This window comes from Desulfoluna sp., from assembly GCF_030145185.1.
Taxonomy (GTDB): domain Bacteria; phylum Desulfobacterota; class Desulfobacteria; order Desulfobacterales; family Desulfolunaceae; genus Desulfoluna.
In genome coordinates this window covers 1-57671 of sequence record NZ_JAQYWB010000033.1, presented here as the reverse complement: position 1 = coordinate 57671, position 57671 = coordinate 1, and the positions used below count along the sequence as shown (strand labels likewise).

Below are 57671 nucleotides of genomic sequence, written 5' to 3'. Positions count from 1 at the left end.
CATGGCTGACGATCCCGAAGTCGGTGGTCAGGGCCTTCCCCACGCTGTCGCCCTGGCTTGCGGTGAGCTCTTCACCGGTGCCAACTGCGCCTTTCTCATGTACCCCGGCCTGACCCATGGGTGTGGCAACATCATCGCTTCCCTGGGGTCAGATACTCAGAAAGCGCTCTATCTGAAAAAACTCTACACCGGCGAATGGGGCGGCACCATGTGCCTCACCGAAGCCAACGCAGGCAGCGACGTGGGCGCCCTTGAGTCTATCGCCACAGCCAATGACGATGGCACCTACAACATCGTGGGCAACAAAATCTTCATCTCCGGCGGTGACTCCGACCTCGTTCCCAACGTGGTTCACCCTGTCCTCGCCCGTATCGAAGGTGCCCCCGCCGGTACCCGCGGGATCTCTCTGTTCATTGTTCCCAAGCTCTGGGTCAACGAAGACGGCAGCATCGGCGAAGAGAACGACGTTGTGATTACCGGTGTTGAGCACAAGATGGGCATCCATGGTAACGCCACTTGCTCCATCGCTTTCGGCGGCAAGGGAAAATGTCGCGGTACCCTCATCGGTGAGAAGAACAAGGGCATGAAAGCCATGTTCCTCATGATGAACGAAGCCCGTCAGGGTGTGGCGCTCCAGGGTCATGGCTTTGCCACCACCTCTTACATGAACGCAGTGAACTATGCCAAAGAGCGTATCCAGAGCCCCAACCTGCTCTCCATGCTCGATGCAGAGCCCAAAGGTGTGCCCATCATTCAGCACCCTGACGTTCGCCGCAACCTGCTGATCATGAAATCCTATGTTGAGGGCATGCGCGCCCTGATTTATTACATGGGTTACTGCTTTGATAAGGTGGGTACCAGCGAAGATGAGGCCATCAAGGATAAGTTCAACGGCCTCATTGAAATCATCACTCCCGTTGCCAAGAGCTACTGCACCGATAAGAGCTTTGACGTATGCTCCATCGGGATCCAGGTTTACGGCGGGTATGGCTTCATCGAAGAGTATCCCCAGTCACAGCTTCTCCGTGATTGCAAGATTACCGCGATTTACGAAGGGACCAACGGTATTCAGGCCATGGACCTCCTCGGCCGCAAGCTCGGCATGAAGAAGGGCAAGCCCATGATGGACCTGATGGGTGAAATCCAGGCCACCATGGCTCTGGCCAAGGAAGCCGGTCTCGACGATTTGGCTGCCAAGGTTGAAGCGGCTCTGAACAAGGTGGGTGAATGTGCCATGGCCATCGGCGGTGCCGCCATGAGCGAGAAAATTCTCGACGCATTTGGTTCTGCAACGCTCTTCCAGGAGTGCTGTGGCGATCTGATGATGGCTTGGATGCATCTCTGGAGAGCAGCCGTGGCTCAGCCGAAGATTGAAAAAGCCAAGAAAAAGGACAAAGCCTTCTACGAAGGTCAGGTCATGACGGCCAGATTCTTTATCGAGCACATGCTGCCCGTGGGTCTTGGCAAGATGGATTCCGTGAAAGCCCTTACCAGCTCTATCATGGAAATGCCTGAAGACGCCTTTATTGGATAGATGACAGATCACCGATAAGGGATTGATCCCGGATCTGTGATGAACGTTGAACCCGGAAGAGTGTTGCCTCGCATCCTCTTCCGGGTTTTGTTATTATAAGGGGGCCTGGCTTCCAAGGGCCTTGAATAAAAGGACCGATCCAGAGCATAAAAGCAGCCTCCGGCGGCAAGGGCGGGGAAGCCACTCAGGCAAAAACACCTTGAAAGCAGGATGCGAATAACGTTAGATAAACTGTATATTGCCATGCAGCAGTGCGCCGCGGCTGTTCTGAGGCTGGGGCAACGGTTTTTTTTTAACATGGATTCTTTTTGACCAGCAATAACCCGGATGGGCCCCAGAAAAATTGCGCGCCATTTTTTTTGTGGTTTATCAAACTTTGAGGACGTGATCATGCACCAAAAGGCGGGAACCGGTATCGGTAAAGTGGATGAGATCCTCGACGGACTTCGGATCGGGGACAACGTGATCTGGCATGATGACTCGGGAAGCCTCGCGTCCGATTTTTGCCTGAAATTGATGGAAGCCTCCGCCCGGGAAGAGAAACCGGTGATTTATGTCAGTTTTGACCGATCTCCCAACAACCTTGTAAAAAAACTGGGATCCCTTGCCGACGCCCCCGGACTCACCGTTCTTGATTGCTTTACCCACGGCAAAGGGGGGGGCAGTGAACTTTTTCTCAAATATTACAGTTCACCTGAGAAAAATGCCCACGTCACTCTGGTGGAGAATCCTTCGGACCCGGAAGCCCTGACCCGGGCCCTGGAGGAAACGCTCTCCGACAATGGCCTGGACACACGGTTTATCTTCGAATCCATCACCGGCATGCAGGATCTCTGGGGCGATGAGGAGCGGATCCTGAAGTTTTATACCCGCACCTGCCCCAAACTCTATGAACTCAGCACCATCGCCTACTGGCTGATTGAACACCGCGCCCACAGCGATCGCCTCAAGGCCGGGATCGCCCAGATCGCCCAGGTGGTCATCGAACTCTCCGTCAAACGGGGAAAGTTTTTTTTCAACCTCATCAAAGCCGAGAGCCGTGAACACGGGCCCTTGAACAAACCCCAGGGGTACTGGGTGCGCGATGGGGAGGTGGTGTTCGGGTCCGGGGACCAGAAAGGATGGGGCCGCATCGACATCGGAAGCCGCCTCAAGCATTTTCGCACCTCGGCAGGTCTCTCCCAGACAGGGCTGGCCCGTCAGGTGGGGGTCACCCCCAGCACCATCAGCCAGATAGAAAATGGTCAGATTTATCCTTCCCTGCCCGCCCTGTTTCGCATGGCGGAGCTCCTGGCCGTGGAGACGGGTTCCTTTTTTTCTGATAACTCATCCGGAGAGACGACCCCGGTCTATGAACCGTCCCAGTGGCAGGATGTCAATATCCCCGGTATTACCGGAAAAGGGGGGGGGATCCGTCAACTGATTCCGTCGGGGGGCGACACGGGCTTTGAGGTGTGGCTCCTGGAGATTGAACCGGGACGGGTGATCAAACAGCATTTTTTTGACGAGAAGTGCGAAGAGGTCGGCTATGTCATCGAAGGCACGGTTTTTTTCCAGAGCGGCAGCCGGGACCTCGAAGCCGTGAAAGGCTCCCTGATTCACCTGGTGGAACGCACCCCTTCCCGCTGGAAAAACAAAGGGGAGGAGAAGGCTGTGATCCTCTGGCTGAAGCTGCGGCAGGTCTAAACCCGCTTTCGAGGTGCCACACCTCGCCGCCGGAGTGAGTCCGGTTCATGTCAACCCGTGAATGGATACGGAAGCACCGGCAGCTCAAGCCCTTGCGACATCCGTTGCCACCCCTCAGCCGTCACGCGAATGCGGATGCGAGGTGCTAAGAATTTCAACAGCCGTAGAGCATTCGCAAACCCGCTTTCAAGGTGGCCCCACCTTGCCGCCGGAGGCAGGTTTTGCTTTGTACTTTAACCATAGAAGGCTGATTTTATAGGCTGAATTGTTGCCTTTGGAAAAGGATTGCGTGTCATGATGTTGAATGAAGCGTGCGAGGTGGCCGTGGGGTCGGGGAACCCCAACAAGCTGGATGCGGTGAAGCGAGCTTTTGCCGGGTTTCCTGGTTTTGAGGCGGCCTCCTTTGTTGCCAACGCCTCCCCGTCCGGGGTCTCCGATCAGCCGGTGGGGTATGAAGAGACCCTCAAAGGCGCGGACAATCGGGCTTTTGGGGCTTATGGGGGGCGTGGCTACGGGGTGGGGCTGGAGTCCGGTCTGGTGCCCATGGCCGGGACAGACACCGGGTACATGAATCTCACCGCCTGCGTGATTTATGATGGCGTCTCTTTTTATCGCGGTGTGGGACCGGCCTTTGAGTTGCCGGCAGAGGTCTGCCGCATGGTGGTGGACGGGCATTGCGAGCTGGATGAGGCGGTGCATCGGGCCGGCCTCTCCCAAAACGAGCGTATCGGTTATGCGGAAGGGCTCATCGGGATTCTGTCAGACGGAGCCGTCACCCGTGCCGATTACATGGTCCCGGCCGTGACCATGGCGCTGGTGGCCCTGACAGCAGGAGGGATAGGCCGGTCCCATGCGTGATGAGCAGACCGTTTCCGTTCTGGGGCAAGAGCTCTACGCCGTGTGTGTGAACGGGGAAGAAGGGGCTGGCGATCCCATTGTTCTTCTGCATGAGGGGTTGGGCTGTGTGGGGATGTGGCACGATTTCCCTGAGGCGCTCAGTCTGGCCACAGGGCGTACGGTCTGGGCCTGGGATCGCTGGGGTTACGGAAAGTCCTCGCCGCTTACCCAGTGGGAGGCCAACTCCCATTACCCTCTCTATGAAGCGGAATCCATGCTTCCGGCGATGCTGGACGCTCTGGGCGTGGAGCAGGCCCATTTCTTTGGCCACAGCGATGGCGGTACCATCGCCCTTTTGTTCGGGGCCTTGTTCCCCGAGCGAACGGCCGGGATCGTCGTCGAGGCCTGCCATGTGTATGTGGATGCCCTGACCCTCAGTGGCATCGCCGAGGCGGATGCCTCCTTTGCCAGGGGCCTTTTTCGTGAGAAGTTATCCCGACACCACGGCGCCAACACAGAGAAAGCGTTTCGGCGCTGGGCCGATACCTGGCTCTCTTCCGGTCATCGCAGTTGGAATATCACCGGGACCCTGGCTTCGGTGATGGCCCCCACCCTGGTGATCCAAGGGGACAACGATCCCTACGGAACCTGGGGCCAGGTGGCCTCCATCTGCCGCTCTGTTCCGGGGGCCATCTCACTTAAGGTGGAGGACTGCAGCCATGTTCCCCATCATGAGAAGCGGGGACGGGTGGTCGATGCGGTGGTTCGTTTTCTAAGCGGTACAGGCCGGTAGGTACCCAAGGGTTCTCCGGATGAAAGAACGCCGGGGCAACCCTGCTTCTCGGTTTCCTGAGGTCTGTTTTTCTCTTCTTTGTCCCGTCTTGATCCTTCGTTGCAACGGGTGTATAGTGTAATGGCATCAACATATTGGCGTGGCAGCTTTGCCGGGGGGCCTGTCCTTCGGTAAGGGTGAGAACGACGGCCGGGCGCTGCCAACACCGATTCCATCTCTGATGATCCTGTCTTGTGTGTCTCCTCTTCTTTCCCCCCTTCTTTTTCCCGTCCCGTGCCTGATTTGCTTTGCGCCGGGAGGTCGTATGTGCATGATTATTCAAATAGATACTGAAGAAATATCCCATATGGCTCATTTGGAGCGACGTTTTGGCTTTGACCGTCGGGAGCCCTTTGAGCGTCGATTGGGATATGGGTTGCTTCACAGTACCGAAGAGGGTGTTGGGGAGAGCCGATGCAGTTTGGAACGGCGACGTTCCTTCGAGCGTCGTTTCGGGTGGTTCCGCATGGGGCGTTGGAGCAGTGGGTGTGACAAAGGCCCTGCATGAGCGGCTGTCGAGACGGCAAGGGGGTGACAGATGACAATCATTCAGGAGAGGAGAGCGCACCAGAATGCGCGATTTCACTTTGATACCTATCCCAAGTGGAGGCGACGTGGTGACGAGCGGCGCAGCCGTGGGGCTTTTGAGGGCAAAGGTCTTTTTCGCCGACGCCTCGCTGATCGACGGCTTGGCTTTTTAGCGCGTATCTCACGGTATATTTTCCCTCGGGGATTTTCTGAGGAGGGATAATCCTTCAGAGTCTCTGCATCAAAGGGCAGAGTCGGCAGGCCTTCACCAATCCATGGCGGCTTCTTCCGATGTCACACGGCAAGGTCGGGATGGCACGGGGCTTCCACAAGCGTTTTTCAGACCACCTGAAAAGAGGCGGGGTTCATTGTGAACCCCGCCTTTTTTTATCAAAGGGGGGCTTTAATGAGGCTAACCCATCAGAAAAAAGGTGAAATGAGCGTTCCGTCAGGGTACATAAAGAAGGCCCCGAAGAGGACAGAAAAAGGGGCCATGCCGCACTTTTTTCAGGGGCCTAACAAAACGCTCATAAAAACGTATTAAAACGAGTTCAGCCTCGGTGGCTCCAAGACGTTCGATCTTACCCCTTATTCCATGGAGAGACTCATGAATCCCAAAGCGTATATCCTGGTCGTGGATGATGAAGAAGATATTCAGGAGCTGATCAAGTACAATCTCGAGCGTGAGGGGTTTCGGGTGGCCTGTGCCGGCAGTGGAGAGCGCGCCGTCACTATAGCCCGACAGGAAGCCGTGGACCTCATCGTTCTTGACCTGATGCTGCCGGGGATCGATGGGCTGGAGGTGACCCGACTCTTAAAGGGGAACCCGGAGACGGCCGCCATTCCCATTGTCATGCTTTCTGCCAAAGGCGAAGAGGCCGATATCGTGACGGGCTTGGAGCTTGGAGCAGATGATTATCTACCCAAACCCTTCAGCCCCCGAGAACTTCTGGCTCGGATCCGTGCGGTCCGGAGGCGCTCGGAAAAAAAGGCTGAAGCGGCGGAGCCCGATGACGCTCTGATTTTAGGGGCCATTGAAATCCGTCCCGGCAGGGCGCAGGTGAACGTGAGCGGAGAGGCGGTTGAGCTGACGTTTTCAGAATTTTCTCTGCTGCTTCTTTTGGCCCGTCGCCCCGGGTGGGTCTTTACCCGGTCACAGATCGTGGACGGGATTCGCGGGGACAACTATGCCGTAACAGACCGCAGTGTGGACGTGATTGTGGCGGGGTTACGTAAAAAGTTGGGTGCCTGCTCACTCTATGTTGAGACGGTTCGGGGGATTGGTTACCGGTTTAAAGAGATGTGATTCGGCCTCCCCTCCTGCCCTTGAAATGCATGGACCCTTGATACAGGCAAAAAATCTATGATACGACGTAAACGACTGTTCTGGCAACTTTTTCCTTCTTATTTGGGCATCATCGTTGTCGCGCTGATCGCGGTGAGTTTTTTTTTCCTGGCCTCCATGAAATCCTTCTATCATCAACAAACCCTACAGGATCTGGAATCCCTGGCAGGGGTCATGCGCCTTCGGGTCGCCCCCTTGATAAACGAGGCGCGCTTCGGGCGGGTGGATGCCTATTGCAAGGAGGCGGCCCAAAGCGCGGGGAGCCGCGTGACGGTCATCGATCGTCATGGACGGGTTCTGGGGGACTCCACAAGGGATCCGGCCACCATGGAAAACCATGGAAACCGTCCGGAAGTGGTGGCAGCCCTGGGGGGGAAGACCGGCTCTTCCCTCCGCTTCAGTTCGACCCTGTCCACCCACATGATGTATGTGGCGGTTCCCATGGAGAAGGAGGACGGGGTGATCGGGGTGGTTCGAACGGCCTTGCCCATGACGGCATTAGAGGAAGAGGCCCGCATCGTGCGTCTTCGTATTGGCCTTTGGGGGGGGATCACGGCCCTGGTGGCAGCGCTTATCACCCTGATGGTCTCGCGGAAAATCAGTCGGCCCATTGCCGAGATGCAGCGAAGCGCCCGTCTCTTTGCCGAGGGAGACTTCCGTCACACCCTCTACGTCCCGGATTCCCATGAGATCGGTGGCCTGGCAGAGTCCATGAATCAGATGGCGCAGCAGCTTGATGAGCGGATTAAGACCACCACTCGCCAGAGAAATGAAATGGAGGCGGTGCTCTCCAGTATGGTGGAAGGGGTGATGGCCGTGGATGAGCATTTTACCATCATCAGCATGAACACGGCGGCCCGCGGAATTTTTGGGGTGATTCCCGGCGAGGGGGTGGGCTTTGGCGTGTCCGAAGCGATTCGAAATATGTCCCTTCTCCGCTTCGTGGAGAAGGCGTCCGGCACCCTCGGGACCCTGGAAGAGGACATGAAGCTCTGGGATGATCGGGAGACCCTCCTGCATATTCGGAGTACGCCCCTGCGTGGGGTGGGAGAGGTGCGTCTCGGGACCCTGCTTGTGTTTGATGATGTGACGCGAATGCGTCAACTTGAGACCATGCGGCGAGATTTTGCCGCCAACGCCTCCCACGAAATGCGCACCCCGCTGACGTGTATCAAGGGAGCCGTGGAGACCATTCTTCTGGAAAAAGAGGTGATCCCTCCAAGGCATGATCGCTTTTACACCATCATCGAAAAAAACGTGGATCGGATGGCGCAGCTGATTGAAGACCTGCTTGAGCTTTCCCGCATCGAACAGCAGCACCCGGGAGGTTTTCCGTTGAGGGTGTCCCCTGTGGACGCGGTGTTGGCCTCCAGCCTCTCTCTTTTGTCTCCACGCGCTGAGGAGCTGGAGCTCATCCTTGAGGTCACAGGGGACAAGGGGGCTTTGGCTCAATTTGACCCCAGGCTTCTGGAGCGGGCGGTGGTGAATCTTCTGGACAACGCCATGAAATACAGCCCTCCCCGGAGCACCGTCACGGTCTCTGTCGAGACCAGGGACGATCGGGTGGAGATTGCCGTCTCTGATCAGGGATGCGGGATCCCCGCTGAACACATTCCTCGGCTTTTTGAACGGTTTTACCGCGTGGACAGCGCCCGGAGCCGCGCCCTGGGAGGCACGGGCCTGGGGCTGGCCATTGTAAAGCACGTGATGCATCTTCTTCAAGGGGAGGTGCGGGTGGAGAGTGTCCCTGGGGCGGGGTCTGTGTTTACCCTGAGCCTTAAGGCCTGACCCGTCGGGGAGGGTGTTGAGATGAAAGAGATGAGGGCAAAAGCCCGAGACGACGGGAGACATTCTCCGTGGGTGTCTCGGGCTTTTTTTGTCTAAAAAGGGGGGGCGATTCGAAGAGGGATTACCGGCCCTTGACCCAGAGGAGGCAGCCCCCTTTATGGAGAGGCAGTTGCATGACAATGGTGACGGGGAGCATGGAGAGGGCTTCCGGGAGATGGTCCCGGGTGTTGCTCTGCATCAAGAGGGTATCAAAATCCGGGTCTCCACCTTTCAGGATGTCGTAACAGCGTTCCAGATTGTCCATGGGGGGCAGGTGAAGGTGTCCGTAAAAGCAAAGGGAGGCGCGAAGTTGACGATCCACACCGAAGGCTGCCGTTTTTTTGTGGGGGTGGGTTTGGAATGCGGTGATCAGTGGTTGAATCTCTGCCTGTTCCTCCACTGGCATGGTGGCAAAGGGGCCGTGTAACAGGGCGACCCAGAAAATGGCGGTGAGGGTGATAAGACGCCCCGTTCGGGTTAAGGGAATGCTTTTTACCAGGCAGGTCATGGCCGCCAGAAGAAATCCCGCGGCGGCGAGGATGGTGTGGGGACCGTTCGTGAGAAGCCGTCGCAGCAGCTCATTTTCCGCCGGGTTGATCAGGGGACGAAAGGCCGGTGAGAGGGCCATGAGAAAGAGACCGCCAAGAACCACGGAAGACCAGAGGGTGGCGTAGTGATGCATCCACCTGGGAAGCGTCCCGTGAAAGGCAAAGGCTGCCATAAGGGCCAGCGGGGGCAGCATGGGCGTGATTCCCGTGGTACCGGAGAGCAGGGGGACAAGGGCCGAGAAAAACCAGGCGGCGAGGAACAGAGGGGTCTTGTCAACCCCTCTGTTTTTTAGGGCTCCGGCGAAGGAGGACCCCATATAGAGGCAAAAAAGAGGCGTCCAGGGCCAGGTGAGGGCCAGGGCGTTCAGCATCAACGTCGGAAGATCAGGGGAGAGGGTGGGGGTGCCCAAAGGAATCCAGAAGCCATCATTTAAGCGGGGCCTGGGGTGAGCGATGATCTGGGTGGCGATGCCGGCCCCTGTGAGGACAAGGAATGCCAGGAGCGCGGTCAGGTGGAAAAAAAGATACCGAACCCCTGTGGCAAGGCTTGGTTTTTGTGTGGCGAGAAACCAGATGAGACCGAAGCCCCAGAGACACCCGGTGAGGGCGAGGCCATCCCAGGCACCGGTAAGAAAAGCGCCTGCCGTTGCCACTCCCCCCCCAAGGAGCCACAGGGGCGATTCGTCGAAAAAGGTGAGGGAGATGGCGATCACCGAGGCCAGGAGGAAAAACCCAAGGGCGGCATCGCGTCCGATGCTGCTGGAATCCAGGGCAAAGCCGGGCATCGTGGCCAAAAGAGCCACGGCCAGGAGGGCAAAATGCCTGTTTCCATATCGCCGGGCGAAAAAATAGAAGAGCACCAGGGTTCCCAAGCTGAAAAGAGCGGAGGTAAGGCGAAGGGAGGCCCTATCGCCGATGGAGGGACCCATGACATGGGTCACCAGGGCGGCGGCCATGGGATAAAGGGGGGGAAGGTCCGTCAGGAATTCATGGGTGAGGTCCAGGGAGCGATCGGGGGAACCGGTCATATCAAGAGCCGCCGCCGCCGCGATCGGGTCGTCGGTGACAAAGGGAGCCTCACCCCTCATTCCCGCAAAGGGGAGAACAAAAATCACCATCAGCAAAAGGGTCAGAGAAAGGGCGACCCGTGATTTGTCGATTCGGACCATGGTTGTCTGCAGTATAGGCCCCAGCGGGGGAGGGTGGGCCGATGTTGATTGATGATGGCCTGTGTGCGTACGAAGGCCTGTCCAGGCAAAGGAAAAGAGGCGGTGACAGGCGTACGATGATAAACTCGTTTACTTAAAAAGCCAATGTTATCAGTTGAGAAGCATTAGATATTGAAGGCAAAAAGTCAAGAAGATTTCATGGGGATGTTTCGGCAGGAAACCGGGACAGGGGAGAACGGGGAGACGCCGGAATGATTCGGTGCCGGGGTCTCCCCGTTGTGGGTTTAATCGAAGGTCTCGGTGTGCCGGATAATCTCGCCGCGTCGCATGTAGATCACCTCTTCGGCGATGTTGGTGGCGTGGTCGGCCATGCGTTCCAGATGCCGGGAGACGAGAAAGAGGTTGATGAGGTAACCGGCTTTATCCGGGGCTCTGGAGATGGCCTTTTTGATGCGGTCGTAGGCGTTGTTCCGCATGGCATCCACCTCCTCATCCATCTGGCGGACCCGTTCTGCCTTCTTATCGTCCTGGCGCACAAAGGCATCCAGGCTCATCTTCAGCATGAGGCCGGCTTTTTCCGCCATGGGGGTGTAGTCGCAGGTAAAATCAGGGGCCGGTTTGCCCGCCAGGGTTTTGATGCGCACGGCAATATTGACGGCCTGGTCGGCGATGCGTTCCAGATCGTTGTTGATCTTGATCACCACCACCAGGAATCTCAGGTCGCTGGCCACCGGCTGGTACAGGGCCAGGACCTTGAGGCACTCCTCTTCGATCTGTACCTCTTTCAAATCAATCTCCTCGTCTTTATCGATGATCTCCCGAGCCAGTTCCACATCCATTTCATTTAAAGCGCGGATGGCCTGTTTGAAACGGTTTTCGGTGAGGGCGCCCAGGGAGAGGAGCATGTGACGGATTTTATCGAGTTCCCGTTGCAGGTGAATGGTCATGGTTGGTTTCAATCACCCGGCAAGCGGGTGCCTCCTTGAAAGTTATCCGAAACGTCCGGTGATGTAATCTTCGGTCTCTTTTTTGATTGGCTTGGTGAACAGGGCGTTGGTTCTGCCCACCTCAATGAGTTTGCCCATGTAAAAGAAGGCGGTGGTGTCTGAGACACGGGAGGCCTGCTGCATGTTGTGGGTGACGATGATGATGGTGTAGCGTTCTTTCAGCTCGAGAATTAATTCTTCGATCTTTTGGGTGGCGATGGGGTCCAGGGCCGAGGCGGGTTCGTCCATGAGCAGGATCTCGGGTTCTACGGCCAGGGCCCGGGCGATGCACAAGCGTTGCTGCTGGCCCCCGGAGAGCCCCAGGGCCGGCTTGTTGAGGCGGTCCTTGACCTCCTCCCAGAGGGCGGCCTGCTTGAGACTCTTTTCCACCCGAGCCGCCACCATGGATCGGTTTTTCAGGCCGTTGACCACCAGGCCGTAGGCCACGTTGTCGTAAATGCTCTTGGGAAAGGGGTTTGCCTTTTGGAACACCATGCCGATGTGGCGGCGCAGGGAGACCACGTCGATTTTTTTTCCCAGGATGTTCTTCCCCTCAAAGACCACCTCCCCCTCGCTGCGGGTTCCAGCCGTGAGGTCGTTCATTCGGTTGAGGCACCTCAGAAAAGAGCTTTTACCACAGCCGGACGGGCCGATAAGGGCCGTCACCTCACGCTGGGCAAAGGAGAGGGAGATCTCGTGAAGGGCCTGAAAGTCGCCATAGAAAAGGCTCAGGTCCTGGGTCTGGATGATGGTGTCGTGGGTTGTTTTATTCTCTTGGGTCATATGGTTTCATTCCTGAAAAAGCCTCCGGCGGCGAGGTGGTGCCACCTCGAAAGCAGGTTTGCGAATGCTCTATGGTTGTCGGTACTCTGGACACCTCGCTTCCGCATTCGCGTGAAGGATGAGGGGATGCCTCGAACGCCGCAAGCGCATGAGCTGCCGGTGCTTCCTTGTCAATTCACGGGTTGACATTAACCGGAATAACTCCGGCGGCAAGGTGTGCCCCCATGTCACGGCGTAGCCGCAGGCGAAGACGGAAACCGTATAAAGGGTCTGTCCTTTGGTAACCGTGTCGAGGTGAAATGTAGGGTGCGCCGTGCGCACCGCTTAACGTCCGATAAACCTGCAACGCCGCATTTTGTGATAAATGTTGAGACGGGGCCGGCGGTTTGCGTGACGTTGAACGCTGCGGGAGCCGCACCCTACGGGCTGAAACGTTTTTGCGAAGCTTTTTTCAAAAAGAGACCCTCCGGTGATAGGATGAAGCTGAATAGTTACAAACTTGTTTGTTAAACTTTTCAAAAGTTTAGCCCCCGGCAGGGCCGCCGGAGGCCTTTTTTGATCTTTAACCACAGAATCCATTGTTTTCCCTTGATTTACACGCGGCTGCGCTTGCGCAGGCGTGCGCGCAGGATAATGGCGCAGAGGTTCATGCCCAGGACCAGGGTGATGAGGACCAGGGCGGTGCCGTACTGAAGGGGCCGTGTTTCTCCGATATGGGTGCCTGCCGTGGCCAGGACATAGATGTGGTAGGGCAGGGCCATGACCTCGTCAAAGACGGAGGTGGGCAGGTCCGGGGTGAAAAAGACGGCACCGGTGAACATGATGGGGGCGGTCTCTCCGGCGGCCCGGCCCAGGGCCAGGATGGATCCGGTGAGGATGCCGGGCAGGGCCGAGGGCACCACCACGCGGCAGAGGGTCTGCCATTTGGAGGCTCCCAGCCCCAGGGAGGCCTCCCGGTAGGTGTCCGGCACGGCTTTTAACGCCTCTTCGGAGGCTCCGATGATGACGGGCAGGCTCATGACCCCCAGGGTCAGGGCACCGGCCAGGAGGCTGACCCCCATCTTGAGGACGGTGCAGAAGAAGGCGAGGCCGAAGAGCCCGAAGACCACCGAGGGGACCCCGGCCAGGTTGGCGATGGCAAAGCGGATGGCCGACACGACTTTTCCCTGGGTGGCGTATTCATTCAGGTAGACGGCGGTGGCCAGGCCCACGGGAAAGGCCACGGCCAGGGCGCCCATGGCCAGGGAGAAGGTGCCCACAATACAGGGGAGGATGCCCCCTTCCGTCATGGAGTTTTTCGGCATCTCGGTGAGAAACTCCCAGCTGATGGCGGAGAGGCCCTTGCTGATAATGAAGCCAATGACGGCAAACAGGGCCAGCACATTGATCCCTGCGGCGGCTCGGAAGAGGAGGAACCAGAGAGTCTGGATGGCTCCGCGCCTGCCGGAGAGGGTGTTTTTCTGTATGGAGAGCCTCATGATGACCCCTTGAGCCGATACCTGCGTGAGACAGACATCGCCAGAACGTTGAAGAGAATCGTGAAAAGAAAGAGGGTAATCCCTGTGGCAAAGAGGGCGTGGTAGTGCTCCCCCCGGAATGGGGCCTCCCCCATCTCTGCGGCAATGCTCGCCGGCATGGGGCGAATGGGGTCAAACAGGGAGGTGGGCACGATGGCTGCGCCACCGGCTACCATCAGGACCACCATGGTTTCTCCGATGGCTCGGGACATGCCGAGAATGATGGAGGTGGTGATGCCGGAAAGGGCTGCGGGCACCGTGACCTTTGAGATCGTTTCAAAGGGGGTGGCCCCCAGGGCCAGGGAGGCCTCCCGGTAGGTGACGGGGACATTTCGCAGGGCGTCTTCCGAGATGGTGCAGATGGTGGGGATGGACATGAAGGCCAGCATGATGGAGGCCGTAAAGAGGTTAAGGCCTGTGGGAATATCGAAGAGCTGCTGCATCAGGGGCGCCACGGCCACCATGCCGAAAAATCCGATCACCACGGACGGGAGAGAGGCGAGCAGTTCAATGGCCGGCTTCAGGATTTCAGCCACCCGGGGAGGGGCGATCTCCGATAAATAAATGGCTGTCATCACTCCCGAGGGCACGGCAATCAGAGAGGAGATCAGGGTCACGGAAAGGGAGCCCATGATCAGGGCCAGGATGCCGAAATCGGGGGGCTCATCCGTGGGGTACCAGAGATGGCCCAGGGCAAATTCCCGGATGGAGACAAAGGAGAACGTCGGGGCTCCCTCCATGATGAGAAAGGCCATGATGAGCCCTAAGACGAAGAGGGAGACCAGAGAGATGACAAACAGTAAGGATTGGGCCGTCCAATCGCCTAAGGCCGTGTGTTGTCTCGTGAGAGAGTCTCTGACGGCCCCTTCCGCGACCGGCGAAGGGGCGTCGTGATGCGTACGGGTGGCGATGGGTGCGGCTTCACGATGTTTCATGTGAGGGTTCCTGCTCCAAACAAAAGGCTGACTTTGGTGAGTTTGCCGGCGGGGGTGACCGAAACGAACCCTGGAAAGGGTCGTGTCGGTCAAAAGCGTCGTCGCCGGGCCGTGGTCGGTTCTTAGTAAAGGGGGATGCTCCCGGCCTCTTCAACCAAGCTCTGGCCGTTTCGGGAGAGGATGAAGTTGATGAAGGAGAGGGTCTCTCCCTTGGGCCAGCCGTTGGTGAACATGAAGAGGGGTCGGCTGATGGGGTAGCGGCCGTTGAGGGTGGTTTCGGCGGATCCTTTAATCCCGTTGACTCGAATTGCCTTGACCTCGTCATTCAGGTACCCCAGGGCGATATAGGCGATGGCTCCTTCTGTGGTGGCGACCTGGGTGACGAGCCCGCCGTTGGAGGGTTGAGTCAGGGCGCGGGGGGTGACCCGCTCTTTTTTCATCACCAGGCTTTTCCAGGCATCAAAGGTGCCGGAGGAGCTGTCCCGGGAGATCACCACGATCTTTTTGTCGGCGCCGCCCACCTCTTTCCAGTTCGTGATCTTGCCCTGGTAGATCTTCTTGAGTTGATCCAGGGTGAGGTCGGTGACGGGGTTCTCGGGGTGGGCCACCGGCACGATGCAATCCAGGGCGATGCGGTGGGGAACGGGGAGGACCCCTTTTTCTGCGGCCAGCTTCACCTCTTTGCCCTTGATGAAGCGCGAGGAGTTGCCGATGTTCGAGGTCTGGTCCAGGACCGCTTTAATGCCGTTGCCGGAGCCGCCACCGGACAGTGAGATTTTTACCTCAGGGTGAGCGGCCATGTAGGCCTCGGATATTTTCTGTGCAATGGGAAGAACGGTGGTGGATCCCTTAAGAACGAGCTGGCCGGCCGATGCCATTGAGACGGTCGCTGCCAGGCAGAGGGCGGTGATAAAGAGGGTGAATCCGATACGCTTTTTCATGGTGTCTCTCCTGTGGGGGATTGCGATGAGGGTTCGAGGCCAGGGGCCTCAATGGTTTCCCAGAGAAGATAGAGACCTTGTGTTAGGCGTTGGTTAGGGGGAGGTGAGGGTTTTGTGGCTTGATGAAGATCGCTTGATGCGAAATCCTCATGGGGTGCTGACACGGCTCACACAAAGGGGATGGATACTCGCCCCATGGAACAGATCAATGAGCCCATAGGGCAAAGGCACAGGGAGAGGGAAGAGCCGGGACGTGTCGGCCGATGGATGGAGACCATTCATCCAAGAAAAATTTTTTTCATCACCCAGGAGGTGATGGTTAATATCATGATTGTCTACATCATCGTGGTTTTGGCCGTAGCCTTGGGGAAAACGCTGATGGATGCGGGAAAGCTGCTGCATGGCCTCAACGGAGAGGGCTTCACCTCCGTGGTGGCCGAGGTGCTCTCCTTTCTCGTCATGTTAGAACTCTTCAGAGGGTTTGTGGATTTCTTCAGCACCCAGAGGATCCGGCTCCACACCATGATGGACCCGGCCATCCTCTTTGTGGTGCGTGAAGTGATGATCGCCCTCTATCGAAACGAGGCAAAAGGCCCTTCCTGGGAACTCCTCATGGGCTTTTCCCTGCTTCTTGTCAGCCTCGGCATCATCCGAACCCTGGCCGTCCGCTACACCCCGGGTTCGTGAATGCTCCCAATCCTCGATCCTCGGGTCGATCACATTCACTGACGGGCTGCTCCCGTGTGGGGGGGATGCCGCATAACCTGCGTCATTGGGCTACGGCGCGGCAAGCGAGGGCGAGGAGCCTTTGCGAACCCTTATCCCCGGGCGTGTTTTGAGACGTGGCCGAGCTCGGGGAAGATCAGGTTTTTGCAGGCGAGCTTGCAGGCGGCGAGGCTTCCCGGGATGACGAAGACCACAGAGTCGGAGACGATGCCGGCGGTGGCTCGGGAGAGGATGGCCGCCGAGTCGATTTCGTCAAAACTCAGCTGGGCAAAGATGGGGCCGAAGGCGGCAAGTTCTTTGCGGAACATGGGCCGAACGGCTTCAATGGTAACGTCTCCGGCGGTGATGCCGGTGCCGCCGGTGACAATGATGCCATCGGCGTCGTGGTCACGGGCGATGTCTCGAATCGCTTTTCGTATCTCTCCTTCCTCATCCGGGACCACCCGGCGGGAGACCATCTCGTGCCCCTCTTTTTGGGCCTGTTTTTCGATCCATGCCCCGCTTTCATCGGTGTCCAGGGTGCGGGTGGTGGAGACGGAGACAATGGCTACCTTCAGTTGCTTTTTGCTCTCTTTTCTGTGCTCTTGGGTTCCCATAATTACCTCTCAGTCAAGGGTTACCTGATCGAATGTGTCGTGCTCGCTGAGCAGGACGTTGACATGTTGATCGTAGTCGTTTTCTACTTTCTTACCGGTGTAATCGGGCTGAATGGGGAATTCCCGGTGGCCGCGGTCCACCAGAACGGCCAGGTTGATCCGTGCGGGCCGTCCGAAATCCATGAGGGCGTCCATGGCGGCTCGGATGGTGCGGCCGGTATAAAGGACGTCGTCCACCAGAAGGATATCTCGATCGTTGACTTCAAAGGGGATCTCGGTGGGTTTGACGATGGGTTGGTGGCTGATGCGGGTCCAGTCGTCACGGTAGAGATTGATGTCCATCTCTCCGCAGGGGAGGGTTTTGTCTTCCATCCCTTCGATTTTTTCGATCTCTTTGCGCAAACGCCTGGCGATGAAGACCCCCCGGGTCTGGATGCCGATCAGCGCAAGTTTTTCGACTCCGCGATGGTGTTCGATGATTTCGTGGGCCATGCGGGTGATGGCACGTTTGATGCCCGTGGCGTCGAGAAGAACAGTGGCGGTGCTCATAGCAGGTTCCCAATGAAGTTGATGCCTGTATTTGGAACGTCTTGCCGATACCTTGTCGTTGGATCGTCAGGCGTGGGTGTGGAAGGGCGGTTCACTTACGGGCATGCAAGGGGTTGACGATGCCATAGACAAACAGTCCGATGGCTGCGGGATGACCATCGCAGGTGCGAGAGACATCAATCCTCTATTTTTATCTCATTGAAGGGTGATTGATCAAGTCAAATATGGTCAAAAGAGGCGGAAAACCCGTGGTTCCCTCTTCTTGAAATGCCTTGATTTTGCGTATTATTTTTGACAGACTTTCCCCATTAACCAACGAGGGAGTGACGATACGAATGGGAATTTTTGATTGTACCGGCGTGATTCTGGCCGGCGGATTGAATTCCAGGATGAATGGAACCAATAAGGCGTTTCTTGAACTGGGAGGAGAAAGCGTCATTGCACGGACCCTCGCCCTTTTCAATGAGATCTTCAGTCAGGTGCTGGTGGTCTCCAATAACCCCCAGGCTTTTCTGGAGTTTGATGTAAAAATCGTGACGGATATTTTCCCTGAACGATGTTCTCTCGCCGGGATTCATGCCGCTCTTTTTCATGCCGAAACCCCTTGGGTTTTTGTTGCCCCTTGCGACAACCCCTTTCTCTCCCGCGCGATGGTTGAGCTGGTTCTCTCCTGTCGCTCCGAAGGATCCACCATCGTGGTGCCGGAGACCAGCAAGGGACTGGAACCTCTCTGTGCGGCCTATTCCCGGGAAAACCTCAAGCTGGCCGAGAGACGCCTGGCCGAAGGCCGCTACAAAATTCAGAGCCTTTTTCGCAGGAAAAGGACCCGGAAAGTCCCTGAGGAGGCGATTCGGCGAATTGATCCAGAGTTGCGGACTTTTTTTAATATCAACACCCCGGAAGACTACGCGTGGGCCCAGTCCCTCCTTGACACAGAGCGAGACCTTTAACCTCGGATACCTCCAGCGTTACAAAAAGAGGAGGAGAAAGACCTCCTTCCCTCGTCCTTTTGGGGGGACCTTGCGGTGATTCCCCATAACGTCTGGTGCTTAAAGGCGGTTCATTTATCCTTAAAAAGGCAAAAAAAATGATTCAAATTGATCAAATGATTCGTGAAATCAAGGCCCACCCTGATTTTGGCAAAGCGGGGATGGTGCTGGCCCATAACGGGGTGGTGCGGGAGAGTTCCCGGGACGGGCGCGCGGTGACGGGACTGACGGTGCATGTGAACCACGAGCGCCTGGACGAGCTCATGGCCGAGTATCGGGGCCGGGACGGCATTGTGGAGATTCTTGTCGCCATCGAAGAGGAGACCTCCCTCTCCGTGGGGGATGACGTGATGGCCATTGTCGTGGCCGGCGATGTTCGGGAAAATGTGATCTCAACCCTGGAGGGGCTTTTGAATGCCGTGAAGGCCGAGGTGACGTCGAAGACGGAGCATTTTGTGGTGGGTGCGTGATGTGAATTCGGGCGCGAGGCGTAGGGCCTGCGTAAAAATAAATCATACAAAAAGCGATGCCTCCGGCGGCAAGGTGAGCCACCTTGAAAGCAGGTTGCCGCAGCGCTTTAACCCTCGTTCCTCGGGTCAAATCACAGCGGCGTTATTATGAAATTTCTGATGCCTTGCATATGAGCGCACCCAACTCGTGAAATATCCGGGGTAGAGCATTTGCAAGCCTGCTTTCAAGGTGATTTTTGCGACAGTGGCTTCGCCACCTCGCCGCTGGAGTTACTCCGGTTCATGTCAACCCGTGAATGGACACGGAAACACCCCCAGTTTATGCGCGTGTGGTGCACCTCGCATATCCTTACCCTTCACGCGAATGCGGACGCATTACAGCTTAAAATAACGAGACTTGATGCGCATTCGCAAACCCGCTTTCAAGGTGGCGCCACCTTGCCATCGAAGGCATTTCTATTTAAAAAAGGTTGTTATGAAAGAGTTTACGCATATTGATGACGACGGAGCGGTCCGCATGGTGGACGTGACAGACAAGGCACCCACCGATCGCCGGGCCGTTGCTGAAGGGCGTATCGTGATGACTCGCGACACCTTCGAGCGGATCACAGACACCCGGGTGAAGAAGGGGAACGTTTTGGAGACGGCGCGGATTGCCGGGGTGATGGCGGCCAAGCGGACCAGCGAGGTCATCCCCATGTGCCACCCTCTGTTTATCACGGGAGCGCGGGTTGATTTTTATCCTGAGCCGGAATTCCACGCCTTTCGCATTGAGGCCGAGGTGCGGGTCAAGGGGGAGACCGGGGTGGAGATGGAGGCCCTGTACGCAGTGTCAGTGGCGGCGCTTACGGTCTACGACATGTGCAAAGCCTACGACAAAGGGATGACCATCGAAGGGGTTCGTCTGATGGCCAAAAGTGGCGGTAAGTCCGGCGTTTATCAGCGGGAAGGGGCTTAGATGGAGCCGGGTGGAGTGGTTCAGGCGTTGATGCATCCTTCTCTTGGGATGGGGCTGGTGGCGGGAGCTGGGCTGGCCTGGGGCATGGCCTCGTTGCGATTGAAAGGGGTGAAGCGCGCCCTTGCCGAGGCCCTGGAAGCTCGGGAGGCCCAGGAAGAACGCCTTTTTGCCCTCTCCGGCGAGGCCGCCGAAGCCCGGGGCCGGCTTTCTCATCTTCTGAGCCTTGAGGAGACCTTAAGCCAGCGCGAGGGGCTGCTGGCCGAAAAACGAGAGGAGGAGATCCTCCTCCGGGCACGGCTGGCAGGCCTGGAAGCCGAACTTGCCGGTGAGCGGGAGTCCATGGCGGAAAAGGTGGCCCTTCTTTCGGCCCAGAAAGAGGAGGTCCGGGAGATGCTCAAGGGGGTCTCCGCCGATGCATTGACGGAAAACTCGAAAACCTTTGCCCGACTCTCCAAAGAGACCCTGGACGCGGTGATCGGCGAGGCCAAACGCGATTTTGAGAGGCGGGGCGACGCGGTGAAAGAGATTGTGGCCCCCGTCACCGAGGCCATGAAAGCCTACGATGAAAAGGTCCGCCAGATGGAGATGCAGCGGGAGAACGCTTACGGCGCCCTCACCGAACAGATGGAGACCCTGACACGGACCCACGATGAACTTCAGAAGGAGACCACCAAACTTTCCGGGGCTCTTCAGGTGCCAAACGTGCGCGGACGCTGGGGGGAGATCACCTTGAAACGGGTGGCCGAGCTCTCTGGCATGGTGGAACGGTGCGATTTTTTTGAGCAGGTGAGCATGAAGGGGGAGGGCGGCGGCATGCGGCCCGACATGGTGGTCCAACTCCCCGGAGGGCGGCGCATCGCCGTGGACTCCAAGGTGCCTCTGGCCGCCTACCTGCGGGCCATGGAAGCCACCACCGAAGGGGAAAAGGCAAGGCACCTTGCCGATCACGCGCGGGCCCTCCAGCATCATGTGCAGGTCCTGGCCGGGAAAGCCTATTGGGCCGGGTTGAAGCCCGCCCCCGAGTTTGTGGTCCTCTTTATCCCCGGGGAAAGTTTTTTTTCTGCGGCCCTGTCCAAGCGGCCGGAGCTGATTGAAGAGGGCATTGAAAAAGGCGTGGTGCTGGCCACACCCACCACCTTGATTTCCCTCTTAAAAGCCGTGGCCTACGGATGGCGCCAGGAACAGGCGGCGGCCAGTGTCCTGGAGATTCAAGAGCTGGGCAAGGAGCTTTACAGCCGCATGGTGACCTTTGCTTCGCATCTCAACAAGCTGGGGGGCGATCTCAGCAAGGTGACCTCCACCTACAATCAGCTCGCCGGTTCTTTTGAACGGCGTCTTTTTGTGTCGGCACGGCGCTTTGAGGGGCTGGGTGTGCGGGAGAAGGAGACCACGATCATTGAATCGCCGGAGCCTGTCGAAACGGTTCCGAGGCGCGTGGAGGCGGGATGATGACAGACAGGAAGACCCTCGGACGCCGGGGGCCATGTTTTTTTCTTTGGGTGCTGTGTCTATTGCTGACAACCGGCTGTGCCGGTGTTCACCAAAGGACCGCAGAGGGTCTCCCCCCGCTCGTCCGGGTGACTCCGGGGGAGAAAACATACCCGGTTTTTGTCGATGACATGGGGTTTGACGGGTTGGAGGCGGCGCTTATCGAAAGCCTGGCATATTATCGCCGCCAGCCGATGTCCCGCACCTTCACCCTGGGCAAAGATCGTTACAGCCTTGATACCATGATGCGTTCTGCCGTGGCCCTTCTTTATGTCATCCAGCAGACCCATGATCCCGAAGCCCTCTCTCGATTTATTCAAGAAAATTACAGCGTGTACCGCTCCACCGGGCACGATGGAGAGGGAACCGTTCTCTTTACCGGATATTATGAAGCCGAGCTCTCCGGCCATACGGAAAAAACAGATCGGTATCGTTATCCTGTGCTGTCACGGCCCGATGACCTCGTGACCATCGATCTCTCGAAATTCCCCGGGGTTAAAGGGGCGGGAAAACGGCATCTCATCGGGCGGGTGTCGGAAAACCAATCGGTGGTGCCGTATTACGCTCGCCAGGAGGTGGGAGATGGGACCTCCCTGGTGGACCGGGCCGAGCCCCTGGCCTGGGTGGACGACCCCGTGGCCCTGTTTTTTCTCGAAATTCAAGGCTCGGGTTTGATCACCATGGAAAATGGCGAGGTGCTGCGAGTCCATTACCAGACCAAAAACGGTCACCCGTACCGCAGTATCGGCCGGTATTTGATCCAGAAAGGGGCCTTGAAAAAAGAGGAGGTCACCAAGCAGTCGATCTGTCGGTGGCTGGAAGAGAATCCCCATCGCCAGCAGGAGGTGTTTAACTACAACCCCAGCATGGTCTTTTTTAAAACGGAGGTCGAAGGCCCCATTGGCTGCTACAACGTCTCCGTGACGCCTAAGCGCTCCATCGCCACTCAGAAACGTCTTTTTCCCACCTGCGGCATTGCCTTTATCCAATCGGAAAAGCCCGCTGAAACCACCCCTGAAGAGGTTCTCTCCTGGAAACCTTTCGGCCGCTTTGTCATGAATCAGGACACCGGCGGGGCCATCAAAGGACCCGGACGGGTGGACCTGTTTACCGGCCACGGCCCCGAAGCCGAAATGACGGCGGGCCACATGAAACACTCGGGAACCCTTTATTTTCTCGTCCTGAAATCGTCGGTAAGGTAAGGAACAAGCAGCCTTCTATGGTTAAAGTTCGGGGCAAAAACGTGCCTCCGGCGGCAAGGTGGCGAAGCCACTGTAGCAAAAACCACCTTGAAAGCGGGTTTGCGAATGCCCTTTGGGTGTCATCATTCCGGGCTGAAATGCGTCCGCATTCGCGTGGAGGGTGAGGGGTTGCGTTGTGGGTCGCAAGCAGATGGGCAAAAAAAAGGGTGACCCTGCATTGAGGCCACCCTTGGGGAAGATAGGAATATCCCCGGTATACCACCGGAACTCCCTTTTTTAAACGTTAACCTTTCGGACCTTTACCCTGCCCACGGTTACATGAATGGTGTTAAAGTTCGGTGGTAATCTTTATCAAATTTCGTCTCAATTTCATCTTAAAATCAGTCTATCCCTCCTTAAAAAACGATTCAAGATCAGTCAAAGTTGGCAGTAAAAAACAAGGTTATAACAGCGAGTTAACCCCGCGGAAGGCCTGAGGGCAAGGGGTTCGGTGTTTTTGTGCGGTCGTGGCGGGTAAGCGGTGCCTCTGTTGAGCTGACTTTGAAAAGAACTGAAGCGGCATGCCTTAATTAAGCTATAAAATCAAATGTATAACCAATGATCATGTTCGCGAATTGGTTTGACATGCTCGAAGGCCGGTGCTTCAATGGCAGGAAATGCCTGTTTTTTAGGCACATACAACCGCATCGGCTTGCCTTTAAGGTGCGGTCCACCTTGCCGTTGACTGCGTCGCGGAGCCATCGTCCGCGCGAAAGGGGAAGAGGATGGACGCCGAGATCTTTTTGACCATGGAAGAAGCCAAAAATGCCGTATGTATGGATCTGGAGCATTACGGGGTCCAGAAAGAGGACTTAATCGAGGTGGCTGAACTCGCCGGGGGCGGGTGGCCCGACCGTTTTCGGGAGGTGGCAAGCGTAGATGAACCAAGCATCGATAAGGTTGTCTCCCTGGTTCAAGAGTTCCTGAACAGCCCCACCGTCACCGAAGAGGTCCTCTGCGGCTCTTTCTCCATCATGTTTTGGGGGCATGTCCGAAAAGCCGTGGGGCCGGACGGAGACGAGGGCGTAGGCCTTGCCACCGGGCTTCATGATTTTTCATGTATCCAATGCGGCCAGTGCTGCACCAACCTGGATTACAGCCGGGCCTTGACCGCAGAGGATGTTGCCCTGTGGGAACAGGCAGGCCGCCACGATATCCTTGCCTGGGTCGGCAAAGACAAAGAGGACGGAGGCTACACCATCTGGGTCCACCCCGAGACCGGTGAGCCCGAAGAGTCCTGCCCCTTTCTCCGCTTTGAAAAGGGGAAATGCCTCTGCACCATCCATGACATCAAACCCGCCATCTGCCGCGAATACCCCGCCACTAAAAAACACGGATTCATGACCGACTGCACCGGGGTGAGACAGATGGTGGAAAAAGAGCGGGCCGGGTGAAAAAGCATGCCTTCTATGGTTAAAGTGCCCAAAAGAAGCCTCCGGCGGCAAGGTGTGCCACCTTGAAAGCGAGTTTGCGAATGCTCTATCGTTGTCGGAACTCTCAGTACCTCGCATCCGCATTCGCGTGAAGTGCGAGGAAACGCACAGTGCGTCGCAAGGGCATGAGCTGTAGGTGTTCAGAATCCAACTCAGCCGTTGACTTTAACCGGAATAACTCCGGCGGCTTTTTTTGGCGCTGAATAGTTACCAGCGGCTTTAATCTGGGAGTCGGCGGGCAGGGGCTGTGTCCGTGGTTAAATTTACGGTAAAAGCGTTTGTGTTTTTTTGCCGGCTGTTGTTTCGCTTTATATGGTAGCTATTTGGGGTGAAGTTGACGTCACAACCGAAGCGTCGTTGCAAGCATCATGTGGGTATGGGTATAATCATATCAATTTGAATAAATGGGCGTTATTATTTCGCTGCCGAAACGATGAGGCTGATATCCGCGATGAATAAAATTGATCTTGAGACTCTTGTTGAACTTCGTATCCGGGACGCGGAGGTTCTACTTCACGGCAACTGTTATGCAGGGGCATACTATCTTGCCGGCTACGCGCTGGAGTGTGCTATTAAGGCGTGTGTTGCCATGCAGGTGAAAGAAAATGACTTTCCGGACAAACAACTTGCCAATGCATCACATACCCACAGGCTGACCGACTTGATCGGCGTTGCCGGGTTGAAACAAAAACTGAACCAACGCGCCTCGACCGATGAGATGTTTCATTTGAACTGGACGATTGTTAAAGACTGGTCTGAGACGGCACGGTATGACCGGAGTGTGGGGAGAGCGAGGGCTGAAGATATGTATCATGCAATGACCAACGTAGAGTCAGGAGTTTTGCCATGGGTGAAGACATATTGGTGATAGAGAATCTTACAGAACAGATGATGGCCGCCGGTGCCAGGTTGGTCCAGAGGCTGGATGACACAGCCGCCGATGTTGCCGCAGCTTTCTGGTTCTATTCCTCCGAAAATAGGTCCTGGCGTTTGATGATTGCGTCACAAAAAGTTGAGTTCGATGGGCCGCGGAAATATTACAAGCGTATCCTGGATGCCAACAAGGAGGCGGGCGAGACCGAGTCGGTGGTGGCCCTGGAGGATACCGAAGTGACCGATACCTCCGCCTCCATCGTTCAGGTGCTGAAGCATGCCGTCTCCACGGGGCCGGGGATTTCCGGCCTTCGGTTTTCCCGGAATACGGTGCAGGGGATGTTTATCGACGATGTGTATGTTTATCGTATGAATATTGATTGAGGGGCGGCAATGGCTCTGAATATATCTGGCCGAATGGAATCTTTGGGATCCCGGCGCCTGGTGCAAATCAGGGGTGGGGATTTTTTGTTTTTGGGCAATTGTTCATTCGATTAAAGGATGACCTATATGTGTTCAGGGTGATTTGGTTTATTCAAGTAGTGGTATGAATTCAACCGAAGGAGATTTTCCATGAAAGAATCCCAGCACATGGAGTGGAAGGCCTCTTGGAGGGATGAGTACCTGAAGTGGCTTTCGGGGTTTGCCAACGCGGAGGGTGGGGTGTTGGTGATTGGCCGGAATGATAAAGGCGAGGTGGTGGGGCTTTCGAATGCCAAAAAATTGCTGGAGGATATTCCAAATAAGGTGCGGGATGTGTTGGGCATTTTGGTGGATGTGAACCTCAAAGAAGAGGCAGACGTCGAGTACTTGGAGATTGTGGTGGAGCCGTATCCGACACCGGTGAGCTACAAGGGGGCATATTATTACAGGAGCGGCAGCACACGGCAGGAGCTCAAAGGAGTCGCCCTGGAGAGATTTCTGCTGAAAAAGCGGGGGGTGCATTGGGACGGGGTGCCGGTGCTTCATGTGGGAGTGTGCGATCTTGACGAGAAGGTGATTTCACATTTTCGTGCCCAAGCGCTTAAGAGTACGCGTCTTTCGGAGGCCATTGCCGGGGAGGGGGACGCGGGGCTTTTGGATAAGCTGCATCTGATGGACAGGCAGTATTTGAAGCGGGCAGCTGCATTGCTTTTTCATCCGGATCCGGAGCGGTTTGTGACCGGGGCGTTTGTGAAGATCGGGTTTTTCAGGACCGATGCGGACCTGTTGTATCACGATGAGGTACACGGGGATCTGTTCAACCAGGTGGAAAAAGTGGTGGACCTTCTTTTGACGAAATACCTTGCGGCGGGGGTTAGTTATGAGGGGCTCCAGCGGCTGGAGACGTTTCCTGTACCGGAGGCGGCTTTGCGGGAGGCGGTTTTGAACGCTGTGGTTCATAAGGATTACGCCAGCTGTGTTCCCATTCAGATCAGTGTCTATGCAGATAAGTTGATGATCTGGAATCCAGGGGTGTTGCCGGGAGATTGGACTGTGGAGAAGCTTTTGGCCAAGCACCCGTCACAGCCCTTTAACCCCGATATTGCCAACGCTTTTTTTCGGGCGGGCATGATCGAGGCCTGGGGGCGTGGGATTGAGAGGATGATAGACGTCTGTCATGAGGCGGGGGTTCCACCAGCGGTGTTGCGGTATGAACACGGCGGGTTGTGGGTGGATTTCTATTTTTCTCAGACAGAAGTAGAAACGCCGGTAGAAACGCCGGTAGAAACGCCGGTAGAAACGCCGGTAAAAACACCTGAATTGATCCTTGAGCATTTGCGGAGGCACCCGGGTGATTCCCTTTCTGATGTGGCTTTAGCCATTGGAAAATCCTTGCGAGCCGTTGAGCGGGCCAGTTCTAAATTGGCCAAAGAGGACAGATTGCGTTTCACAGGCCCTAAAAAGGGTGGCCGTTGGGAAATTATGGCATGAGTTCAGGGTGTGCTTGCGAACTTACTTCATCGCCGGCAGGTTGCCTTCCCGTGTGTTTTCAAAGAAATTTTTAATATAGAGAATATGCTCGGCCATGGCGGCGTAGGCGTTGCCGCTGCTTCGTTTTGCGATGGCGTCGAGGATCTGGCGGTGTTGGGCGAGGATCTCTTCGGTGCGGTCGGGCATGTCGAAGAAGCGTTTGAGGCTTTCGTTGATGCCGTAAAAGATAAAATCGTGGAAGTATTTCATCATGTGGACCTGGAGGGGATTTCTTGTGGCGTGGGCGATGGCCATGTGGAAGTGGGCGTCTTCGTCGGTGCCCACCCGGCCTTCCCGAATGGCCTCTTCCATGGTGGCGATGCTTTTTTCCATGATGCGGATGTCATCTAAGGTCGCTTTTTCGGCGGCCAGGGCGGCACCGTTGCACTCCAGGCCCATGCGCACCTCGAGGAGATCGGTGATGGTGGCGTTGTGAGAGGACATCAAGTCCATGATGGGGTTGTCTTTGACCGAGCCGAGTTCCCGGACGAAGGTGCCCTGGCCCTGCCGCTGGTCCACGAGACCCATGGCCGCGAGTTTATTCAAGGCTTCCCGCACCGAGTTGCGGCTGACCCCCAGCTCTTTCATGAGCTCCCGTTCGGGCATGATCTTGTCCCCGGGTTTTAACTCCCCCCTGAAAATAAGATCACGGAGCTGTTCAAAGACCTGGTCGGCGATGCGTTTGGGTTTGATGGGGGCCAGGTGGCTGTTCATGGGGTCGGGTCCTTTGCTTGATTGAAGATCGAAAAAAGGCCTCCGGTGGCAAGGGTGGTAAAGCCACGTTAGGCCAGAAAACACCTTGAAAGCGGGGTTGCGAATGCGTCTCAAGTTTTATCACCTCGGGCCGTCAGGCGAGCATTCGCGATCTATTTTTCTGACTGGCTGAAATGGTTGTACCATGTTTCAGTTGATCTGGACAGGGAGGGGAATTGAGGCCTCCGCTCCGGTCCAAGCGCTTGAGTGTAGGGGCTTCTTTGAAAAAAATCAACGCAAAAGATGACCGGTTTTCAAGGGTATGGAGTTGTATTCCTTGGGAGTTCTCGCTTTTTTCTTGACACGATGCCCCCCTATGTTCCATATTGGTACGACCAATTTGTGGTTGTACCAATGACGATTCGTGGGCAACCCCAGGCCGCCGAGTGGGTTCAAAAGAGATTTTTTTGTTCATCCGGGGGGTTGGGAGGATGCCATGCCATCAATGACGATGCCTGTGAGACGAACGCTGTTTATATGACGGCTTCGTGCATCATGCCCCTATGGCTGTTAGCAGTCAGGATGCTGGAGGGGGGGCGTGCTGTGTATCAGGCGGCAATGCGGATGAGCACGTAACAGGCCGGAACCCCGGTCGCCTCGCAGATAGAACAGCCTGCGGGACGGGTAACGGGGGGGCGGTGCCATCGAGAAGAAGGAGGGCGAAGTGAGTCAGGGTGAGATAATTGAATCCATGAGAGCGAGGGCTGAAAAGGCGGCGGCGGTTGTTTCGTCGGCAGCAACCCTTGAAGAGGCGATTGCGTACGCGGTCAATTTGACAGCGGAAGAGGGTGGCACCACGTTGGCGGCTCCGGGCATGGACGATGCGGCTCGGGAAGCCTTGGGCAAGGCGTGCGGTGAGAAGGGCATTACCCTTCTGGACTCGCCCCTGCGCGATAAGATGACCCGGATTCACACGGCCTTTACCTGGGCCGACAGGGGCATTGCCGACACCGGCACCCTGGTGCTTAACTCCAACTCTGAGGAACTTCGTCTGGCCACCATGCTCAGCGAAACCCACGTGGCTGTCCTCCCCACCGACAAGGTGGTCCCTTCCATGGATGAACTGGAAGGCTACATGACCGATCATTTCAAAAACGGTGCGGGCTACGTGGCGTTTATCACCGGTCCCAGCCGGACGGCAGACATCGAGCGGATCCTCACCATTGGGGTGCACGGGCCTGAAAGACTGCACATTTTATTGGCGGAAAATCTTGATGGAGGTGAGAAATGATTGAGACCCCTGAAACAGACAAGGCCTTTAAAAAGCAGATCAAGACCTCTCTGGAAAAAGACTTTCTTCGAAAGACCCTCAACAATTTTTTTACGTCGTACCGTCAGTCTCGTGGAAATGTCTTTGCCGATCTTGACTTAGAGGGGATGCGCGAGGATGTGGCCTGCATGAAAGATGCGGGGATTCCCAACCTCTCCGAACTTTTTGACGAGTTTAAAAAGAACGCCGAGGCCGCCGGGAGCATTGTCCATGTGGCCAGGGATGCCGAGGAAGCCAACTGCATCATCGCTCAGATCGCTAAAGAGAACCAGGTCAAGAGCATCGTCAAGTCCAAGTCCATGACGGCCGAAGAGACCTTTTTGAACGACCACCTGGAAAAGGATGGGTACGAGGTGGTGGAGACCGACCTCGGGGAGTGGATTATTCAGATGCGGCATGAAGGGCCGTCTCACATGGTCATGCCCGCCATCCACCTTTCACGGTATCAGGTGGGTGATCTCTTCTCCGATGTGACCGCCAAGAAGCAGGACCCCGAAAATATTGAGGGGCTGGTGAAGGTGGCTCGAAAAGAGCTGCGTCCCAAGTTTATCGGGGCGGACATGGGCATCTCCGGCTGCAACTTCGCCATCGCCGACTCCGGTGTAATCGGCCTGGTGACCAACGAAGGCAACGCCCGCCTGACCACCACCCTGCCCCGGGTGCATGTGGCCCTGATGGGCTTTGACAAGCTGGTTCAGGATTATTCCTCGGCGGTCAAGATTCTCAAAATTCTTCCCAGAAACGCGACGGGGCAAGCCCTGACCTCGTATGTCACCTGGATCAAGGGCACCAACGAGTGTGCCACGGCCCCTGAAGAGAAAAAAATCCAGCACATGGTGTTTATCGACAACGGGCGCCTGGAACTTGCCAAAGACCCGATTTTTTCTCAGGCCCTCCGGTGCATTCGATGCGGCGCCTGCGCCAACGTGTGCCCCATCTACCGCATGGTGGGCGGGCATACCTTCGGCCACGTCTACATCGGGGCCATCGGTCTCATCTTGACCCCCTTCTTCCACGGCAAGGAGAAGGCTCGGGAGATCGTGAAGTGCTGTCTCAACTGCCAGTCCTGCAAAGCGGTCTGCCCGTCCAAGATCGATCTGCCCTTCCTGATTAAGAACGTCTACGCCAAGATTCAGGATGAAGATGGGGGGAAACCCTTTAAAACCCGCATGACCTCCATGCTCCTGAAAAACCGCCGGCTCTTTCACACCGCCTTGAAAACCGCCTCCAAGATGCAGGGACCGGCCACCGATGGGCCGTATATCCGGCACCTGCCCACCTTCCTGATGGGAGAGCACAACTTTCGGCGTCTTCCTGCCATTGCCGATCGTTCTTTGCGTGATGACTGGAAATATGTGAAGCCCAAGGTGAAGAATCCCAAAATTAAAGTGGCTCTTTTCGGTGGGTGCGCCGGGGATTTTATCTATCCCGAGCACGGAAAAGCCTTTGCCAAGCTCTGCGAGGCGTACAACATCTCCGTGGATTACCCCATGGATCAGACCTGCTGCGGCCTGCCCACCATGATGATGGCCCAGATGGATACGGCCAAGGAGATCGCCCTTCAAAACGTGAAGGCCTTTAAATCCGGGGATTATGATTACATCGTCACCCTCTGTGCCTCCTGCGGCTCCCACATCAAGGAGAACTTTCCGAAGCTCCTGACCAAGAAGGGTGCAGTGCCCGCCGATGTCCAGGCCATGGCCGACAAGCTCATCGACTTCAGCTCCTTTATGAATGACGTGGTGAAGGTGAAGGCCGAGGATTTCATGAACCTCGGACGCAAGGTGACCTATCATTACCCCTGCCACCTGATCCGTGGCCTGGGCGTTGAAGAAGCCCCCATGGCCCTTCTGGAGAAGGCGGGTGTGGATTTCAAGGCGTGTGATGAGAGCCAGGTCTGCTGCGGATTTTCCGGTTCCTTCTCCGTGGATTTCCCCATGATTTCCAAAACCATGCTGGACCATAAGCTCGATAACGTTTCGGCCACCGGTGCCACCACCCTGGTTACCGACTGCCCAGGGTGCACACTTCAGCTTAAAGGCGGCATCAAGGCGCGTGGTATGAACGTCACCGTCAAGCACATGGCCGAGGTGCTCCTGGAAGAAAAGAAATAAAAAAGGTGCCTTCGACGGAAACGTCCTCCTCGTTTCAAACACCTTGAAAACCGGTTGCCCGTTACGTTTTGTCTCCTCTGTCTTCTGGGGGCAAAGCGTAACGGCTTCATGGCCACGCCCGCACCTGTTTTTGCCGGTGCCCCGGCGTTGGCTGTCGAGCCTTTAGTTCATGACCCGATTCGGCCCGCTCCGGTGTTGATTTCCATAGCCCCCTCCCACAGGATTATGGTGTCACCGGGGCGGGTTTTTTATTTTTTGGTTCGTGGATGGAAGGTGAAAGGCAGCCCAATAGGGCACCTTCCCCTCGCGGTAACCCTGGATTCCTTTTTTCCATACTTCCAGTTCTGAAATTCGGACTTTTCGTTGCGCATGAAAGGTGTTAAAAAAGAGGGATGCTTCATTAACATATTGGTTATATTCGCGGAATTTTTTTGCCGTTGACACAGCGGCTGGTGACGCGAATGCACGATAAAGCCTCTGGTGGCAAGCACCTGTGGATCATTCGCTGCCTGGTTGTTCACCGGATGTTGGGCGTTGGAGTCCTGTCCATGATGCATACCCCGAGGTTGTGAACGAACGGGTGTTTATGTCGGACAACCGTTCCCTCTTGAGTGACCAACCCGGCCCCTAAAGGGATGGGGGGCCGTCTACTTTATGATGACTCTTCTTTCATTCCGGGCGCAGGATATTCTGCCTTGCGACCCTAACCTCTCTTCATCATAGTCTTTACAGAAGGTTGCCTTTGCCCTGTTTTCCGTGATTGATCAGGGGAGTTCAGCAGGTAAGCTTTGTTTGCTTGAAATTATGGCACGACTTTTGTATGTTTCCCGGGTTGTCGCAAATCGCCCCCGCGGGATGTAATTCCAAAACACCAGAACATTTTTCACCTTCTTTCCTTATAAAAAAAATTCCACTTCGTGGGGGTGGTTTTCGACTTCTTATCGCATGATTTTTAACCAAAGGCCTGTTTTTAAAAGGCTTTTGGCCAATATCTTGGGTGCCATCAGGCGGGCCTACGGCCCAATGTCCGGCATCTGATGTGACCACAGGCAACACACCTCGTGTGCGTAAACACAGACGGGGTTTTATATAATGAAGCAGTGCATCCGTCCGTCCCTATTTATAGGGGCGGTGCAGCAGGCGGACCGCACCAGCCAGGTCTGCTGCATGAGAACAAACAAAGACAAGGGAGTCTTCTTGTGAAACAAAGCAAACAGTTTAAAAAGACCATCGACGGTAACACGGCTGCAGCTCATGTGGCGTATGCCCTGAGTGACGTGGCGGCTCTTTATCCGATCACCCCCTCTACCCCCATCGGGGAAGCCGCCGATGTGTGGGCTGCCGCCGGTAAAAAAAACGTATTCGGAGATGTCCTCACCATCAAGGAGATGCAGTCAGAAGCTGGCGCGGCCGGTGCCCTTCACGGTGCCATCGTGGCAGGCGCTTTGACCAGCACCTTCACTGCATCCCAGGGCCTCCTGCTGATGATCCCCAACATGTACAAGATCGCCGGTGAGCTTCTCCCCTGCGTCTTTCATGTGACAGCCCGTGCCATCGCCTCCCACGCACTCTCTATTTTCGGCGATCACCAGGACGTTATGGCCACCCGTCAGACCGGGTTTGCCATGCTCTGCTCCAACTCTGTTCAGGAAGCCCATGACATGGCTCTGGTGGCTCATCTGGCCACCCTCGAAGGCCGTGTGCCCTTCCTGCACTTCTTCGACGGTTTCCGTACCTCCCATGAAATTCAGAAGATTGACGTTCTGGAATACGATGCCATCAAAGAGATGGTAGACATGGACGCTGTGCGCGAGTTCAAGGCCAACGCCATGAACCCCGAGCACCCTGAAATTCGAGGCACCGCTCAGAACCCCGATATCTATTTCCAGGGGTGTGAAGCGGCCAACCTCTACTACGAAGCGATCCCCTCCATCGTCGCCGATTACATGGACAAAGTGTATGAAGTCACAGGTCGAAGGTACCGTCCCTTTGATTATGTGGGCCACCCCGAAGCCGAGCGTGTCATCGTGGCGATGGGTTCTTCCTGCGAAGCCATCGAAGAGACCATTGAGTACCTCATGGCACAGGGTGAGCGCATTGGCCTGATCAAGGTCCGTCTCTATCGCCCCTTCAACGCCGAAGCCTTCCTCAACGTGCTGCCTGCCACCTGCGACCGCATCACCGTTCTTGACCGCACCAAAGAGCGTGGCGCCTTGGGTGATCCTTTGTACACTGACATCTGCACCGCGTTTATGGAGAGCAACGTTCTGGCTCCCCAGATCACTGCCGGTCGTTACGGTCTCGGTTCCAAGGAGTTCACCCCCTCCATGGTGAAGGCCGTTTATGACAACATGATGGCCACCTCACCCAAGAATCACTTTACCGTGGGCATCAAAGATGATGTTTCTTATCATTCCCTTGATGTGGTGGATGAGATTCACCCCGACACCGAAGGGACCGTACAGGCCAAATTCTGGGGCCTCGGATCCGACGGAACGGTGGGTGCCAACAAGAGTGCCATTAAGATCATCGGTGACAACACTGAAAAATATGCCCAGGGGTATTTCTCCTACGACTCCAAGAAGTCCGGCGGCATCACCGTGTCTCACCTGCGTTTTGGTGACAGCGCCATCCGATCCACCTATCTGGTCACCGCGCCTGACTACGTGGGCTGCCACGTGCCTGCCTATGTGAAACAGTATGATGTGTTGGAAGGGATCAAAGAGGGCGGCACCTTTGTGCTCAACTCCTCTTGGGGTGCCGATGAGATGGAAACCCGTCTCCCCGGCAGCGTGAAGCGTGTTCTGGCTGCCAAAAACATCAAGTTCTACACCATCGATGCCGTAAAGATCGCTGGGGCCGTTGGCCTTCGTAACCGAACCAACATGGTCATGCAGACCGCTTTCTTCAAGCTGGCCAACGTTCTTCCCATTGATGAGGCCATTGCCTATCTTAAGGCTGACATCAAAAAGACCTACGGCAAGAAGGGCGACAAGATCGTCAACATGAACATCGAAGCCGTTGATCAGGCCATGGACAAGCTTGTTGAGGTCACTGTTCCCGCAGCGTGGGCAGAGGCTGAGCTTGAGACATGCACACGGGGTGAAGAGCCTGAGTTTGTCACTGATGTGATGAGGCCCATGCTCTCCCAGAAAGGGGATGATCTTCCTGTCAGCGCCTTTGAGCCCGATGGTATCTTCCCCGTTGCCACCAGCCGCTATGAAAAACGTGGCGTGGCCATCGAAGTCCCCGAGTGGATTCCTGAAAATTGTATTCAGTGCAACCAGTGCTCCTTTGTCTGCCCCCATGCAGCCATTCTGCCTATTTTGGCCACGGATGAGGAGTTGGAAGGTGCCCCCGAGACCTTCATCACACTGCCTGCCATGGGCAAAGAGCTCAAAGACAAGTTCAAGTTCCGTATCCAGGTCAACACTCTGGATTGCCTCGGTTGCGGTAACTGTGCCGATATCTGCCCCGCCAAGACCCCGGCTCTGGTGATGAAGCCCCTCGCTTCCCAGACAGTGGCTGAGGTCCCCAACCAGGAGTTCGCTGAGACCGTTGAGTTCAAGGACGATGTCATGCCCAAGACCAGCGTCAAAGGCAGCCAGCTTCAGCAGCCCCTCCTTGAGTTCTCCGGTGCCTGCGCCGGTTGTGGTGAGACTCCCTACGTTAAGCTCATCACCCAGCTCTTCGGCGACCGCATGTTTGTGGCCAACGCCACCGGGTGCTCTTCTATCTGGGCTTCTTCCGCTCCCTCCTCTCCCTATTGCGTGAACAAAGACGGTTTCGGTCCCACTTGGGGCAACTCCCTCTTTGAAGATGCTGCGGAATACGGATACGGCAAGATGTCCGCCATTGGCCATCGTCGCAACGCCCTGAAAAACCAGGTAGTTGCTGCCATGGATCTGGAGGTCTCTGCAGAGCTCAAAGCGGCTATGGGCGAGTGGCTCGAGAACATGAACGACGCTGAAGGGTCTAAGAAAGCCGGTCGCGCCCTTGAGGCTCTGCTCGTTGTTGAGCCCCTCGATGACGAATTGATTGACGAGATTGCGGCTCAGGCCGATCTCTTCACCAAAAAGTCCTTCTGGGTCTTCGGCGGTGACGGTTGGGCATACGACATCGGTTTTGGCGGCGTGGACCACGTCCTGGCCTCCGGGGAAGACATCAACATCTTCGTCATGGATACCGAAGTCTACTCCAACACCGGCGGTCAGTGCTCCAAAGCCACCCCCACCGGATCCATTGCCAAGTTTGCCGCTTCCGGTAAGAAGGTTGCCAAAAAAGATATGGGCGCCATCGCCATGAGCTATGGTTACGTTTACGTGGCCTACATCTCCATGGGTGCCAATAAGCAGCAGGCCCTGAAAGCCTTCTTGGAAGCGGAAGCCTACCCGGGTCCCTCCCTTGTGATCGGTTATGCACCCTGCATCAACCACGGTATCAGGAAAGGAATGGGCAAAACCCAGGAAGAGTCTAAGCTGGCCGTTGAGTGTGGTTACTGGCCTCTTTACAGGTTCAACCCTCTCTTGAAAGAACAGGGTAAGAACCCCTTCATCCTTGAGTCCAAGGCTCCCAACGGTACCATTCAGGAGTTCCTGGGCGGTGAGAACCGTTACGCCGCACTGGAAAAGAGTTTCCCTGAAGAGTCCAAAGAGCTTCGCATCAAGATCGAAAAAGAGATGATGGAAAAGTACGAAATGTACAAACTCCTCTCTGAGCGTGGTTCTGAAGAGAAGTAAGAGTTGAAGATGTGAAAAAGTGCATCCTTAAAGATGTGCCGTGAATAAAAAAAGCCGCCTTCCCAAGTTTTGGGGGGGCGGCTTTTTGTTTTTAAAAAACGTCCGGAAGGCGCTGCGGTGATCAGAGGTTGGCGGCAGTCAGCAACTCTTCGAAGGCCTTCTGGCTTTTATCGACCTGGCCCTTCAGAGAGTCTCGTCCCTGTTTGCAGGCGTCGAATCCACTCTTAACGATTTTTTGGGCTGGCTCGGGGAAGATGGGGTTTTCGCTGAACAGGCGGAAGGTGACTTCCTCCGCTTGCGCCTGAAAAGACCCCATGGCGTTGTACACATTTTCAAAACCGCTTTTGTTGAATTCATAGGCTTTGCGGATAAAACTGGTGGCTTCATTCATGCTGCACCTCCGAAATTAAGAGTGTTTTAAAGATGAACCCTGAAGAGGGTGTTAACATAAACCCTTTGTATTGTTCTGTTAAAGAATGTAATACAGGCTCAGATTAAGTCAAGGAAAAAATGTTGCAACGCAACATAGGAGAGGTCGGAAAGGCGGTCAGGCCCTGCGGGGTCTGCTTTTTCAGTGGATGGTGGGCGGGAAAAAAAAGGAGGCACCGAGGAGGGCTCCTCGGTGTGGGGTGAAGAGGACGGAGAGTCCCGATTTCAGAATCAGGAACTCCCGGCGCTAAGCTGCCTGTCAGGCGTGGTAATCGACAACACGCCGCTCATCCATCACCTGTTGAAGGAAGGCCACCACTCTCTGATGGTCCGGGTGGTTGGCGTATCGGTTCAGATCCTCTTCGCTGTCAAACTCGGCATAAAGGGAGAGGTGAGCGGTCTGGCGGTTGGAGAAGAGGTTGATGCCCACCTCAAGAGATCGGATTTCGGCAATTTTGCCCACCAGGGCGTCTAACATGGTTTTTAACTTCACCGCGTTTTCGGCGGCGCTGGCCCCTTTGGCCTCGTCTTTGAGTTTCAGCATGACAATATGTTTGAGCATCATTCCTCCTGTGTCCTGAGTGGGATCCCTTCTTAAAAGAATCCACGAAAGATCTGTTATTTTTTATCCGTATGTATGTGACGCATGGGGGGGGACATCCCAACCCGTCGGTTTCTTCCTGATTGATGACAGCCGGTTAAACGTGTGAGGTGGAGGAATGTGCAGCGTTTGGATGACGAATCGCTCGGGAGGGCGGGTCGCTGCACGGCTGGTCATGGGGCTCTTTTTTTTGAATGAAAAAGAGATTGATATGAGAGTTCCCGAATGGGAACTCTCATATCAGACGCAGTTTTTGGAGTATTTTTGTGTAACACTGTTAAACCCAGCAGGAGAAAGAGAATTTAACAGGTTGCCTTTAAAATATACAATTATTGTGCCATGTACAATAGAAAAGTGTATCACGCCCGGAGATAGGGTTTTGGGGGGCATGGTTCCTGAAGATCTGCAGGGGAAAGGGTCTCTGGGGCTGAACATTTTTATGAAAAAGAGGACCAAAAGTCCGGTATTCAGTACCCCGCTGACCGGCGGGCCGGGGCGTTTCTCAGGTCCTGCAGGGGCCTATTCCGATGAGATGGAGATCTCCTTCTTTTTTAAGAGCGTGTAAAAATGGGATTTCGAGAGCCCGGAGATCTGCATGATCTTTTTGGCGTTTCCTCCGGTATGGCGAATCAGCTCCTTTAAGTATTGTTCTTCCATGATGCCCTTGAATTCTTTGATTTCCGGGATACGGTTGCCGAAATGGTGGGTCACCTCCACACCGGTTTCAGCCAGAATTCGGGAGACCGGGGAGTCGGTGTCTTCGGCATGCGCTGAGGATTTCGGGGCCTCGGTCGTGCCTTGTCTGAGGGAGGCCTTGGCCACCTTGATCCGGATGTGGCTGGGCAGGTCCATGGCATAGAGGGTGCAGGTGCGACCCGAGGTGATAAAGGCCATCTCCAGGACGTTGAAGAGCTCCCGGATGTTGCCCGGCCATTTGTAGGCGGAGAGGGTCTCAAAGAAGTCGGTATCAAAGCCTTTGTTGGGGACGGTGTACTCCTCGCAGAGCCGGTCGATGAAGAACATGGCCAGGCGCTTGATGTCTCCCTGGCGGTTTCGTACGGGGGGCAGCTCCAGGTTAATCGCCCAGAGACGAAAGAGGAGATCCCTTCGGAAGGTCCCCTGCTCCACCATCTCTTCGAGATTTCGGTTGGTGGCGGCGATGAGTCGAAAATTACTGGTCACCTCCTGGGTTTGGCCCACAGGCCGGAATCGTTTCTCCTGGAGCACCCTCAAGAAAGAGCGCTGGATGGACAGGGGCATGTCCCCAACCTCATCGAGGAAAAGGGTGCCGCCGTCGGCCACTTTCACCAGGCCGGTCCGATCGGCGTCCGCACCGGTAAAGGCGCCCTTTCTGTGACCGAAGAGGGTGCTCTCCAGGAGGGTTTCGGTCAGGGAGGCACAATCCACGATGACAAAGTTGTTTTCAGCGCGGGGGCTGTTTTCGTGGATGGTACGGGCAAAGAGCTCTTTGCCGGTGCCGGTTTCACCGGTGATGAGGACCTGGGAGTTGGAGACCGCGGCTTTGGCCACGAGGTCAAAGCATTTTTTCATGGAAGGGCTGGCCCCGATGATGTTGTCCAGGTTCAGGGCCACCGGCGTTTCGGCCTGTTTTTCTTCCCGGTACTTCAGAGCCCGGGAGAGGCTGAGGCGGGTCTGTTTGATGGAGGTGGGCTTGACCAGGTAGTCCCAGACTCCGCCCTGAATGGCCAGCTCTGCCCCATCCGGGTCGCCCTGGCCGGTTAAGATGATCACCTCGGGTTCGGACGGGGCTTTTTTGATGAGGGGGAGGGCGGTCAGTCCGTTGCCGTCGGGCAGGCGCACGTCAAGGAAGACCACATCCACCGAGTGCCCTTCCAGGTAGTCCGATCCCTCCTTCAGGGTGTGGGCCGTGAAGCAGCGGTGCTCCATCCTTCTCACCAGGCTTTCCATGGTTTCACAAAACTCGATGTCGTCGTCAATGATGAGGATGGTGGTGGTCATTGGATCTCCTTGGGAACTCGATGCAGGACGGTGTTGATGGTTGCCGACAGGCTTTGTCGGTTGTACGGCTTAATGAGAACGCTTTGGACGTTGTCTGTTCGATCCATGGTGAGGCTTTTCTGGCGTCCTGAGACGATGATGACCGGGCAGTCCGGCGCGATGTTGCAGAGCTTGGTCGCCAGGACGAATCCGTTGTCTCCGGGCATGTCGAAGTCGGTGATCACCAGATCGATGGCCTCTGTCTGCTCGGTGACGGTGACAAGGGCCATGGCGGCGTCGTTGGCCACCAGGACATGGTAGCCCAGGCGTTCCAGGACTCGGGGAACCGTCTGCCGCTGCTCTTCATCATCTTCTACAAAAAGAATGGTTCCCTTGCCGGCTGCCGGGGGCAGAACGCCTTGCGCGGTTTGTGTGTCTGGTTTTTCCGTTCTCGGAAGGTAGATATCAAAGGTGGTCTCCACCCCGGGGAGGCTGCTTACATGGATCCCTCCGCGATGCCCTTTCAGTATACCATGAACCACCGCGAGGCCAAGGCCTGTTCCCACCCCCTTCTCTTTGGTGGTGAAAAAGGGGTCGAAGATTTTGTCCATCACGTCGGCAGAAATTCCGGGGCCATTGTCCGAGATCGTAATCCGGCAGTATTCGCCTGTCTGGATGGTGATCAGAGCGGCCTGGTGGTCGTCCACTTCGGCCGGGGCCACGGAGACGGTGATGGACCCGCCTCCCTTCTTCATGGCATGGAAGGAGTTGGTGCACAGGTTCATGATGATCTGGTGCAATTGGGTGGGGTCGGCCAGGCAGATACACTCGGAACACTTCTTCACTTCGTTTAGCTCTATGTTGCCCGTGATGGTGGACCGGAAGAGGGAGAGGGCCTCTCCCACCACGTCGGTGACGTTGACGATTTGAAACTCTTCGCGTGACGGGCGGCTGAAGGCGAGGATCCGGTTGACCAGTTCACTGCCCCGTGAGCTGGCCTTAAGCACCCGCCGGAGGTCTTCCGCGGCAATGGCCTGAGGATCGATGTCCTCTAAGGCCAGCTCGGTGGAGTTGATGATGGAGGTGAGGATGTTGTTGAAGTCGTGGGCGATGCCCCCAGAGAGGGTGCCCAGGGCTTCCATCTTCTGGGATTGCACGAGTTGCTTTTCAAGGTTGACCTTTTTGGTGATGTCCTCGGCCGTGCCCAGAATGCCTGTGATGTTGCCGTTTTCATCGCGTAAGGGGATCTTGTTGATCTCCAGGCACACCTCCTTCCCGTTAACTTTTTTGATGTTTCGACGAATTCGGTAGCGCGGTTTTCCGAACTGGACCACGGTGCGGTCGACCTCGCAGGAGGTGCGGATATCTTCGGGCTCTGCCATGATGTCGGTGTAGGTGACGTTGACATTTTTAGCGGGGTCGAGGTCGTAGAAGAGCTTGAAGGAGCGGTTTCCCCCCACATAGGTGAGGGCGTTGTCCTGCCAGTAGACAAGCTGGGGGATGTTGTCGAGGACGATCTGAAGCTTGTTCTTGGACTCTTCCATGGCAATCTCTGCCATTTTTCTCTGGGTGATGTCCTCACCGATGCCCTCCACGTGCTCCAACTCGCCGTGTTTGTTTCTCACCAGGCTGGCGTTGAGGGAGGCCCACCGTTTTTCCCCCTGGATGTTGTAAAATTCGATCTCCAGGCCTGTCACATCTTTGCCGATGCGGATCATATCCCGGAACCGTTTCTGGGTCTCCCTGGAGCCGTAGTGCTTTTCAATCTTGTCGATATGGGTGAGGGCCTCCCGTCGGTCGCTGTAGCCCAGCATTTGAGCAAAGGCGTTGTTGATGTTGAGGATCCGCCCGGTGAGATCCGACAAGAAGATCCCCTTGGTGGCATTTTCAAAGATGCTTCGGTATCGCTCTTCCGCTTTTTGCAGGTCTGACTGGGCCCGTTTCATGTCGTTGATGTCGAGGATGGCCCCCACCAGCCCGCAGATTTCGTTTTTGGCGTTGCGGTAGGTGGCTTTGTGCAGGATCACATGGTGATGATCGCTGCCGTGTTTGAAGATGCGGGAGTGGTAGACCCGGACCCCGTTCTCGGCCGTTAGGTGGGAGTCGCTCTCATCGGAGAGGGGGGGTACATTTTTTGGATAAAAGAGATCGTCGGTGTGGCCGATAATCTCCGCCCGGTTGACCCCGAACCAGCGTTCAAACTCTCGGTTTATGCCCTGGTAGTGGCCGTTCATGTCCTTAAAATAGATGGGAATGGGGACCGTCTCCATGAAGATCTCGAGAAAGGAGAGCTGATCCTTGAGGTCCTCCTCGACCCGCCAGCGTAAGGCGATGTTCATGACCAGGAAGATGAAGGCCAAGGTGAGGGTGGCAAAGCTGATGGCCAGTACCCAGAAGAGGTCGCGGTCGAGTTGGTAGAAGGGCTGTGGCATGTGGAGCACTTCGGCCTCTTCGGGGAGGGCGGCCAGGGGAATACTGAATTTTTGAAGCTGGGTGTAGTCGAAAAGCCAGCGGTATTGGGCGTCGTAGGAGACGGGCAGGTTGGAAATGGGGGTGCCCTTTAAGATCTCAAGGGCCATTTTTGCGGCGGTCTCCCCATGAAGGTGGCCGCTCGTGACACGGCCTCCCACGGTGCCGTCACCCACGAGAAATTTCCAGAAACCGTAGATGGGGGCGCGGGTGTTCCGTTCCAGGTCCGGAACGATATCGGCGGTGCCGTAAAAGGTGCCATCCCCGATGCTGTACTGGGGGATAAAAAAGAAGATGGTATCCGGCGTTGCCGCCCGGACCGTCTGATAAAGGATGTCCCGGTTGGCCATGTTGATGAAGTCGATGCGGAGCTTGCGGCTTTTGTCCGGGTAGCCTTTTTGGATTTGTCGGCTGATGGCCCGGCCGGTGGCCGAGGAGTCGGTGATCACCACAATCCGGTTGCGGGTGGGGTGAAGCTTCAAGGCGATGTTGATGTTTCCGGAGACATCCACGGATTCCGCCACACCGGTGACCTGGGTCTCGCCATGGAGCAGCTCGGGGGTGTAGTCGTTGACCCCGCAGAAGACGAGGGGGACGTCTGGAAACAGAGTTTGTCGGTGAGCGATGGCAAAGCGGAAGGCGTTGTTGTCTGAGGCGATGACGATATCAGGACGGAAAAAGGTAAGCTTGTGGCGGTAAAGGGAGAGCAGGGTCTCTTCCACGGCCTCCCCACGATACCGTTTGGAGTCCATGTATTCGATCTGCAGTTCAATGGGCACGCCACTCTCCTTGAAGACGGCCCGGATCCCGTCCATGATGTTGTCGGACCAGGCGTAGCCGTTTTCATAGGAGTTTAAAATTAGAATATTTGTTTTTCCGGCCATGGCTGGAGTGGCTGCAATGAAAAGAGCCATTGTTGCCACAAGCCAGAGGGTAACCGCGCGAATCATGACCTTTCTCTCCTTTGTAAAAGGCGGCTCGCATGGAGGAACGCATGCGGTCGATCTTATTAAAAAAATAAATCTTTTTTCAATAAATCAATGTATTATAATCAAATGGTCCTGCCTTGAACGTCATTCGCTGTGTTGGCCTTGGTTTCGGCGTGGTTCCACGCCATGCTGAACAGGCCATACGCCTGCGCGTATCCTTTTCTATAAGAAACCTGCACCGGGCGCATGGGGCGAGATGATGGGCCCCATGGAGCAGATGCATTGTAAAATAGGTTACACGAATTTATGCTGGCATGCTTATCAAAAAAAATATTCCTTCGCCACGCCCCAGGCATCTCGTCATTGCCCAGGTGACTCTGCGCGAAGACCCTTTTCTCTTTTTCTCTTCCTCTTCTGTTTCAACCAATCAAGATTCATGCCAGCGGACAGGCCGGTTCATAACGATGGTTTCAGGCATCCGTGAGGCGTGGCTCGAGGGCTTTTATTGCTGAACCACAGTTCGGGGGGGACGAAAGCATGCTTGTCGGTTCCGTGGCTCTCTGAGGCGTTCCTTTTCACAGGACACGCCCCCTTGGGTGGGCGAAAAGGGCAGGGCTCTTTTTTAACGATTGTGTCCTGAAAAAAAGACCAGGGCCCACAGGGCGGGATTTTTTGGTTTGTCTGCTCAAAAATACCCTGCCGTTACGGCTGCGGCATTGGGTATAATGACTTTAAAATCAACCTGTTACTCTGTGGGTATCGGTGGGCGTCTCTCTCCAGGGGGGGCGGGCCATTCGTTCATTATGGGAGAACACGATTTCACGGCGATGTCCTTTTTTTAGAACTCTTAACCTCGGGTATATCAAGTGTTCTGAAGGCTCAGTTTGTTTTTCAGGAGTGTAATAGTCGTTTTACGGAGGAACACTGTTACAGCTCCGGGACGATATTCCACCGCCAGAAGGGGCTAAAGCCGCGACGGGTAAGGTGAAAAAAAAAGGAAAGGGTTCAGGCACGGAAATTGTAATCAAGATAAAGCAGCGTTTTGTGGTTCTTCCTTCACTCATTTCATGCGGATCGAGGCCACTCGGTCACGCAGGCGAGAGAAAGCAGGTACCAAATATGCCCTTTGTTTTCGGGGTTCACCGCACTCAAATCTAAAGTTAGGGGGATTTGATATGTCGTTAGGAGTATTAGCACTCATTGCCTTTATTCCCATTGCTATCGTTCTTGTCTTTATGGTGGGGATGAAATGGCCCGCCACGAAGGCGATGCCTTTAGCCTGGGCCGTCTGTGCCCTCATCGCCATGACCGTCTGGAAAATGCCGGTTGGCTTTATTGCCGCGTCGACCCTTGCGGGTTTTGGCAGTGCCATCAACGTGCTTATCATCGTCTTTGGTGCCATCATCATCTTGTACACCATGCAGGTGAGTGGGGCCATGGAGACGATCAGTTTCGGTTTTATGGGGATCTCCCGAGACCGACGCATCCAGACCATTATCATTGCCTTTACCTTTGGTGCCTTCATCGAAGGAGCCGCAGGTTTCGGAACGCCGGCAGCCATCGCGGCTCCTCTGCTTCTGGGACTGGGTTTCCCTGCCTTGGCGGCGGTGTGTGTCTGTCTGATTTTTAACTCTGTTCCCGTGACCTTTGGTGCCGTCGGTACCCCCGTCTGGTTTGGTTTTAAAACCTTGCGGACCCCTGTTGAAAAGGCGCTGGCTGACGGAAGCATCGCCACCGGATTCACCACCTTTGACGGGTTCCTTAAGAACGTGGGCCAGTGGGCTGCCATCACCCACGCCATCATCGCCTGTTTCCTTCTTGTTTTCGTGATCTGCTTTCTGACCCGTTACTTCGGGAAGAACAAGAGCTGGAAAGAGGGACTGGGGGCCTGGAAATTTGCCCTCTTCGCCGCCGTGACCTTCGATGTTGTTTACCTCGCCACAGCCTTTCTGGTTGGCGTTGAGTTTCCTTCCCTTATCGGTGGCCTTGTAAGCCTTGGTATCGTGGTAACCGCTGCAAAAAAAGGCCTCTTCATGCCTGAAGAGATCTGGGATTTCGGAGAGCGTGCCTCCTGGGATAAAGATTGGGTCGGCGAAATCGAGCCCGGTAAATCAGATCTCAAGCCCCATATGAGCCAGGTCATGGCCTGGATGCCCTATGTTCTTATCGCGATCATTCTTGTCCTTACCCGCTTGAGTTCACTGCCCTTCAAAGGGTGGGTCACCTCGTGGGTGATCAGTTTTCCCCATATCCTGGGGTATGAAAGCGTTAACTTCGCCACCAAACTCCTTTACCTTCCCGGCACGATTCCTTTCATGCTGGTGGCCCTTATCACCATTGGCCTTCACAAAATCCCTGCGGAAAAAGCAATCGGCGCATGGAAAGAGAGTTTCGTTCGTATGAAAAACCCCACCATCGCCATGCTCTTTGCTGTGGCCATGGTGGAAATTATGAAGCAGTCCGGAAACAACGTGATGGGGTATGAGTCGCTGCCGTTGACCATGGCAGAAGCCGTGGCCGCCATCGCTGGCCAGACATGGCCGATGTTTGCCTCTTATGTGGGGGCTCTGGGCTCTTTTATCACCGGTTCCTGTACCGTTTCCGACCTTCTCTTTGCTGACTTCCAGTATGGCCTGGCCGCCAGCATCGGTGCCAGCCGTGAGATCGTTGTTGCCCTTCAGGGTGTCGGTGGTGCCATGGGTAACATGATTTGTGTTCACAACGTGGTTGCGGTCTCCGCCACCGTCGGTCTGGTAGGCATGGAAGGCACCATTATTCGACGCACCATGATTCCGCTGGTCCTTTACGGCATCATGGCCGGTACCATCGGTACCATCTTTTGCTACGTGCTGTTCCCCGGTGTCTTTTAAAGCCGGCGGTACAGAGACTCTGTGATCGTGAAAAGTAAATCAGGGGGATTCTTTCCAAGCTTGGTTCGGCAAGGATCCCCCTGTTCTTTATCCAGACCGGGTATTTTTTACAAAGAGACATAACGAACCTGTGGGAGGGGGCTATATGATTTCTGGGAATTTGAAAAAAGAATTTGAGAACCTTTTAGGCGAGAAAAACGTCATGGGTGACGAAGTCACCCGTATGAACTACGCGTATGATGCAGCGGTTCTGGACCCTGTCATGCCAGCCTTGGTTTTGCGTCCCGATTCCAGCGAGCAGCTGGGCGCGGCCATTCGTCTTTGCGGTGAACATGGCGTTCCCGCCACCGTGCGCGGTGCCGGAACCAATCTCTCCGGGGGCACCATCCCCTATAAAAATGGCGTGGTGATTTTGACCAACGCCATGAACAAGATCATCGAAATCAACGAAGTGGATATGTATGCCATCGTTCAGCCCGGTGTGGTCACCGCAGACTTTGCCGCCGCGGTCGCTGCAAAAGGCCTCTTCTATCCGCCGGACCCCGGCAGCATGAAGGTCTCTACCCTGGCAGGCAACGTGGCGGAAAATGCCGGGGGCCTGCGTGGCCTCAAGTATGGGGTTACCAAAGACTATGTCATGGGCATGGATTTCTTCGATGTCGAGGGCAACCTGATCAAGACCGGCTCCAAGACCGTCAAGGGTGTGACCGGGTTTAACGTGAGCGGGCTCATGATCGCCTCCGAAGGGTGTCTGGGGGTCTTTAACGAGATCACCCTGAAGTTGATTCCTCCCCCCAGAGCGTCTAAATGCATGATGGCTATTTACGACAGCGTGGCCGAGGCCACCGAATCTGTGGCAGCCATCATCGCGGCCAAGATTGTGCCTTGTACCCTCGAATTCATGGACAATTTCACCATTCGCGCCGTGGAAGACTACGCCAAGGTTGGATTGCCCCTCGACGCCAAGGCCCTGCTTCTGATTGAAGTGGACGGGCACCCCGCAGAGGTGGCTGACGACGCGGCCAAGGTGGAGGAGATCTGCAAGAAGTACAATGCCAGGGACATTCATGTGGCCAAGGACGAGGCAGAGAAAAACAAGGTGTGGGAAGCCCGTCGTGCGGCTCTTTCCGCTCTGGCTAAACTGAAACCCACCCTGGTTCTGGAAGATGCCACCGTGCCGCGAAGCAAAATCCCGGATATGGTGAGCGGGCTGGATGTGGTGGCTGCAAAGTATGGCCTCTCCATCGGGACCTTCGGTCACGCCGGGGACGGCAACCTCCATCCCACGATTTTGTGTGATCGCCGTGACGAAAAAGAGTGGCATAAGGTGGAAACAGCCGTCAAAGATATTTTTGACCTGGCCCTCGGTATGGGCGGCACCCTTTCAGGAGAACATGGGATCGGCATTGCCAAGGCCGGTTTTATGGCCCAGGAGGTGGGAGAACAGTCCCTGTCCTATTTCCGCAAGATTAAAAAAGCCGTGGATCCCAAGGGGATCCTTAACCCCGGAAAGGTGATAGGAGATTAGCCCATGAAAGACATTGCCAATCTTCGAATCACCCTTTCTGAACTCGATGATATGCTGGTGAACTGCATGCGTTGCGGGATGTGCCAGTCCGTCTGCCCCGTTTTCCGGGACTCCATGCTGGAAGGCGATGTGGCCAGGGGGAAACTGGTCCTCATCGACAGCCTGGCCAAGCGGATGATCGACAGCCCTGGAGAGGTGAAGGATCGCCTTGACAATTGCCTTCTCTGCGGCTCCTGCGAGGCAAACTGCCCCAGCGGGGTCAAGGTCATGGATATCTTCATCAAGGCCCGTATTGTCCTGACCAACTACATGGGCCTGTCGCCCGCGAAGAAGGCTATTTTTCGAGGGACCCTGGTGCACCCGCGGTTCTTTAACGGCCTGGTCTCCATGGGGTCCAAGTTCCAGGGGATCATGACCAGCGAGGCGGACTCCTTTCTCGGGACCTCCTGCTCCAAGATCATGTCCCCCCTGATCGGGGACCGTCACTTTATGCCCCTGGCCAAGCGGCCCTTTCGCAAGGATCATTCGGGCATAGACTCCGGCAAGGGCACGGCGAATATCCGCGTGGCGTTCTACCCGGGCTGCGTGGTGGATAAGATGCTCCCACAGGTGGGTCATGCCGTGATCAAGGCGTTGGAACATCACGGGTGCGGGATTTACCTGCCGAAAAAGCAGGCCTGTTGCGGGATCCCCTCCCTTGCCTCAGGGGACGAGGAGAGTGCGATCAAGCTCCTGAAGCAAAACTTGAAAGCCTTCTCCAAGGGCAACTACGACGTGCTGGTCACCCCGTGCGCCACCTGTACCTCCACCATCAAGAAGCTCTGGCCCAAGATCGCGGCCCAGATCTCTCCCGAGGCGGAGAAAAAGGCCCAGCGTATCTCCGACCGCACCATGGATATCAGTGAGTTCCTCGTCAAACATTTTGATGTGGACCTCTCGGCCCATGCCGCGTCCGGGAAAAAGAAAGTGGTGACCTGGCATGACCCCTGCCACCTGAAGAAATCCATCGGCGTCTCCGCAGAGCCCCGGGCCATCCTCAAAGGCCTGCCCGGTTACGAGTTCGTGGAGATGAATGAAGCGGATTATTGCTGCGGCAACGGCGGCAGCTTTAACCTCCAACATTACGACACCTCCAGCCGCATCGGCAGCCGAAAGCGAGACAACATCATCGCCTCCGGCGCTGACGTGGTGACCACCGGGTGCCCGGCCTGTATGATGCAGATGACCGACATGCTCTCTCAAGCCCACGACAACGTGGCGGTCAAACACGTCATCGAACTCTACGCCGACGCGTTGTAAAGCATAAGATGACCCTCCGGCGGCCCTGCCGGGGGCCAACCTTTTGAAAAGGTTGGCAAACATATTGTACCCTTTGAGCCCCTGAGCCGAAGCGGAATCGTTACCAAAAAGCCGCCCTTAATTTTAAGGGCGGCTTTTTTTTGCCTTAGCCCGGATATTTCACGAGTTGAGTGCATTCATACTTAAGGCACCAGAGCTGTCGATGGAGTGGTTTACCTCAAAGCTCTGATAACGCGGCAGATGAGTGCACCCGGCTCGCCCGAAGGGTGAGAAAATCAGACAGAATACCGTGGATTACATTTTGCATTTTTGAAACGACTGAAAATATGACAGCGAAGAACTGTCATTACGGATTATGCCTTAGTCCTGATTGTTTTCTCATGAAATATCCGGGTTAGGGGGCACGGGTAGCGATCTTGAAAGCAGGTAGCGAATATTCATCGGGTCCCAAAATTGAGGGTATGTGATTGGTTGTTGCAGAAAACCAATCCTGTCATGTAGTATGATTTTGCTTAAAAAAGCCTTAACATACCTTGAAACAAGAGAATAACAGTTGGCAATGGTGTCGGCCAGAATCACAAATATTCATAGAGTCAGCGAATAATTCATTTCGTTCTTTTCATGCCTTCTTTGATAGTTATGGGTTCGGGAGTTCTTGTATGCGAATAAAACGTCTTTTAATGCAACATGTCGGTCGATTTGAAACACTGGAGATGCCCTTTGCACCCTCGGAGGAGGGAGAAGGGCGTGTAACGGTCATTATTGGCAACAATGGCGCAGGTAAATCATCGATTCTTGAGGCGTTGTCGACAAGTTTAAGTTGGTTGGTGGCTCGGATTCTCAGAGAAAAAGGCGCAGGAAAAGCCATTGATGATCTTACTATCTGCAACGGGACATCCTATGCGACGGTTGAAACGGTGGTGGAATCCAAGGGGATAGAGTTTCGCTGGAGTCTTGCCAAGACCCTGAAAGGAAGAAAGAAATGTGTTGACAGCTATTTAGGTGGCGTCACGAAGCTTGCTGATACGTTTCGCAGTTCCCTGACCGAAGATGACTCTTCATCGCTTCCTATCATGGTTTATTATTCAGTAGAGCGCTCCGTGCTGGATATCCCTATGAAATTGAAATCCATGCATACGTTTGGTCAGTTGGATGGGTACGATAAATCTTTGCATCAGGGGGTCGATTTTCGTCGTTTTTTTGAATGGTTCAGGGAACGTGATGCAACGGAAAATTCGAGTTTTTCTCATCAATTTGAGCGAGTGATATCGGATGTGGGCGGAGTGCAATCCATCGAAGATATCAATCAAAATAAGGAGCTTCTTCAAAAAATACTTCGGTTGCGTATTGAATCCCGGGATATCCAATTGGACGCAGTTCGTCAGGCGGTTACTTCGTTTATGCCTGGATTTGAGAACCTGAGATTGGAAAGAAAGCCCAGGCTCCGCATGATGGTCTCAAAGGGCAATCAGGAGCTGGATGTGTCCCAGCTTTCACAAGGAGAAAAGTCTCTCATGGCCCTTGTGGGAGATCTGGCCAGGCGGCTTGCCATGATGAACCCCAGTTTGAAGAATTCCTTGGAAGGTGAGGGGGTGGTTCTGATAGATGAATTGGACATGCATCTTCATCCATCGTGGCAAAGAAATATTATCCGAAACCTTCAGGGCACCTTTCCTAATTGCCAGTTTGTTTTAACAACCCATTCTCCGCTTGTGATCAGTGATGCTCCAAATATTCTTACCTATGTGTTGGATGATGGGGAGCTGAAAAAGGTCGGAAATCTCTACGGCTTGGATGCCAATCAAGTCCTTCTTCAAGAGATGGATACGGATATTCGAAACCCTGAGGTTCAGGGGCGATTAGACGATCTTTTTGATAAGATTCAGGATGGGGAGATTGAAGACGCGAAGGTGATGCTTGCGGCCCTCGAAGAAGAGCTGCCCCTGGATCATTGGGAGCTTAATAAGGCACGTATTCTGATTCTCCGAAAGGAGGCGCTGGGTGCGTAAGATTATCAAGGAGGCGGAGCCGGAGATTCTGGCAACGTGGAAGCGAAGCCATCCCAACGGACGATACCGTGATTTGGATGAGGGGGGATATTCTGTCCGCGAGGGGATAAGGGCTGCTGCCCTTAAGGAACAACAAGGACTTTGTTGTTACTGCTGCAAATCAATTGATTTAAAGTCTTGTCACAATGAACACCTGGAACCTCAGAGGACAGCACCGCAAAGGTCATTGGACTTTTGTAATATTGTGGCCAGCTGCAACACGCGAAGGCAGTGTGGCGACGCCCATGAATCAAAGCACTTGCCTTTGACGCCATTGATGGATGCCTGTGAAACAGAGTTGAGTTTCAGACTTAATGGAAAGGTCAGAGGGCTGACGGGTCGTGCTGACCGAATGATAGAGATACTCAAGCTGGGCAATGGAAATAACCGAATGCTTCAGCAAACACGCAAAATCGGTATAGATGCGTTACTTTTTACCCATATCGGGTCCTTTGATTCATTGGAACTATTGGGAGATGATCTTCTCTCCATTTTTCTCGAAGACATTGAGTCAATAACTTCACCGCAACTTCCCGCTTATCAGCCAGTCCTTGTCAATATCCTGAAGCAAGAACTCCAAAAATAAAATTTTTCGTAACTATTCAGCTTATGCCTCCGGAAGCCAACCTTGTGAAACGGTTGCTAAACAGGCTTTAGCATTGGCTCTCCATAAATGCGGATGTGATTTGACCCGATACGTCCGCCTACGTCCATCTCTATGCGTCACCATTCGATCTACATCAATGGGCTACGGCGCGACATGGGGAGCGCACCCGAAACCTGCTTTCAAGGTGGCTCACCTTGCCGCCGGAGGCACGCTTTTTTGCATGTCGTTGTATCACTTCGTAAAGAGATTGAGATTGGGGGTGGCGGCGAGGTCCAGGGGTTGGGAGAAGGTCTGGTGGACGTTGTCCCGAAGGGCCTCCAGGGTGGTGGCGTGGGCCAGTTGTTTGAACACGGGGTGGCCGAATTTGAAGTTGGCGGCAAAATAGAGGAGGAATTTTTTATAGAGGCGGACGGCGTAGCTGGGGGCGAAGGCCGCTTCCACCAGGTCCAGAAAGCGCAAGGCGATTTGAGGGTAGAGCTCGGGACCGAAGGTTTTTTCTTCGAGCATCTCGGCAAAGACAAAGGGGCGGGCGATGGCGATGCGTCCCAGGGAGACACCGTCACAGCCGGTGGTGGTGACCATGCGGGTGAGGTCTGCCGTGTTGAAGACGTTGCCGTTGCCGAAGACGGGGAGGGCAACGCTCTCTTTGACGGCTTTTATGTGTGCCCATTTTGGGGGGCGGCTGCGGCGGTCCGGGGAGATCCTCGGGTGAAAGACCAGGGCGTCGGCCCCGGCAGATTCAAATCGCTGGCCCATCATCGCGGCAAATCCGGCGTCATCCTTCCAGCCGGTACGGTATTTGACGAAGAGGGGGAGGGTGGTGGCTCTTCGGACCTCCCGGACGATGGCTTCCGCGCGGTCCGGGTCTTTGAGGACGGCGGCGCCGCCCTCTTTCTTGCAGATGGAGGCAACGGAGCAGCCGAAGTTGATGTCTACTCCGAAGAGCCCTTCTTTTTCGATGCGTTCGGCAGCTCGGGCCATCTCCAGGGGGGTGGCGCCGACGATTTGCATGACGAGGCGTTCTGCCTCTTCATCCCGCCATCGGAACATGGGGGAGATGGCTCGGTTTTCGAAGGGCAGGGCTTTGGCGCTGCACATCTCTGAGAAGAAGAGGCCGCAGCTTCCGAATTCATCGATGATCTGCCGCATGGCCACGTGGCCGAGGCCGGCCAGGGGGGCCAGAAAAAGGCGGTTGGGGATCTCTTTGCCCCCGATGGTGATGGGGGTTTTTATCATGTCTTGTACGGGGTTCATGGTTTTTATTGCCGTGTGCCTTGTGGGTTCTTTGTGGGTGTGATGCCAACGGTTTGATCTCATGTCACGCGCCGACGTCCTGGGTACCGACCGTCAGTCCGAGGCACCCGTTTGCGCCGTTGAAACGTCGGTCGCCGCGCTGTCCCTGCCAGGGGGGCTGCGGCGTGGTACATGAGAGGGGAGATCCTTCGTGCCCTCAGGTTGTCAAACAGGGGGGATACCCTATCACATTCATCCCTGTCCGGGAAGATGGATGCCGATTGATCTTGGTTAGATAGTGTACTATAGTGACGGGATACCTTCGACCTTCGTTTGACATGAGCTGAAACGACTCTGGTGATATAGATAAGTGAACATTCTGGTGTAACGGAAAGAAGGAGCAAGGAAGAGATGATCGAAAGCAAGTACTATCTGGTGGAAAAAAAAGAGCATGTGGCCTGGGTATGGTTCAATCGGGCGGATAAAAAGAACGCCATGAATCAGGACGCCTGGATGGACTCCCCGGCGGTCTTCCAGGCCCTGGACGAAGACCCGGAGGTGCGCGTTATCGTGGTGGCCGGTAAGGGGGATGCCTTCTGTGCCGGCATCGATCTCATCGGGATGGTGGGCTCCATGCCTGAGCTCATGGAAAACGAGCAGAAAGGCGGGCTCAAGTGGAAGCTTCTGAAGAAGATCTATCCCCTTCAGGAGACGATGAGCGCCATGGAGAAGTGCCGTAAGCCCGTTATTGTGGCGATTCATGGGTATTGCATCGGTGCCGGCCTCGATTTTATTACCGCCTGCGACATCCGGCTCTGCTCGAAGGATGCCACCTTTTGCCTCAAGGAGACCGCCATCGGCTTTGTGGCCGATGTGGGTGTGCTCCAGCGCTTGCCTTTCATCGTCGGTCAGGGGGTGACCCGGGAGATGGCTTATACCGCCAAAACCATCGATTCCCGTCGCGCCTTGAATATCAACCTTGTAAACGAAGTGTACGAAGATGCCGAGGCCCTGTTTAAAGGAGCTCAGGCCATGGCAGATGTGATCGCGGCCAACCCGCCCATCGCGGTTCAAGCCTCTAAGGATGTGCTGAACCACGGGACCGAACAGGCCGTGAACGAGGGGCTTAAGTATGTGGCCTCCATCAGCTCCAATATTATCCCGTCACACGATTTGATTGAAGCCTTTACCGCCTTTGCGGAAAAACGAAAACCGGTTTTCACGGGCAATTAGCCCAGACGGCAGGTCTTAGATTCACAGGTGTTCTGTGACCCATTCTCTCCGTTGGGAGAGGAGGGGCCGCAGAGACCCGGTGGGTTGAAACGGGCCTTTGCCTCAGGAGTTTTGTTAAGATCCATGAACATTTACTTGGTCAGCCTCGGTTGCGCACGCAACCTCGTCGACAGCGAAGTGATGCTGGGCCACCTCACCGAGGCCCGATGCACCATCATTGATTCACCGGAAGAAGCAGATGTGATTGTTGTCAACACCTGCAGCTTCATCACGTCCGCGGTGGACGAATCCATCGATACCATCCTCGAGATGGCGGAATACAAAAGCAAGGGCAAGTGCCGCTATCTGGTGGTCGCTGGGTGCCTTCCCCAACGATTTGGAGAGGATGCCGTTCCCGAATTTCCCGAGGTGGATCTTTTCCTCGGCACCGGTGGGTACGAGCGCATTGCCGAAGAGATCAACCGGCTCATGGCCGTGGATGGACGCGTGGGCAAGGCCACCTGTGTGCTTCCTGACCCCAACAGCGTCTCCCCGGCCCGGACCGATTCGCCCCGAGTAACCACCACAGGCCCCCTGGCCTACCTGAAGATTGCCGAAGGCTGCAACAGGCATTGCACCTATTGTATCATTCCCACGCTCAGGGGCAAGTATCGCAGCCGATCCATCGAAGACATCACCGCCGAAGCACAGCGCCTTCTCGATGGCGGCGTTCAGGAGTTGAACCTCGTGGCGGAGAGCACCACCGACTATGGCGAGGACTTGGGCGAGCCCGGCAAGCTCTCCCAGGTGCTGTCGTCTCTTTCAGAGATTGCCACAGGGAAGTGGCTTCGTTTTCTCTACGCCTTTCCTGATACCTTAGATGATGCCACCATCAAGCTGGCGGCCGAAGATGAGGCGGTCTGTGCCTATTTTGATATCCCCATTCAGCATGCCTCGGATCCCATCATCAGAAAGATGGGCCGTCAGTACACCCAGGAGGATTTACGGGTTCTTTTTACCCGGCTTCGCGCCGAGGTTCCGGGCGTGGCTCTTCGCACCACATTGATTGTGGGTTTTCCCGGTGAGACGGAGGAGGATTTTCAGACATTGCTCGATTTTATCACCGAGGTGGAGTTTGACCATCTGGGTGTCTTTACCTATTGCGACTCTGAAGAGCAGGCCTCCCACGTCCTTCCCGATCACGTGGATGAAGAGGTCGCCCAGAAACGGCAGGATACCATCATGGCCGCCCAGGAGGAGATCTCCGCCAGGCGGAACATGGCCCGCGTGGGAAACACCTACCGGGTGCTTATCGAAGAAAACCCCGAAGAGGGGGTGTTTATTGGCCGGACCTTTTTTCAGGCCCCGGAGGTCGACGGGCTGACCTTTGTCTACGGCGAAGGGTTGACCGTCGGTGCCTTTGTTGACGTCCGCATCACGGATGCCATTGTCTACGATTTGTCAGGAGAAGTGGTATGAGCGATTTGAAGGCGAAAATTTTAGGTGAGGTGGCCGGGGAACTTTCCGCCATCGAAACCGCACTGAAAGAGAACCTGAATCCCTGGGCCGAGCTGGCCGGGGAGGTGGCGGGTCATCTCCTGTTTTCCGGGGGGAAACGCCTTCGTCCCCTGCTGATGATTCTGGCTGCCCGGGCCTGCGGCTCTGACAGGTCCGACCTTGCCCGTTATTCCGTTCTTTTTGAGTACCTTCATGCCGCCACCCTGATCCATGACGATCTCGTGGACGAGGCGGTGATGCGGCGAGGCAAGCCCGCCGCTCATGCGGTGTACGGAGCTCCCGAAGCGGTTCTTACCGGGGATTTTATCCTCGCCCGGTGCCTGACGCTGACGGCCGAGACCCGCAACTTTGCCATTATCGATGAGATTTGCGGGATCACCGAGGCCATGAGCCAGGGGGAGATTCAGCAGCTCTACAATAAGGGCCGAATGGATCTCACCGAAGCCGAATACCTTGAGGTGATTGAACGCAAAACCGCTGTGCTGCTGAAGGGAGCCTGTGTGACAGGGGCCCTTCTGGCCGGTCAGCCGGAAGAGGGGGTGGACGCCATGGGCCGCTACGGCTGGCATATCGGCATGGCGTTTCAGATGGCCGATGACCTTCTGGACTATACCGCCGACCTGAGCGTTTTGGGGAAAGAGCCGGGAGCCGACTTGCGGGAAGGCAAATTAACTCTGCCTGTGATCCACGCCCTGTCAAAGGCCTCGGACGAGGAAAAGCTTCGCATGGAAGTCATCATGACCGACCTTCATTTTACCGAAGACGCCTTCTCCGAGTTGGTGGCCATGCTGGAGAAACTCAATGGGATTGGATATACGCAAGGGTGCGCTGCAGATCACGTGGCCAAAGCCAAAGCCGCTCTGGGCGGGCTTCCCGAAAGCCGTGAAAAAGAGTTGTTGCTCCTTGTGGGCGATTACAGTCTGGGTCGAAAATCATAGGAAGGAGGGGTGAGCAATGCTGAAACGGACCTGTGCATGGATCGTTGTGATACTTCTGACTGTCTCTTTCGGACAGTCCGGTCTCTTGTGTGCAGAGGAGGGGGCCGCTCCCAAGGTTTTTTTCTCTCTGGGCAAGGGGGACATCTCCCGAAATAATATTCCAGCCGCCAAAGAGAAGGCGGTGAAGGATGGGCTCTATGCCTCCATGGAGACGGCTCTCTTTGAGCTTCTCTCACCTGGGGTGATTGCCGTTAACTTCGATACGGTGACGGAGATCCTCACCGATTCGGCCGCGACCTATATCGATGGGTACAAGGTTGTGGCAGAGCGGCGGTCCGGGGCGTATTACCATGTGGCTGTCGAGGCCTCCGTGGCCATGGAGCGTCTGGCAGAGCGTCTGACCTCTCTGGGGATTGTCCTCGCGGGGAATGATAAGCCCAAGCTTCTGTTTCTGATTTCCGAGAGACTCTCGGGGAGTTCGGCCTTTGACCATTGGTGGGGGGCCGGCAAGTCCTTTATTGTCACCATCTCGGATGACGCCATCTCAGGGTCCATGGCAAGACGTGGGTTTGAGGTGCTTCCCCATCGGGCGATTGTTGAGGATGCCGCCGCCTTGGGGCTCGATGGGCTGATCAGCCGGGAAGAGGCCTTGCGCATCGGCCGTGCCTTTGGTGCCGATGTGGTGGTGACAGGGAAGGCCTGGACCGAGCCTTCGGGAAACGTTATGGGTGAGGAGCGCTCTTTTCGGGCCTCCGTTGAACTCGAAGGGCTCCTCGTCAGTACGGGACGGCCCCTTAGCCGTGTCCGCAAGGCAAGCATCGCCGTGGGGACGGACCCCGGTGAGGTCAGCACCCGAGCCATGACGGAAGCGGCCCGGGTGGCCGGTCGGGATCTTTCTTCCCAGATTATTGGAGCGATGAAGGAGAAAAAGAGCCGCACCACGATGATTGAGGTGGTGGTGGAAGGGACAAATTTCTTCGAGAATTTGACCCAACTCTCCCGTGAAATGGAAGGGCTCGAGGGGGTTCTTTCTGTCAGGCCGCGAGAGCGTCGCATCGAGCGCGCCGTGATGGTTGTGAACTTCACCGGTGAGGGCAAAAAACTGGCTGAAAAGTTGTTGGCTCGCAATTACAAGGGGTTTTCCATCACCCTTTCCGAGGTCTCCAGTGATCATATTAAAGTGGATATGGTGGCCGGAGGAAAAAACACCGTCATGCCCTAACGCGATATCTGGTTGTTACCTGAAGGGGTTAGGGGTCGGGGCAAAAGAAAGGGCCGTTTCTCAGGTGCCCAGGCGCTTTTTTCTGCTTGACACCTATGGGTATCGCTGCTAAATGTATCTTGTTTTTTACAGGTAAAACCTAAAGGCGCGTAGCTCAGTTGGTAGAGCGCTACCCCGACACGGTAGAAGTCATCAGTTCAAGTCTGATCGTGCCTACCATATATATGAAAGGGATCCAGTTTTCTGGATCCCTTTTTTTATTCCCTTTTTTTATTCCCTTTTTTCATTTTCCCCTTCTCATTCTCATTTTCTATGGGTGCTCCGTGTTCCAGAGGGCATCTACCGCCTCAATCCCAAAGGGGCGGACCACGATGTATTGAATCTCTTTCCCTTCAAGATCGTAGATCTCCATAACCGGCCCCTGGTGCTCAGGATGCTGCTCAAACCATGCGTTGAGCCTGGGATAGACCTTTAAGGTTCCCAGAACCACAGAGAGCTTGCCCTTGTACGGAAAGGAAATGGCGGGAAGCCTGATTTCAGGGAGGGTGGCGATCAGATATTTTTTCCTGAGCGGTTCCCATGTCCCGACCTCCTCTCCCGCCAGGATGCATCCGGCCAGAGACCTCAGATTCTCCACGGCCACCTTTCTGGGGTTGTCGTAATAAAGTCCCACCCCTTTCGTGGAGGAAAGGCCCTCATTTTTGAGATTTTTGTAAATCTCATCGATCATATGACCGCTTTGGCGATAATTCCCCATCTGTTTTTTATAGACAAAGCTGAAACCAGGAATGGTTTGTTCTGAGAGCGTGACCTCTGCAAAGAGGCCGTACCAGGTAAGGATGGAGACAATGGCGGCCAGGGTGATGAGCGTGACGGAGAGAATAGGTTTCATCCGTGTATCCTCATAGAGGGTGGGGGTCCTTCAGGATTAACGTGGGCAGGACCGGTTTTGCACCGGATGTTTTCGCCTGAAAACATTGAAAAACTGATGCAAATATCATTTACCATAATCGCTATCCTGAAACAAGCAGAGGGATTTGCATACCTATCCCGGATATTTCACGAGTTGGGTGCGCTCATATGCAAGGCATCAGAGCTGAAGATGTAGTGGTTTACCTCAAAGCTCTGATAACGCGGCAGATGAGTGCACCCGGCTCGCCCGAAGGGTGAGAAAATCAGACAGAATACC

46 protein-coding genes and 1 tRNA gene (1 of these 47 running past the window's edge) are annotated in these 57671 nt (G+C 55.5%); 32 read left to right on the top strand and 15 right to left on the bottom strand.

All coding sequences use genetic code 11. From position 1 onward, the window contains the following. The 8 genes from Q1Q75_RS12250 to Q1Q75_RS12215 form a co-directional block, all read left to right on the top strand. Nucleotides 1-1534 carry the 3' portion of an acyl-CoA dehydrogenase gene (locus Q1Q75_RS12250; RefSeq protein ID WP_300670859.1) on the top strand. Its footprint begins 275 nt before the window's first position, so the window shows 1534 of its 1809 coding nt (coding positions 276-1809); the start codon falls outside the window, past its left edge; the stop codon is at nt 1532-1534. A gap of 390 nt (nt 1535-1924) precedes the next feature. Further along, on the top strand, nt 1925-3220 hold the full coding sequence (locus Q1Q75_RS12245) for a helix-turn-helix domain-containing protein (protein WP_300670857.1): 1296 nt from the start codon (nt 1925-1927) through the stop codon (nt 3218-3220). Nucleotides 3221-3514: 294 nt separating this feature from the next. Further along, nucleotides 3515-4078, top strand: coding sequence for an inosine/xanthosine triphosphatase (locus Q1Q75_RS12240; RefSeq protein ID WP_300670854.1), 564 nt, complete (start codon nt 3515-3517; stop codon nt 4076-4078). Beyond that, entirely contained in the window at nt 4071-4850 is a 780-nt protein-coding gene (locus Q1Q75_RS12235; RefSeq protein ID WP_300670851.1) for an alpha/beta hydrolase, read from the top strand. Before Q1Q75_RS12240 ends, Q1Q75_RS12235 begins: the two co-directional genes overlap by 8 nt. A gap of 310 nt (nt 4851-5160) precedes the next feature. Continuing rightward, entirely contained in the window at nt 5161-5397 is a 237-nt protein-coding gene (locus tag Q1Q75_RS12230; protein ID WP_300670849.1) for a hypothetical protein, read from the top strand. Nucleotides 5398-5461: 64 nt separating this feature from the next. Continuing rightward, on the top strand, nt 5462-5590 hold the full coding sequence (locus Q1Q75_RS12225; protein WP_300670847.1) for a hypothetical protein: 129 nt from the start codon (nt 5462-5464) through the stop codon (nt 5588-5590). Nucleotides 5591-6024: 434 nt separating this feature from the next. Further along, nucleotides 6025-6723 carry a response regulator gene (locus Q1Q75_RS12220; protein ID WP_300670845.1) on the top strand — a complete coding sequence of 233 codons (699 nt, stop codon included), beginning with the start codon at nt 6025-6027 and terminating at the stop codon, nt 6721-6723. A 57-nt stretch (nt 6724-6780) separates the two neighbouring features. Continuing rightward, nucleotides 6781-8550 carry an ATP-binding protein gene (locus Q1Q75_RS12215; RefSeq protein ID WP_300670842.1) on the top strand — a complete coding sequence of 590 codons (1770 nt, stop codon included), beginning with the start codon at nt 6781-6783 and terminating at the stop codon, nt 8548-8550. A gap of 121 nt (nt 8551-8671) precedes the next feature. Here the strand turns inward: Q1Q75_RS12215 and Q1Q75_RS12210 are convergent, their stop codons facing one another. The 6 genes from Q1Q75_RS12210 to Q1Q75_RS12185 form a co-directional block, all read right to left on the bottom strand. Then, entirely contained in the window at nt 8672-10306 is a 1635-nt protein-coding gene (locus Q1Q75_RS12210; protein ID WP_300670840.1) for a glycosyltransferase family 39 protein, read from the bottom strand. A 284-nt stretch (nt 10307-10590) separates the two neighbouring features. Then, a complete protein-coding gene (phoU, locus tag Q1Q75_RS12205; protein WP_300670837.1) occupies nt 10591-11253 on the bottom strand; it encodes a phosphate signaling complex protein PhoU in 663 nt (220 codons plus the stop codon). Between the two features lie 42 nt (nt 11254-11295). Then, complete coding sequence (pstB, locus tag Q1Q75_RS12200) at nt 11296-12075, bottom strand: phosphate ABC transporter ATP-binding protein PstB (RefSeq protein ID WP_300670834.1); 780 nt, start codon at nt 12073-12075, stop codon at nt 11296-11298. Between the two features lie 593 nt (nt 12076-12668). After that, on the bottom strand, nt 12669-13553 hold the full coding sequence (gene pstA, locus Q1Q75_RS12195) for a phosphate ABC transporter permease PstA (RefSeq protein WP_300670831.1): 885 nt from the start codon (nt 13551-13553) through the stop codon (nt 12669-12671). Further along, the gene (pstC, locus tag Q1Q75_RS12190) at nt 13550-14527 is read right to left on the bottom strand and encodes a phosphate ABC transporter permease subunit PstC (protein WP_300670829.1); all 978 of its coding nucleotides are present in this window, start codon (nt 14525-14527) and stop codon (nt 13550-13552) included. The genes pstA and pstC overlap by 4 nt, the downstream gene beginning before the upstream one ends. Nucleotides 14528-14649: 122 nt before the next feature. Beyond that, the gene (locus Q1Q75_RS12185; protein WP_300670827.1) at nt 14650-15468 is read right to left on the bottom strand and encodes a phosphate ABC transporter substrate-binding protein; all 819 of its coding nucleotides are present in this window, start codon (nt 15466-15468) and stop codon (nt 14650-14652) included. 195 nt (nt 15469-15663) lie between these two features. Here Q1Q75_RS12185 and Q1Q75_RS12180 point away from each other — a divergent pair, with 195 nt between their 5' ends. Continuing rightward, entirely contained in the window at nt 15664-16155 is a 492-nt protein-coding gene (locus Q1Q75_RS12180; protein WP_300670825.1) for a phosphate-starvation-inducible PsiE family protein, read from the top strand. A 131-nt stretch (nt 16156-16286) separates the two neighbouring features. Here the strand turns inward: Q1Q75_RS12180 and Q1Q75_RS12175 are convergent, their stop codons facing one another. Both Q1Q75_RS12175 and pyrR read right to left on the bottom strand, forming a co-directional pair. Next, a complete protein-coding gene (locus Q1Q75_RS12175; protein ID WP_300670823.1) occupies nt 16287-16790 on the bottom strand; it encodes a molybdenum cofactor biosynthesis protein B in 504 nt (167 codons plus the stop codon). Nucleotides 16791-16799: 9 nt separating this feature from the next. Continuing rightward, the gene (pyrR, locus tag Q1Q75_RS12170; protein ID WP_300670820.1) at nt 16800-17339 is read right to left on the bottom strand and encodes a bifunctional pyr operon transcriptional regulator/uracil phosphoribosyltransferase PyrR; all 540 of its coding nucleotides are present in this window, start codon (nt 17337-17339) and stop codon (nt 16800-16802) included. Between the two features lie 335 nt (nt 17340-17674). On the opposite strand from pyrR, the gene Q1Q75_RS12165 reads away from it, so the two are divergent. The 9 genes from Q1Q75_RS12165 (at nt 17675) to Q1Q75_RS12125 (ending at nt 26705) form a co-directional block, all read left to right on the top strand. Next, nucleotides 17675-18289 (top strand): molybdenum cofactor guanylyltransferase, encoded by a 615-nt coding sequence (locus tag Q1Q75_RS12165; RefSeq protein ID WP_300670818.1) that lies wholly within the window; start codon nt 17675-17677, stop codon nt 18287-18289. 137 nt (nt 18290-18426) lie between these two features. Then, nucleotides 18427-18798 (top strand): molybdenum cofactor biosynthesis protein MoaE, encoded by a 372-nt coding sequence (locus Q1Q75_RS12160; RefSeq protein ID WP_300670817.1) that lies wholly within the window; start codon nt 18427-18429, stop codon nt 18796-18798. A 475-nt stretch (nt 18799-19273) separates the two neighbouring features. Continuing rightward, complete coding sequence (gene moaC / locus Q1Q75_RS12155) at nt 19274-19756, top strand: cyclic pyranopterin monophosphate synthase MoaC (RefSeq protein ID WP_300670816.1); 483 nt, start codon at nt 19274-19276, stop codon at nt 19754-19756. After that, nucleotides 19757-21205 (top strand): DNA recombination protein RmuC, encoded by a 1449-nt coding sequence (gene rmuC, locus Q1Q75_RS12150; protein ID WP_300670814.1) that lies wholly within the window; start codon nt 19757-19759, stop codon nt 21203-21205. Beyond that, on the top strand, nt 21202-22446 hold the full coding sequence (locus Q1Q75_RS12145) for an MltA domain-containing protein (RefSeq protein WP_300670812.1): 1245 nt from the start codon (nt 21202-21204) through the stop codon (nt 22444-22446). Before rmuC ends, Q1Q75_RS12145 begins: the two co-directional genes overlap by 4 nt. Before the next feature lie 764 nt (nt 22447-23210). Then, nucleotides 23211-23879 (top strand): YkgJ family cysteine cluster protein, encoded by a 669-nt coding sequence (locus Q1Q75_RS12140; protein ID WP_300670810.1) that lies wholly within the window; start codon nt 23211-23213, stop codon nt 23877-23879. Between the two features lie 490 nt (nt 23880-24369). Beyond that, complete coding sequence (locus Q1Q75_RS12135) at nt 24370-24786, top strand: hypothetical protein (protein ID WP_300670808.1); 417 nt, start codon at nt 24370-24372, stop codon at nt 24784-24786. Beyond that, entirely contained in the window at nt 24765-25175 is a 411-nt protein-coding gene (locus Q1Q75_RS12130) for a hypothetical protein (protein WP_300670806.1), read from the top strand. The genes Q1Q75_RS12135 and Q1Q75_RS12130 overlap by 22 nt, the downstream gene beginning before the upstream one ends. Before the next feature lie 189 nt (nt 25176-25364). After that, nucleotides 25365-26705 carry an ATP-binding protein gene (locus Q1Q75_RS12125; protein WP_300670804.1) on the top strand — a complete coding sequence of 447 codons (1341 nt, stop codon included), beginning with the start codon at nt 25365-25367 and terminating at the stop codon, nt 26703-26705. A gap of 21 nt (nt 26706-26726) precedes the next feature. Here the strand turns inward: Q1Q75_RS12125 and Q1Q75_RS12120 are convergent, their stop codons facing one another. Then, a complete protein-coding gene (locus Q1Q75_RS12120; protein WP_300670802.1) occupies nt 26727-27458 on the bottom strand; it encodes a FadR/GntR family transcriptional regulator in 732 nt (243 codons plus the stop codon). 703 nt (nt 27459-28161) lie between these two features. On the opposite strand from Q1Q75_RS12120, the gene Q1Q75_RS12115 reads away from it, so the two are divergent. From Q1Q75_RS12115 to nifJ, 3 genes are all read left to right on the top strand, one after another. Continuing rightward, nucleotides 28162-28728: a lactate utilization protein gene (locus tag Q1Q75_RS12115; protein WP_300670800.1), complete on the top strand. Its 567-nt coding sequence runs from the start codon at nt 28162-28164 to the stop codon at nt 28726-28728. Beyond that, nucleotides 28725-30881 (top strand): L-lactate dehydrogenase (quinone) large subunit LdhH, encoded by a 2157-nt coding sequence (gene ldhH / locus Q1Q75_RS12110; protein ID WP_300670798.1) that lies wholly within the window; start codon nt 28725-28727, stop codon nt 30879-30881. The genes Q1Q75_RS12115 and ldhH overlap by 4 nt, the downstream gene beginning before the upstream one ends. 1199 nt (nt 30882-32080) lie before the next feature. Further along, nucleotides 32081-35620 carry a pyruvate:ferredoxin (flavodoxin) oxidoreductase gene (nifJ, locus tag Q1Q75_RS12105; RefSeq protein WP_300670795.1) on the top strand — a complete coding sequence of 1180 codons (3540 nt, stop codon included), beginning with the start codon at nt 32081-32083 and terminating at the stop codon, nt 35618-35620. Nucleotides 35621-35741: 121 nt separating this feature from the next. Here the strand turns inward: nifJ and Q1Q75_RS12100 are convergent, their stop codons facing one another. Beyond that, the gene (locus Q1Q75_RS12100) at nt 35742-36011 is read right to left on the bottom strand and encodes a hypothetical protein (RefSeq protein WP_300670793.1); all 270 of its coding nucleotides are present in this window, start codon (nt 36009-36011) and stop codon (nt 35742-35744) included. A gap of 297 nt (nt 36012-36308) precedes the next feature. Continuing rightward, a complete protein-coding gene (locus tag Q1Q75_RS12095) occupies nt 36309-36611 on the bottom strand; it encodes a Dabb family protein (RefSeq protein ID WP_300670790.1) in 303 nt (100 codons plus the stop codon). Between the two features lie 229 nt (nt 36612-36840). On the opposite strand from Q1Q75_RS12095, the gene Q1Q75_RS12090 reads away from it, so the two are divergent. Then, nucleotides 36841-37215 carry a hypothetical protein gene (locus Q1Q75_RS12090; protein WP_300670788.1) on the top strand — a complete coding sequence of 125 codons (375 nt, stop codon included), beginning with the start codon at nt 36841-36843 and terminating at the stop codon, nt 37213-37215. Here the strand turns inward: Q1Q75_RS12090 and Q1Q75_RS12085 are convergent. Beyond that, nucleotides 37170-38630 carry a sigma-54 dependent transcriptional regulator gene (locus Q1Q75_RS12085; protein WP_300670785.1) on the bottom strand — a complete coding sequence of 487 codons (1461 nt, stop codon included), beginning with the start codon at nt 38628-38630 and terminating at the stop codon, nt 37170-37172. The genes Q1Q75_RS12090 and Q1Q75_RS12085 overlap by 46 nt on opposite strands. Further along, the gene (locus Q1Q75_RS12080; RefSeq protein WP_300670782.1) at nt 38627-42028 is read right to left on the bottom strand and encodes an ABC transporter substrate binding protein; all 3402 of its coding nucleotides are present in this window, start codon (nt 42026-42028) and stop codon (nt 38627-38629) included. Before Q1Q75_RS12080 ends, Q1Q75_RS12085 begins: the two co-directional genes overlap by 4 nt. A 1154-nt stretch (nt 42029-43182) precedes the next feature. Between Q1Q75_RS12080 and Q1Q75_RS12075 the strand changes: the two genes are divergently transcribed. From Q1Q75_RS12075 to Q1Q75_RS12055, 5 genes are all read left to right on the top strand, one after another. Beyond that, the gene (locus Q1Q75_RS12075; protein WP_300670780.1) at nt 43183-44877 is read left to right on the top strand and encodes an L-lactate permease; all 1695 of its coding nucleotides are present in this window, start codon (nt 43183-43185) and stop codon (nt 44875-44877) included. A gap of 145 nt (nt 44878-45022) precedes the next feature. Then, nucleotides 45023-46405 (top strand): FAD-linked oxidase C-terminal domain-containing protein, encoded by a 1383-nt coding sequence (locus tag Q1Q75_RS12070; RefSeq protein WP_300670777.1) that lies wholly within the window; start codon nt 45023-45025, stop codon nt 46403-46405. Nucleotides 46406-46408: 3 nt separating this feature from the next. After that, entirely contained in the window at nt 46409-47704 is a 1296-nt protein-coding gene (locus Q1Q75_RS12065; protein ID WP_300670773.1) for a (Fe-S)-binding protein, read from the top strand. 533 nt (nt 47705-48237) lie between these two features. Next, nucleotides 48238-49713: an AAA family ATPase gene (locus Q1Q75_RS12060; protein WP_300670770.1), complete on the top strand. Its 1476-nt coding sequence runs from the start codon at nt 48238-48240 to the stop codon at nt 49711-49713. Continuing rightward, nucleotides 49706-50338: a hypothetical protein gene (locus Q1Q75_RS12055; protein WP_300670768.1), complete on the top strand. Its 633-nt coding sequence runs from the start codon at nt 49706-49708 to the stop codon at nt 50336-50338. The genes Q1Q75_RS12060 and Q1Q75_RS12055 overlap by 8 nt, the downstream gene beginning before the upstream one ends. Before the next feature lie 252 nt (nt 50339-50590). On the opposite strand, the gene Q1Q75_RS12050 is transcribed toward Q1Q75_RS12055, so the two are convergent. Beyond that, nucleotides 50591-51613, bottom strand: coding sequence for a tRNA-dihydrouridine synthase family protein (locus Q1Q75_RS12050; protein WP_300670766.1), 1023 nt, complete (start codon nt 51611-51613; stop codon nt 50591-50593). A 390-nt stretch (nt 51614-52003) separates the two neighbouring features. Here Q1Q75_RS12050 and Q1Q75_RS12045 point away from each other — a divergent pair, with 390 nt between their 5' ends. From Q1Q75_RS12045 to Q1Q75_RS12025, 5 genes are all read left to right on the top strand, one after another. Further along, entirely contained in the window at nt 52004-52825 is an 822-nt protein-coding gene (locus Q1Q75_RS12045; RefSeq protein ID WP_300670765.1) for a crotonase/enoyl-CoA hydratase family protein, read from the top strand. 123 nt (nt 52826-52948) lie between these two features. Next, the gene (rimO, locus tag Q1Q75_RS12040) at nt 52949-54283 is read left to right on the top strand and encodes a 30S ribosomal protein S12 methylthiotransferase RimO (protein WP_300670763.1); all 1335 of its coding nucleotides are present in this window, start codon (nt 52949-52951) and stop codon (nt 54281-54283) included. Then, entirely contained in the window at nt 54280-55260 is a 981-nt protein-coding gene (locus tag Q1Q75_RS12035) for a polyprenyl synthetase family protein (protein ID WP_300670760.1), read from the top strand. Before rimO ends, Q1Q75_RS12035 begins: the two co-directional genes overlap by 4 nt. 16 nt (nt 55261-55276) lie before the next feature. After that, nucleotides 55277-56482, top strand: coding sequence for a hypothetical protein (locus tag Q1Q75_RS12030; protein WP_300670757.1), 1206 nt, complete (start codon nt 55277-55279; stop codon nt 56480-56482). A 143-nt stretch (nt 56483-56625) separates the two neighbouring features. Continuing rightward, nucleotides 56626-56701: transfer RNA gene (locus tag Q1Q75_RS12025), tRNA-Val, on the top strand. 91 nt (nt 56702-56792) lie between these two features. Here the strand turns inward: Q1Q75_RS12025 and Q1Q75_RS12020 are convergent. Beyond that, entirely contained in the window at nt 56793-57374 is a 582-nt protein-coding gene (locus Q1Q75_RS12020; RefSeq protein WP_300670755.1) for a GyrI-like domain-containing protein, read from the bottom strand. Nucleotides 57375-57671 lie beyond the last annotated feature (297 nt).

Bases quoted from the DNA above. Each gene is read 5' to 3' on its own strand.
- pstB (WP_300670834.1), bottom strand. From the start codon at position 12,075: ATGACCCAAGAGAATAAAACAACCCACGACACCATCATCCAGACCCAG.
- Q1Q75_RS12215 (WP_300670842.1), top strand. From the start codon at position 6,781: ATGATACGACGTAAACGACTGTTCTGGCAACTTTTTCCTTCTTATTTG.
- pstC (WP_300670829.1), bottom strand. From the start codon at position 14,527: ATGAAACATCGTGAAGCCGCACCCATCGCCACCCGTACGCATCACGAC.
- Q1Q75_RS12080 (WP_300670782.1), bottom strand. From the start codon at position 42,028: ATGATTCGCGCGGTTACCCTCTGGCTTGTGGCAACAATGGCTCTTTTC.
- Q1Q75_RS12095 (WP_300670790.1), bottom strand. From the start codon at position 36,611: ATGCTCAAACATATTGTCATGCTGAAACTCAAAGACGAGGCCAAAGGG.
- Q1Q75_RS12120 (WP_300670802.1), bottom strand. From the start codon at position 27,458: ATGAACAGCCACCTGGCCCCCATCAAACCCAAACGCATCGCCGACCAG.
- Q1Q75_RS12035 (WP_300670760.1), top strand. From the start codon at position 54,280: ATGAGCGATTTGAAGGCGAAAATTTTAGGTGAGGTGGCCGGGGAACTT.
- pstA (WP_300670831.1), bottom strand. From the start codon at position 13,553: ATGAGGCTCTCCATACAGAAAAACACCCTCTCCGGCAGGCGCGGAGCC.
- Q1Q75_RS12245 (WP_300670857.1), top strand. From the start codon at position 1,925: ATGCACCAAAAGGCGGGAACCGGTATCGGTAAAGTGGATGAGATCCTC.
- Q1Q75_RS12085 (WP_300670785.1), bottom strand. From the start codon at position 38,630: ATGACCACCACCATCCTCATCATTGACGACGACATCGAGTTTTGTGAA.
- Q1Q75_RS12235 (WP_300670851.1), top strand. From the start codon at position 4,071: ATGCGTGATGAGCAGACCGTTTCCGTTCTGGGGCAAGAGCTCTACGCC.
- Q1Q75_RS12135 (WP_300670808.1), top strand. From the start codon at position 24,370: ATGAATAAAATTGATCTTGAGACTCTTGTTGAACTTCGTATCCGGGAC.
- Q1Q75_RS12175 (WP_300670823.1), bottom strand. From the start codon at position 16,790: ATGGGAACCCAAGAGCACAGAAAAGAGAGCAAAAAGCAACTGAAGGTA.
- ldhH (WP_300670798.1), top strand. From the start codon at position 28,725: ATGATTGAGACCCCTGAAACAGACAAGGCCTTTAAAAAGCAGATCAAG.
- phoU (WP_300670837.1), bottom strand. From the start codon at position 11,253: ATGACCATTCACCTGCAACGGGAACTCGATAAAATCCGTCACATGCTC.
- Q1Q75_RS12100 (WP_300670793.1), bottom strand. From the start codon at position 36,011: ATGAATGAAGCCACCAGTTTTATCCGCAAAGCCTATGAATTCAACAAA.
- moaC (WP_300670816.1), top strand. From the start codon at position 19,274: ATGAAAGAGTTTACGCATATTGATGACGACGGAGCGGTCCGCATGGTG.
- Q1Q75_RS12220 (WP_300670845.1), top strand. From the start codon at position 6,025: ATGAATCCCAAAGCGTATATCCTGGTCGTGGATGATGAAGAAGATATT.
- Q1Q75_RS12160 (WP_300670817.1), top strand. From the start codon at position 18,427: ATGATTCAAATTGATCAAATGATTCGTGAAATCAAGGCCCACCCTGAT.
- Q1Q75_RS12075 (WP_300670780.1), top strand. From the start codon at position 43,183: ATGTCGTTAGGAGTATTAGCACTCATTGCCTTTATTCCCATTGCTATC.
- Q1Q75_RS12030 (WP_300670757.1), top strand. From the start codon at position 55,277: ATGCTGAAACGGACCTGTGCATGGATCGTTGTGATACTTCTGACTGTC.
- rimO (WP_300670763.1), top strand. From the start codon at position 52,949: ATGAACATTTACTTGGTCAGCCTCGGTTGCGCACGCAACCTCGTCGAC.
- Q1Q75_RS12070 (WP_300670777.1), top strand. From the start codon at position 45,023: ATGATTTCTGGGAATTTGAAAAAAGAATTTGAGAACCTTTTAGGCGAG.
- Q1Q75_RS12180 (WP_300670825.1), top strand. From the start codon at position 15,664: ATGGAACAGATCAATGAGCCCATAGGGCAAAGGCACAGGGAGAGGGAA.
- Q1Q75_RS12145 (WP_300670812.1), top strand. From the start codon at position 21,202: ATGATGACAGACAGGAAGACCCTCGGACGCCGGGGGCCATGTTTTTTT.
- Q1Q75_RS12050 (WP_300670766.1), bottom strand. From the start codon at position 51,613: ATGAACCCCGTACAAGACATGATAAAAACCCCCATCACCATCGGGGGC.
- Q1Q75_RS12065 (WP_300670773.1), top strand. From the start codon at position 46,409: ATGAAAGACATTGCCAATCTTCGAATCACCCTTTCTGAACTCGATGAT.
- Q1Q75_RS12140 (WP_300670810.1), top strand. From the start codon at position 23,211: ATGGACGCCGAGATCTTTTTGACCATGGAAGAAGCCAAAAATGCCGTA.
- Q1Q75_RS12130 (WP_300670806.1), top strand. From the start codon at position 24,765: ATGGGTGAAGACATATTGGTGATAGAGAATCTTACAGAACAGATGATG.
- rmuC (WP_300670814.1), top strand. From the start codon at position 19,757: ATGGAGCCGGGTGGAGTGGTTCAGGCGTTGATGCATCCTTCTCTTGGG.
- Q1Q75_RS12240 (WP_300670854.1), top strand. From the start codon at position 3,515: ATGATGTTGAATGAAGCGTGCGAGGTGGCCGTGGGGTCGGGGAACCCC.
- Q1Q75_RS12225 (WP_300670847.1), top strand. From the start codon at position 5,462: ATGCGCGATTTCACTTTGATACCTATCCCAAGTGGAGGCGACGTGGTG.
- Q1Q75_RS12020 (WP_300670755.1), bottom strand. From the start codon at position 57,374: ATGAAACCTATTCTCTCCGTCACGCTCATCACCCTGGCCGCCATTGTC.
- pyrR (WP_300670820.1), bottom strand. From the start codon at position 17,339: ATGAGCACCGCCACTGTTCTTCTCGACGCCACGGGCATCAAACGTGCC.
- Q1Q75_RS12125 (WP_300670804.1), top strand. From the start codon at position 25,365: ATGAAAGAATCCCAGCACATGGAGTGGAAGGCCTCTTGGAGGGATGAG.
- Q1Q75_RS12185 (WP_300670827.1), bottom strand. From the start codon at position 15,468: ATGAAAAAGCGTATCGGATTCACCCTCTTTATCACCGCCCTCTGCCTG.
- Q1Q75_RS12165 (WP_300670818.1), top strand. From the start codon at position 17,675: ATGGGAATTTTTGATTGTACCGGCGTGATTCTGGCCGGCGGATTGAAT.
- Q1Q75_RS12045 (WP_300670765.1), top strand. From the start codon at position 52,004: ATGATCGAAAGCAAGTACTATCTGGTGGAAAAAAAAGAGCATGTGGCC.
- Q1Q75_RS12210 (WP_300670840.1), bottom strand. From the start codon at position 10,306: ATGGTCCGAATCGACAAATCACGGGTCGCCCTTTCTCTGACCCTTTTG.
- Q1Q75_RS12230 (WP_300670849.1), top strand. From the start codon at position 5,161: ATGATTATTCAAATAGATACTGAAGAAATATCCCATATGGCTCATTTG.